Origin of the sequence: Streptomyces longwoodensis (genome assembly GCF_001514125.1) — a bacterium.
Classification (GTDB): domain Bacteria; phylum Actinomycetota; class Actinomycetes; order Streptomycetales; family Streptomycetaceae; genus Streptomyces; species Streptomyces longwoodensis.
This window is the reverse complement of sequence record NZ_KQ948558.1, coordinates 284,411-330,707: the sequence shown is the minus strand read 5'-3', so window position 1 is coordinate 330,707 and position 46,297 is coordinate 284,411. Positions and strand designations below refer to the sequence as shown.

The window sequence follows — 46,297 nt, the reverse complement described above, 5'->3', positions numbered from 1 at the left end:
GCTAGGTCGTGTCCGCAAAGTCCCGTCGTCCGCCCGGAGGGCGGGCCCTGCGGCGTCCGGTGCGTGCTCTCGGCGTGCCGGGCGGACGCCCGCGTACTGGCTGTACTCGGGTGTTCGCCCGGTGCGGCGAGAGTGCGTGCCGGGCGTCGCAGGGCTGGGGGTCCCCCCTCTGGGGGAGGGACTTTGCGGACACGGCCTAGGGCCGGTCGTCGTGCCCGTGCCGCCCGACGGGCCGGTGTCCGTCGGCGCGCTCCGACCGGTCGGCGCTGCCCCGTCGACCCGTACGGGTCCGCCGGTCGGGAAGGTGGGTTCGATCGTCGGCGACGTGGTCGTGGTCGCCGTGGCGCAGGTGCTCTCCACGGTGTGTTTCCCCCGTTGCTCCGTCGCGCGGCGTGGTCGCGCCGGCGACTCGTCGTGGCGGGACCGCCCGTTGCCGGACGCACCCGCCGTGTGGTTCCTCCCGGCGTCACGTCCGGGAGCGTTCGGTGGGCCCGTAGGGGGCCGCGGGTGCGCCGGACAGCAGCGCCCAGTACCGGTCTCCGTAGGACCAGTGCCACCACTCGGTCGGGTAGTTGACGAAACCCGCCGCCGTCATCGCCCGGCCCAGCACCGCCCGGTGGGCCCTGGCCACCGCGCCGACGGTGTCCGCGGCGGTGCGGCAGGCGCCCGCGCTCTCCTCGGGCGTGGCGTTGACCTCGGTGCCGAGCGGCAGTTCCGTGCCGTCCTCGGCGCACAGCGTCAGGTCCACCGCGCCGCCGCTGACGTGCGGGGCGACCTCCGGCGGTGAGATGTAGGCGCTGGCCAGCTCCCGGACCCGGGCGGGCGACGCGGCCGGATCCGCCGCGCGCAGGGTGGCCGAGTACTCCTCGAAGTAGCGGCGCTGGAGGCCGGGCGGGCGGAAGCCCTCCACGAGCAGCAGGCGCAGGCCCGGCGGCAGCGCGCCCTGGGCGACCAGCAACCGCCTGAGGACGTCCGCGCGGACGTGGGCGTACGACCCGTCCTCGTCCGCCTTGCGCGTGTCGACGCGCAGGGCGGCGGTGCGTCGGGTGTCGACCAGGGGCTCGCCGTTGTCGGCGACCCGGGTCGCGGCCACCCGGTGGTCCGAGAGCAGGATGATGTCCGTCACCCTCGACAGCGTGGACCGGGCTCCTGCAGGAACGCCGCAGATCCTCTGCAGGCGCGACCCGTCCGTCCTGCAGGACGGGCGCCTGCCGGGGGAAAGGGCCGTTCACCCTCCCCGGTGACGGGCTTTCACGCCATTCTTCCCGCCGCTCGACCGGGTGACGGCTCCCGGCGACGTCGTGCGCACCCCGCTCATACGGCGACCCGCCACGCCCCGTCCCGGGGGCGGGAGGCGTGCGCCCGCTGCGTCGATCGGCGGATCGCGCACCGGACGCCCGACGCATTCCGGCCACCCCGCCACGCCCACCGGACCGCCGTGCGGAAGGGCGGCCCGGAGCCGGGCCTGCCGGTCCGTGGCCGCCGGTATGGTGGCCCCGACGTGCGGCAACGCGACATGCGGGGGACACGGTGGACGTTCGCCTTCTGGGACCGGTCGAGGTGTCGAGCGCGGGCCGCCGCCTCCCGCTGAACGGCGCCCGGCCTACGGCGATCCTCGCGGCCCTCGTGGTGCACCTCGGGGAAGTGCTGTCCGTGGACCGCTTGGTGGACCTGGTGTGGGAGGAGGACCCCCCGGCCACCGCCCGCGCACTCGTCGCCTCGCACGTGTCCGGGCTGCGCCGCGCCCTCGCGGGCACCGAGGCCGAGCACCTGGTCCGCACCCGCTCCCCGGGCTACGTCGCGGACCTGCCCCCGTCGGCCGTCGACGTCCGCCGCTTCGAGGAGGCGTTCACGGCCGGGCGCGACGCGGTGCGCGCCGGACGCGCCGAGGACGCCGTGACCGTCCTCGACACGGCGCTCGGCCTGTGGCGCGGACGCGGCGCCCTGGAGGGCCTCGGCCAGTCCTTCGCCCGGGTCGAGGCGCTACGCCTCGCCGAACTGCGCCTGGAAGCGCAGGAGTTCCGCTTCGCCGCGGAACTCGACCTGGACCGCCGCGCGGACCTCGTCGCCGAACTCCTCGCCCACGTCGCCGCCCACCCCCTGCGCGAACGCCCGCGCGGACAGCTGATGACCGCGCTTTTCCGCACCGGCCGGGTCGCCGAGGCCCTGCGGTGCTACGAAGAAGGCCGCCGGCTGCTGCGGACGGAACTCGGCGTCGACCCGGGACCCGAACTGCGCGCCCTGCACCTGGCCCTGCTGCGGTCCGACACCGCCGTGCTCGGCACCCCCGGCGGCCCACCCTCCGCGCCGCGCTCCGCCGCCGGACCCAGGGACCGGCCCCGGGGGCCCGCCGCCGGGCCGGCCGGCGGCGCCGTCCCGCTGCTGCCCTCGCCGCGCAGGGCGACCGAGCACCCGCCGGACCTGAGCACCCACCCTCCCGCACCCTCCCACCTCCCGCCCGACGTGGCCGACTTCGTCGGACGCGCCGAGCAGATCGACTGGGCCACCGGCCTGCTGGGGGAGGTCCGCGACCCGCGACGCACGGCGCCGCCCGTCGGCGTGATCTCCGGCCGCTCCGGCACCGGCAAGACCGCGCTCGCCGTCCACGTCGCCCACCGCACCGCCGGCTTGTTCCCCGACGGCCGGCTCTTCGTGGACCTGCGCGCCGCCGACTCCGCCCCGGTGCGCACCGCCGACGCCCTCGCCCGGCTGCTGCGCGCCCTCGGCGTGGACCCCGACCCGTCGCCCCGCGACGAGGAGGACCTGCTCGGCCTCTACCGCACCCACATCGCCCGCCGCCGGGTCCTGCTGATCCTTGATAACGCTGTCAACGAGGCCCTGCTGCGCCCCCTGCTGCCCCCCGGCGGCGGCTCGGCGGCCCTGGTCACCAGCCGCCGCCGGCTCGTCGCGCTGGAGGGCGCCGCCCACCTCGACCTGGGCGTCCCGTCCCCCACCGAGGCGCTCGACCTGCTGGCGCGGGTGGCCGGGCCGGCCCGCCCCACCGGCGAGCCCGCCCAGGCCGCCGAGATCGTCACCCTGTGCGGACGGCTCCCGCTCGCCGTCCGCATCGCCGGCGCCCGCCTCGCCGCCCGCCCCCACTGGACCCCCTCGCGCCTGGCCGCACGGCTGCGCGACGAGCGCCGTCGGCTCGACGAACTCCAGGCCGGCGACCTGGAGGTGCGGGCCAGCCTGCGGCTCGGCTACGCGGACCTCGGCGCGCAGGAACAGTGCGCCCTGCGGCGCCTGGCCCTGATGGACCTGCCCGACTTCGCCGCCCGGGTGGCCGCCCCGCTCCTCGACGTCACCCCCGAGGAGGCGGAGGAGACCGTGGAACGACTGGTCGACTACCACTTCCTCGAGGTCGTGCGCACCGACGAGACCGGCCGAACCCGCTACCGCATCCACGACCTCGCCCGCGAATACGCCCGTGAGCGCGGCCTCGCGGACGAGGACCGCGACGAGCGGCACGCGGCGATACTGCGGCTGGTGGACCGCTGGCGCGCGATGGCCCGCACCGCCGCCGCCCGGGGCCCCGGCGGTGCGTCCCGCCTGCTGCCGGCCACCGGCGCCGACGGGCCCCGCGCGCTGGAGGACGAGCCGACCGCCTGGTTCGCCGCCGAACAGGGCTGCCTGCTCGCCGCGGTGACCCACTGCGCGGAGCACGGACTGTTCGAGGCCGCCCGGGAACTGGCCGCCGCCCTCATGGCCGCCTCGGCCGCGCTCTACAACGAGTTCGAGGCCTGGTCCCGCTCCCACGAGGTGGCCCTGGCCGCGGTCCGCCGCGGCGGCGACGTGGAGGGGGAGGCGTGGCTGCTCCACGGGCTCGGCCAACTCCGGTTGGAACAGGACCGGTTCGACGAGGCCCACGCCTTCTTCGCCGCGGCGCTGCGGCTGTTCGAGGAGCGGGACGTACGCCTGGGCCGGGCGCAGGCGCTGGCCGGGATGGGGTCCGCCCGCCGTGAGCAGGCCTCCTTCGACGAGGCCCTGACCCTGCTGGAGTCCGCCCTCGCCCTGTACCGGGAGCCGGAGGACGCCGCCGCGACGGCGTACGTGCTGTACGGGGTCGGGAGCGTGTACCGGGACCAGGGGCGCCACCAGGCGGCGTGGGACACCCTGGCCCGCGCCCACCGGCTGTACGTGGCCGCCGGTGACCGGCACGGCGAGGCGCTCACCCTGCGCGGGCTGGGCCTGTGCCACCGGGCGCGCGGCGACCTGCCGGCCGCGGAATCGGTGCTGCGGCAGGCGCGGGACCTGTTCGAGGAGACCGACGACGCCTTCGGGGTCGTGTACGCCGACCAGGCGCTCGCCAAGGTGGAGCTGCGGCAGGGCCGTACGGCGCCGGCGCGCGCCCGCCTCGACCGCTGCCTGGAGGTGACCCGGGAGCGCCGGGACCTGTTCGGTGAGGCCCTGGTGCTGCGCACCCGCGGGGAGTGGCACCTGGCCGTCCGGGACGAGGAGTCCGCGATCGACGACCTGCGCCGGGCGCTCGGCCTGTGGGAAGAGCTGGAGCTGCCGCAGTGGCGCGCCCGCACCCTGCGCGACCTGGGCACCGCGGAACTGCGCCGGGGCGCGACCCGCACCGGCCGCGCGCTGCGCGAGGAGGCCCTGCGCCTGTTCCGCGCGCTGGGGTGCCGGGAGGCGGACGAGGAGCCGTAGCCCCCGTCACGCCTCCCGGCGGCCGTGGCTCAGACCGTGCCGCTGGCCGCGATGGTGACCTTCGCCTTCGGAGAGCCGCTGCTGGAGCCGAGGGACTCGATGCGGTCGACGACGTCCGACCCCTCGACGACCTCGCCGAAGACCACGTGCTTGCCGTCCAGCCAGCTGGTCACGACCGTGGTGATGAAGAACTGCGAGCCGTTGGTGTTGCGGCCCGCGTTGGCCATGCTCAGCAGGTAGGGGCGGTCGTGCTTGAGGGTGAAGTTCTCGTCCTCGAACTTCTCGCCGTAGATGCTCTTGCCGCCGGTGCCGTTGCCGGCGGTGAAGTCGCCGCCCTGGAGCATGAACTGGGGGATGATCCGGTGGAACGAGGAGCCGGCGTAGCCGAAGCCGTGCTGGCCGGTGGCCAGCTCGCGGAAGTTCCGCGTGGTCTTGGGCACCACGTCGTCGAACAGCTTGAAGGTGATCCGGCCGGCCGGCTCGTCGTTGATGGTGATGTCGAAGTAGACGTTCTCGCTCATGCCGCCCAACCTATCGTCGTGCGGAGCCGGCGTGACGGGAGGGGCACGTCAGGGGGACGTGCCCACCACCCGGCAGGGTGAGCCGGTGCCGGGGCGCGGCGGCCGCCCCGGCGCGCGGACGGCCCGGTCAGTGGTGCCCGCGGCCCGTGCGCAGCCGGTCCAGCACGGCGCCCGCCATGGCCTCCTCGCCCTTGGCGTTCGGATGGGCGGGAGCGGCGGGGGAGGCCGGGCGCAGCGGCTCGATCCAGCGGTCCCCGGGGGCCTTGCACATGTCGTGGCCGACCGTCGGGCCGTAGGTGTCGACGTACTCGGCGCCGTTCCAGCGCGCCACCAGCTGGAGCATCAGGTTCAGGCGCCTGCCGGTGTCGCGCAGGTAGGGGAAGTCGCCCGTGGCGAACGGCACCGTGGGCGCGCAGCCGCTGCCGTCGTCGGGCAGCAGGTCCGGGTAGCCCACCACGAGCACCCGGGCGTGCGGCGCGCGGGCGTGGACGGCCCGCAGGACACGGGCGACCTTGGGGGCGGTCCGGGCGATGGCGACGGTCAGCTCGTCGACGCCGTCGGCGCCGTAGTGCTGTCGGCAGGGGTCGCCGGCCGGGTCCTGGGCGGCGACCTGGGCGCAGGTGGCGATGATGGAGCCGAACCCCACGTCGTTGCCGCCGATCTGCACGGTCACCAGGTCGGTGTCGCGCCGCACGGCGTCCAGTTGGGGGCCGTTGGTGCCCTGCGCCTTCCACATCTGCTCGGTGGTGGCGCCGGCGCAGCTGACGTCCTTGAACACCACGCCGGGCAGCGTCGCGGCGACCAGTGAGGGGTAGTTGCGGTCCGAGCGCGCGCAGTTCGCGTCGACCTGCCGGGGGATGAGCGGCCCGGAGGTGTAGGAGTCACCGAGGGCGGTGTAGTCCGTGGTCCGGCCGGAGCCGTGGGCCGCCGCCGGTGCGGTCGAGGCCGCCACGAGGGCGCAGCCCCCCAGCGCCGCCGCCCAGGTGGCGGCCCGTCGGCCCCGTCCGCGCCCGCCCGCGTGCGCTGTGCCGTACGTCATCGCAGTCCTCCCCCTCGATCGGGTCACGGCGCGGCACGCCCCCGGGGCGCGGGGGCGGCTCACACACGTCGACTGCGCATGTATACCGGCCGGTACGTCATGAGAGCCAGGGGTCGGCACGGCCGAAAACGGTGGGCCGGCTGCGCAAGCCGGGGCGGGCGGTCGGGTGATTGTGCCCCCGCGATGCTTCGATCAACGCGGCTCGGGTACGCGTCGCGGGTCCCCCCAGCGCATGCGATGTGAGGTAACGACGGCCATGACCGAAGAGAACCCGCTCAAGCGAGCCGTACGGAAGGTCTCGGACACCCTGCAGGGCATGGCAGGGCCCGAGGAGGGGATCCCCGGCAAGCCGGGACCGCAGTCGCCGCCGGTGGCGGAGCCCACCGAGCCGCGCGACCCGCTGCCCCCCAAGCCCGACCAGAGCGGCCCGGCCACCATGTCGCCCACCGGCCACCCGACCGGCGCCGACCAGGCCGACGTCGCCCAGTCCGGGAGCCGGCTCACCACCGCCCAGGGCACCCGCCTGTACGACACCGACCACTCGCTGAAGGCGGGACCGCGCGGCCCCGTGCTGCTCCAGGACCACCACCTGCGCGAGAAGGTCATGCACTTCGACCACGAGCGCATCCCGGAGCGGGTCGTGCACGCCCGGGGCGCCGCCGCGCACGGTGTCTTGCAGAGCTACGGCACGGCCGCCTCCGTGACCCGGGCGGCGTTCCTCGCCCCCGACGCCGAGACGCCGGTCTTCGTCCGGTTCTCCACGGTCCTCGGCTCGCGCGGCTCGTCCGACACGGTCCGCGACACCCGCGGGTTCGCCACGAAGTTCTACACCACCGAGGGCGTCTTCGACCTGGTCGGCAACAACATCCCGGTGTTCTTCATCCAGGACGCGATCAAGTTCCCCGATGTGATCCATGCGGGGAAGCCGCACCCCGACCGGGAGATCCCGCAGGCACAGAGCGCCCACGACACGTTCTGGGACTTCGTCAGCCTGCACACCGAGGCCACCCACCACACGCTGTGGAACATGTCCGACCGGGGCATCCCGCGCTCGTACCGCACCATGGAGGGCTTCGGCGTCCACACCTTCCGGCTGGTGGACGCCGAGGGCGGGACCACGCTGGTGAAGTTCCACTGGAAGCCGAAGCTGGGCGTGCACTCCCTGGTGTGGGAGGAGGCGCAGATCATCAACGGCGTGGACCCCGACTTCCACCGCCGTGACCTCGCGGACGCCATCGAGGCCGGTGCCTACCCGCAGTGGGAGCTCGGCATCCAGACGTTCCCGGACACGCCGGACCAGACGTTCGAGGGCATCGACCTGCTCGACCCCACGAACCTCGTGCCGGAGGAGCTGGCACCCGTGCAGCCGGTCGGCCTGCTCACCCTGAACCGCAACCCGTCGAACTACTTCGCCGAGACCGAGCAGGTCGCCTTCCACGTCGGCCACCTGGTGCCCGGCATCGACGTCACCGACGACCCGCTGCTGGCCGGTCGCCTCTTCTCCTACCTGGACACCCAGATCACCCGGCTCGGCGGCCCCAACTTCCCGCAGCTGCCGATCAACCGCCCGCACGCGCCGGTCAACGACATGCTGCGCGACGGCATGCACCAGACCGCCGTCCACCGCGGAGTCGCGCCCTACCGGCCCAACTCACTCGACGGCGGCTGCCCGTTCACCGCCGGTGCCGACATGGGCGCGTACGTGGAGACGCCGGTCCGCGTGCCCGAGGCGACCAAGGTCCGCGCGGCGCCGGAGTCGTTCGCTGACCACTTCAGCCAGCCGCGCCGGTTCTGGCTCAGCATGACCCCGGTCGAGCGCGAGCACATCATCGCCGCGTACACCTTCGAGCTGGGCAAGTGCTACGAGCAGGCCGTCAAGGAGCGCACGCTGCAGGTTCTCGCCAACATCGACCCGGTGCTGTGCTCGGAGGTCGCCGCGGGCCTCGGCCTGCCGGCGCCCGAGCCGACCGTGCCGCTCGTCGACGTGGAGCCGAGCCCGGCGCTGTCGCAGGTCGGGCAGACCTGGCCGGTCGACGGCCGGATCGTCGGCATCGTCGCCGGCCCCGACGGCGACCTGGAGGGCGTGCGCGCCGTGCGGGAGGCCGTCCTGGCCGCGGACATGGTGCCGCTGGTCATCGCCCCGGTCGGCGGCGAGCTCGGCTCCGGCGAGGAGGCCGTGACCGTGCAGCGCACCTACGCCACGGCGCGGTCCGTGGAGTTCGACGCGCTGCTGGTCGCGGGCGTCCCCGGCGCGGGTGCCGACGCGTACGGCGCGCGGGACGCCAAGGCGGGGCTCGGCGCCGGCGCGGTCGGCGTCACCGACCCGCGGGTGGGGCTGCTGTTGTCGGAGGCCTTCCGGCACGGCAAGGCGATCGGCGCCTGGCAGGGCGCCGAGGCGGTCCTGGAGGCGGCGGGCGTGCCGGCCGACGCACCCGGTGTGGTCGTGGCCGGCAGCGGCACGGACGCGCTCCAGCAGGTCGTCGGCCTGCTCGGCGCGCACCGCGTCTGGGAACGCTTCCCGGCGGCCGTGTGAGGCGGTCGTGTGAGGTGACCTGGATCATGTGACCACCGACACAGGTGTGGTCCGGGTGGGCGTGGGCACACGCACGGACGGAGATGGGGGCGGCGCTGCCTGGGGAGGTCTGCGCCGCCCCCGTTGTCGTCGGCTCGCACGCGGTCCCGCGTGCCCGCGGCCCGGACCGGCCCCCCCGCCGGTGTCCACGGCCCGCGCCGACGCGCACCTGACCCCACACGAAAGGCACCATGCTGTGGCCGACGCACATCCGGCGGAACTCCCCGAACAGGTACGCACCGACCTCCTGCGCAGGCTGAGGCGCCACAAGCGCGCCTTCCGCGAGGACGACGTGCAGGTCGTGGAGCGCCCCCTGCTGCGCCGCGCGGTCGGCGCCTCGGCGCTCGGCAACTGCATGGAGTGGTTCGACTTCGGCGTGTACAGCTACCTGGCCGCCACCCTCGGCAAGGTGTTCTTCCCGGGCGCGTCCCCCGCCGCCCAGGTGATCTCGTCCTTCGCCACGTTCGCCGCGGCGTTCGTGGTGCGTCCGCTCGGCGGTCTGGTCTTCGGGCCGCTCGGCGACAAGCTGGGCCGGCAGAAGGTCCTCGCCACCACCATGATCCTGATGGCGGTCGGCACCTTCGCCATCGGCCTGATCCCCAGCTACGCCACCATCGGCGTGGCCGCGCCGGTCCTGCTGCTCATCGCCCGCATGGTGCAGGGCTTCTCCACCGGCGGCGAGTACGGCGGCGCGACCACCTTCGTCGCCGAGTACTCACCGGACCGGCGGCGCGGCTTCCTCTCCAGCTGGCTCGACTTCGGCACGTTCGTCGGCTACGCGCTCGGCTCGGCCCTGGTGACCGCGCTGAACGCGGCGCTCACCGACGACCAGATGCTGGCCTGGGGCTGGCGCGTGCCCTTCCTGATCGCCGGCCCGCTGGGCGTGATCGGCCTCTACATGCGGCTCAAGCTGGAGGAGTCGCCCGCCTTCCAGCAGCAGCTCGACACGCACGAGAAGAGCATGGCCCAGGCGTCCGCGGGCAGCGAGCTGCGGTCGATCGTCAAGGACCACTGGCGTCCCCTGCTGGTCTGCATGGGGCTGGTGCTGCTCTACAACGTGACCAACTACATGGTCACCGGCTACCTGCCCACCTACCAGACGGAGACCCTGGGCCGCTCCAGCGGCTCCGCCGACGTGCTGGTGCTGGTGGCGATGGTGTGGATCGTGGTGCTGATCACCTTCGTGGGCCGGCTCAGCGACCGCGTCGGGCGGCGCCCGGTGTACGCGGTCTCGGCGATCGGCATGATCCTCCTCGCCGTCCCGTCGTTCCTGCTGCTCAAGGCGCACGGGACGTGGCTGCCGATCCTCGGCGTGCTGATCCTCGCCACGCTGCTCGCCGGCTTCGCCGCGCCGAGCGCCGCGACGCTGCCCGCGCTGTTCCCCACGGCGGTGCGCTACGCCGCCATGGGCATCGGCTTCAACATCGCGGTCGCCGCGTTCGGCGGCACCACCCCGCTGTTCACGGCGGCCCTGGTCGACGCCACCGGCAATGACCTGGTGCCCGCGTACTACCTCATCGCGGCCGGGATCATCGGTCTGGTGACCGTCCGCTTCCTCCCGGAGAGCGCCCAGGTGCCGCTGAAGGGCTCGCCGCCGATGGTGAGTTCCCAGCAGGAGCGCCAGGAGCTGATCACCACCTCCGGACGCCTCTACCGGACGGCCGAGACGGCGTCCGGACGACGCTGACACCGCGCGTCACGAGCAGGCGCGGCAGGCGCGGCACGACGTGGAACGGCGGCCCGGATGGACACCATCCGGGCCGCCGTTCCACGTCGGATCACCGTCTGCGGGCCCAGCCGGAGCCGATCCCCGCGACGTGCAGGGCGAGCGCGGTCAGCCCCAGCAGCATGATGTTCACGGACGAGAAGGTGTCGTTGGTGCTGATGTCCGCGGCGTTGATGAGGAAGCTGACGAAGAACAGGACTGCGGCCACGATGCCGAGCATCACGGGCTCCTTTCGGACGAGCGGTAGGGGACTACGGATCGTTCACGTGAGACCCGTATGCCCAGCGGACGCGTCCGCAGACAGAAGTCTTCGCGGGGGAGGGCGACTTGGGCCGGCGGCCCGTGCCGAGGGGCCGGTCCCGGCGCGGCCGCGCCCCGGAACCGGCCCTTCCCGACAGGTCAGCGGACCGCCGACCCGAAGGCCTTGCCACCCGAGGGGATGCCGCCCGTGCCCGGCCGGAGCACCGTGACGGTCCCGTCGGCGTCGGCGTTCGTGGTGTACGACGTGACGTTGCTCCACGGCACCTGGTAGACGGCGCCGCCGGAGTGCGGGCCGTTCGGCATGCCGATGTCGAGGTGCGTCGGCGACAGGGCGATCACCTGGCCCATGTGCTGGTTGGCGCCCGGGGTGCCCGGCACCTTGTTCCAGCCGGCGTACAGGACGTCGTTGTGGTCGCCGGGCGCGGTCAGCAGGGAGAAGGTCTGCACGGAGCCCGCGCCGGCCGTGGTGCCCTGGGACTCGCCCGGGACGCCGACCGCGAGCTGCAGGTCGGACCAGGACGGCGCGGCCTTGCCCGGGGCGAGGTTGAGGGCGGCGACCGCCTCACCGAAGCGGTCCCCGGTCTCGATCCCGCCGGCCACGTTCGGCTGGTCCTGGTGGATGACCTTGAGCTGGGACCAGTCGCGGTCGCCCGGGAAGTCGATCGTGTAGACGGCGCCCGCGTTGGCCACGTTCGTCGTGCCGTCGGTCGCCATGATCGACTCGCCCGGGGCACCCACGGCGATGACCGAGTCGTCGCCGGTGCCCTTGGGGACGATCGCCACGGACTGGCCGAAGGCGTCCCCCTTCTCGGCGCCGCCGGAGATCTTGTCGCTGTCCTGGTCCACGCCCGCGCGCACGATCGGCTTCTGGTTCAGGCCCAGGTTGTGGGTCAGGACGGCGAAGCCGCCCGCGTCGGCCTTGTCGCCGATGTCCTCGCCCGGCACGCCGACCACGATGTTGGTCCTGTCCGCCGCCACCGAGGTGCCCAGCCGGTCGCCGGCCTCCGGGGAGCCCGGCAGGCCGCCGCCCTGGGAGAGGAAGACGTTGGTGGTGCCGTGCACGTACACCACGGAGCCCGCGTCGGCGACGGAACCGACGTCCTCGCCCGGGTCGCCGATCACGACGTACGGCTCGTTGTCACGGGTGATCCCGGCGGCCAGGGAGTAGCCGAGCGTGTCGCCCTTCTCCTTCCCGGCCTCCTTCAGGCTGCCGTTGCCCTCGCCCTGCGCGTAGTTGTCGGCACCGCGTCCCTTGCCCAGACCGGCCGGGGAGCCGTAGAGGACGGAGACCATGCCGACGTCGGCCACCGAACCGGCGTCCTCGTACGGGCTGGACACGACGAGGTCGGTGTAACCGTCCTTGTTGTAGTCGACGGTGGCCAGCGCGAAGCCGAAGCGGTCGCCCGCCTCCGCGTCGCCGGGCACGGAGTCCAGGCTCTGGTCGAGCTGGGCGGTGCCCTTGCCGCCGCCGTACACGACGTGGACGGCACCGGCCTCGGCGTCGCCGCCGACGGTGGCCTTCGGGTCGCCCACGGCGGTGTCCTCGGCGCCGTCGCCGTTGAAGTCGGCGAACGGGGCCGACTCGACGGTGGACCTGACCCAGCCCGCGATGTCGTCGGTGCGGGTGACCACCGCGTGGGTGGAGGTCTGCGCCGCGTCGGTGCCGAAGCACCCGCCCTGGTCGGAGCGCGAGGCGATACCGAGCAGGCCCGCGGAGGTGAACACGGGCGCGCCCGAGTCGCCGGCGCAGACCGCGGCGCCGGTGGCGCCGTGGACGGCGAAGTCCGTCGCGTCGACCTGGTCGACCTGGAACGTCTCGCCGTGCAGCTTCAGCGGCGCCCACTCGTCCTTGGTACGGCCGTACCCGGTGACCGAGACGGCCGCGTCCTTGGCGGGGGCCCCGGTGGCGATGCCGGGCAGGCCGATGCCGGTGACGGGCGCGGAGAGCCGGGCCAGGACCAGGTCGCGGTCGTCCCGGGGGACGAGCTGCACCACGTCGCGCACGACGCCGGCGGTGGTGGTCAGGTCGGTGCGGCCGATGGTGGCCGTCGTCCTCAGCCGGGGCGCCCCGGCCGGGATCCGGACGGAGGCGGCCGGGTCGTCCGCGAAGCAGGACGCGGCGGTCGCCAGCCACTGCGGGGCGATCAGGGTCGCGGAGCACGCCTTGGAGCCGGCGCCGATGTCCAGGCGGGCGGTGAAGGCGTGGCCGGTGCCGCTCTCGGCCGGGCCGGTCACGGCCTGCGCGGAGGGGGCGGGGGCGCCGAGGGCTGCGGCGGCCAGGAGAACTGCGAGCGCGGTGCCGCGCTTGCCATGAGTCGTCATGGTGGAGTGGTCGTCTTCCCCGTGTGTCGGTTACTTGCTGGTGCGGATCTCGACCAGGACGAAGTCGCGGCCGTCCGGGTCGGCGGCCTCGCCGGCCGCCTTCCACTCGCCCTTGCCGACGTCGATGCTCTGCGTCGCGCCGTCGGTGGTGAGCTTGAGGTCCGCCTCGTGGTCCGCCTCGCCCTTGACGCCGTAGACGGAGGGGATCTCCAGGCTGAGGTAACCGGAGGTGCCCGTAGCGCGGAAGCAGATCTTCTCGCTCTTGCGGGAGTACACCTCCATCAGCCCGGTGCCGGAGGAGCAGTCGGCGAGCGTGATGTGCCCGTCGCCCCGCTTGAGCACGATGCCCTTCTGCGCCTTGATGGCGTCCGCGCCGGGGTAGGTGAAGTCCTCGACCGCGTAGCCGGGCGCGCCGTCGACCACCGTGGAGGTGCGGGTGACGGAGGCGTGGTGAGCGGTGCCGGAGGAGGCGGCCGCGACGGCGAGGGCGCCGGCGCAGACCGCGGCGGCCGCACCCGTGACGATGGTGCGGCGTACGGGATTCATGGATGGTCCCCCTGGATGAGTTGCTTTGAGGCCCCGCTGCTCGTGCGTCCCTCGGGGAGCGAGCGGAGCGGGGTGGGTCCGTGCAGCGCCTGCAGAAGTCCCGTACGGGATCAGGCGTGTGACCGAGGGTCAGACGGTCACAGCGGACGGTGCATTCAAACAGGCGTGCGCGGCCCGTGCGGGCCCCCTGTTCGCATCAATGGGGACAAAAGGGTCTGTGTCGTTTCTCACGAGGCCATGATCAACTGATGGCTGGTCAAGATCGGTTCGAGTGACTTAAGTTCAGCTGCGCGTGATCAGCGCCACCGGTCCGTACGGCAGGCGCCGCCGTGTGCCCCGAGCCCGACCAGCTCGCCCGGGCACCGGCCCCGACCCACGCACGTCGAACTGACGCACCCGGGTGCTCCCGTCCCTGACCAGGACGCGCGCCACCGGGTGCCGATCCATGGGGGATCCTTGAATACCACGTACTGGAGCCGGCGCCGCGTCCTCACCGCCGCCGGTGCCGCGACCGCGGCCACCGCCGTCTCCTTGGCAGCACCCTCCCGCGCCCTGGCCGCCACCGCGGCCGCCACCGCCGGGTCCACGGACCTCCCGGTGCTTCCCCACTTGCCGGACACCGACCGCGCGCGGGCCGTCACCGCCTGGAAGATCGGCGGACGGTCGGTCAAGAGCGCGGCGACCCAGGCGCTCACCGGCTCCGCCGCCGACATCGGCCGCTTCCTCGGCGCGGACCTCGCCACCGCCACCGCCGAGGACAACCGCTTCGCGCTCCTCAAGGCGCTGCCCGCCACCGGCAAGGGCGTGGCCCGCGACGCCGCGGCGGCGCTCGACGCCGGCGACGACGCCGTCCACGCCTTCCTGACCGGCGGATACCGGACCGCCGAGCTGGAGGACCTCCGCGTCACCACCCTGGCCGTCCTCAACAGCGGCGGGACGGGCGTGAAGCGCGCGGCCCAGTCCGCCCTCGACACCGGCACCAGCGACGCACTGACCGACTTCCTGCTGAACACGCAGGTCACGGCCCGGCGCGAGGACGAGCGGGCCGAGGTCTTCGCCCTCCTCGCCACCGCCTCACCCGAGGTGAAGAAGTACGCCCAGCGCGCCCTGGACGCCGGCACTCCCTCCGCGATCCACTGGTTCCTGAACACCGGGCAGCACATCGCGCGGGCCCGGGACCGGGAGACCGCCACCATCGACCAGCTCGTGGCGATCGTGGAACGCGAGGGCAAGCGCGCCCAGCTCACCTCCGACCGGGCCGTCACCGCCTCCGCCAAGGCGAAGGAAGCCGCCGCCCAAGCCAAGGCGGCCGCCCAGAAGGCCGCAGCGGAGGCCGATGCGGCCCGCGACGACGTCCTCAAGTCCGGCAAGGCGGCCCGCAAGGCGGCGGCCGCCGCCCAGGGCGCCGCCTCCGCGTCCCGCACGGCCATCCAGGCCTCGGCGGCCGCGCACTCCGCCGCCCGCCGCGCCTCGTACGCCGCCACGGCGGCCGCGCAGGCCGCGGCGACCGCCGGGCGCGCCGCGTCCGCCGCCTACTCCGCCGCCCTGGACGCGGCGAAGGACGCCACCAAGGCCAGGGCCGCCCGCCTGGCCGCGGACGGGGCCAACAGGGCGGCGTCCCAGGCCCGTACCGCCGCCAAGGCGGCCGAGGCGGCGGTGACCGCCTCCCACCAGGCAGCCGCGGCCGGTCTCGCGGCCGCCGGTGCCGCCCGCGACTCCGCCGCCGCGGCACAGGCAGCCGCCACCGCCGCCGCGGCCTCGGGCGCCGCACAGGGGCAGGCCGCCGCCGCCAAGGCGGCCGCCGCGGAGGCCGGCGCCCAGGCGGCCCGTGCCACCAGCGCCGCCAACCGGGCCCAGTCCCTCGCCGACACCGCCGCCGCGGCCGCCCGCGCCGCCCGCGACGCGGCCAACTCCGCCGCCGACCACGCCGAGGCGGCCGCGAAGGCGGCCAAGGCCGCGGCGGACGGCGCCGTGAAGGCGGCCGACTTCGCCGCCACCGCCACCAAGTGGGCGAAGGAGTCGGTCACGGCGGCCGAGGCCGCGGTGAAGGCCGTCCAGGACGCCCAGGCCGTCGAGAAGGCCGCCCGTGACGCCGAGGCGCAGAGGCTCGCCGACGACACCGAGCAGTCCCTCGCCGAGGCACGGGAGATGGCCCGCGCGGAGGCGGAGGACCGGCAGAAGGCACGCGACGCCGCCACCCGGTCCGACGCCCTGGACGCCGAGACCAGGGACCTCGTCGCCCGGGCCGAGAAGGCCTACGCGGCCGGCGACACGGCGCAGGCCGTCGACAGCGGCCGCAGGGCCGCGATGAACCTGGTCTCCACGACGATCGGTACCTGGAGCCGGGACGCCGCCGAACACGCCCTCGCCGGCGCCGACGAGGACGTCCTGGCCTGGATCGCCGCGGACCGGCAGCTCGCGCAGAACCAGGACGACCGCGAGACGGTCCTCACCGTGGCGAAGGTGTCCACCGAGCTGGTGGCGACCGCCGCCTCCAAGGCCCTGGCCGCCGACGACGCCGGCGCCGTGAGCACCTTCCTGACCACCGGGATCAAGGAAGCCGCCGCCGAGGACAACCGCGTCGCCGTCCTGAAGATCCTCGACGGCAACCCCGGCAAGGCGGTCTCCGCGGCGGCGCGCACCGCGCTGGACGACGGTTCGCCCCAGGCGCTGCACGGCTTCTTCACCACCTACGCCGACAACATCAGGCAGGACGACGAGGCCGCCGTCTTCACCGTCCTCGACTCGGCCGGCCCCTACACCAAGGCCGCCGCCCAGGTGGCCCTCGAGGGCCCGACGTGGATGCGCCGGGACTTCGTCACCACCGTGTGCCACCGCACGGCGCAGCTCGACCACGACGCCGCCACGCACGTGGCCGCGATCCGCGCGTCCATCGCCCGGGCCGCGAAGATCGCCCAGGACGCGCAGAAGGACGCCTACCAGGCGTCGAAGGCGGCGGCCGACGCGCGCAAGGCACAGAACGAGGCGGCCAAGTGGGCGGACAAGGCCAAGGCATCCGCCGCCAAGGCCACCGAGTACGCCGTCGAGGCCGACGCCAACGCGGACGCGGCGGAGCAGTCCGCGAAGGACGCCCAGGCCGCCGCGGACAAGGCGAAGGCCGCCGCGGCCTCCGCCCGCGCCGCCGCGCGGCAGGCGAACTACTCGGCGAACCAGGCCGTCGCCTCCGCCGCCGCGGCGGCGGTGTCCGCCGGCCAGGCGCAGGCGTCCTCGAACGCGGCCCGCGCCTCCAAGATCGCGGCCGGCAAGGACGCGGCGGCCGCCGCCCAGGCCGCCAGCCAGGCGCGCGCCACGGCGGTCGAGAAGCGCCGGCAGGAGCTCGTCGAAGCCACGCGACAGGCGGCGCAGACGGCGAAGCAGAACCGGCAGAACGGCGTCGACCCCGCCGGCAACAGCGCCAACGACAAGGTCGACAGCCCCTCCGGCTGGGGCAGCAAGGACGACTGGCGGGACTTCGCGCAGCTGCTGAACGCGGTCAGCGCCGTCTCCGGCACCGCGGCCGCGCTCAGCCTGCTCGTCCCACCGCCCTTCGGCGAGGCGGCCGCCGGCGTGTTCGGCACCATCTCCTGGGTCACCGGCATCGGCTCCGCCGTCATCACCGGTTTCACCGACGGCTGGACCTCGGACGCGTTCTTCGGCTCCGTGGCGGGTCTGGCGGTCGGTGCCCTCACCGGCGGCTTCGCCCTGGGCAGGGTCAAGGTCCCGGGCATGTCCCAGGCCATCGAGTGGGGTGCGCAGGGCCTGAAGAGCGGCACCGTGCTGGCCACGCGGATCGGTCATGAGATGGTGGGCCCGGCCGTCACCTACGCGACCACCGCGTGGGACGCGGCCGGTGACACCGTGTCGGGCATCGGGGACGCCATCTCCGACGGCTGGGATTCCCTCTTCTAGGACCGCCCCATGTTCCTGTCACTGTCCACCAGCGTGTGGATCCTCATCGCGGCGGGGGCGACGGTCGTCAACCTCGCCGCGATGCAGTGGATCATCCAGGTCCCCCGCTACCGCAAGCGGCAGTTCTGGATGCCGGTCATCGGCATCGTCGCCGTGGGCGCGCGGGGCCTGGCCCAGCACGACACCCTGGCCGAGACCCTGTACCTCTACGCGGCGCTCATGGTCCTGTTCCCGCTCGTGCTGGCCCCGGTGCGCCGCACGATCACCCGGGACCACCAGCGCTGGGTGCAGGACCCGACGACGAAGGCCGACAAGGGCGCGATGACGTGGATCGCCGTCTCGGCGACGGTCCTGCTCGTCGTCATCGGCGCGGTCTACGCGGCGGGGGCGTAGGGTCAGCGACCGGGCCGGCCCGCCCCGCCGACCCGGGGCGGGGCGGAAGCCGGAACGCGGGAGTCGGAACGCCCTAGCCGAAGACCTCCACCGCGCGGCGGACGCGCCAGTCCTCCAGGATCTCCTGCTGGCGCGCCGCGCGCTCCAGGAGGGCGTCCAGGCGGTGGGCGTCCAGGCGGGCGTCGGTCTCGGCCAGCCGGCGCAGGACCCGCCAGCCGGCCGCCTTCCCCTCGACCGCCACGCGCAGCGCCTCCAGTTCGACGACCGTGCTGAGCGGGGAGCGGCGCACCAGACGGCCGTTGGTCTTCAGCAGCCCCGCCTTCTCCGCCGCCCAGCCCGCCACGACCTTGTAGCGCCGGACGGGAAGGTCGAGGTCCCGCATGATCGCGAGGAGCGCCGCCCGGTCCTCGGCGACCTCCGCGGCGACGGGTTCCAGGGCGGCGCCCAGGTCCGTGCCGCGCGCCGTGCCGGCCAGCCGGCGGATGCGCTCCACGCCGCCGGTGGCGCCCATGAGGTGGTCGTTGAGGTAGATGCCCAGCAGTGCGGGACCGTCGTGCGTGCGGTCCGGGTGGGCGGTGCGGGAGGACTGCCCGGCCGTCATCGTGTGCCCCTTCGTCGTGGCGGACCACGGGACCGGTCCCGGCCCCGGGCTCACGCCCCGGGTACCCGCGGCGGGGGGCACCGCACGGGCCCCACGGGGGCGGCTGCGGTCCGCCCTGACCGCGCGAACTGCGTGCGCCGTACGGCCGCGGTGCGCCGTTCCGCACGGCGTGCCACCGGCCCCGTCACCGCGCGCTGTCCCCGCCCTCCTCGACCAGCCGGATCCGGGCGACCACGCGCTTGCCGGCCCCCTCGCGCCGGGCCTCGAAGCCGTCCGCGACGGCCCGTACGATCTCCAGCCCGTGCTGGCCCACCCGGCCGGGGTCGGCGTCGCGGGCCACCGGCAGCACCGGGTCGCTGTCCCACACCGCCACGTCCACCGCGTCACCGGTGACCCGCAGGTCCAGCAGGACGGGTCCGGGCGCGTACTTGTGCGCGTTGGTGACGAGTTCGCTGACCACCAGCACCGCGGTCTGCTGGGCGCGCGGGGACACCGGGACGCCGTGCTCGTCCCGCACCCGGTCCAGGAAGGCGGCGGTGAGGTGCCGTGCGTGGGCGATGCGGCCGCCGCCCGGTTCCAGGTCGGCCGTCATCCGCGGCGCACCGGGTTCCGGGGCCCTGTCCCCTCCGAGCAGAACCGGCTCCATCCCCACCGCCTCGTCACCCCGTTCCCTGCCGCCGACGTGCCGCGCACGTGCCCTGTCGCGCCCGCGCAAAAGGCGGGGCCACCCAGGTGCATCCCCGCCGCGTTGGGGGCAGTCTTACGACCGGCAAGTGCTGGCCGGAGATTCACCGAGTGTCGTTGACGAGGAAAGTGTGGCAGACAACCACGAATGGGCGGACGCGAACGGGCTGACCGTCTCCCGCCGCAGCCGCGACGGCGTGCTCATCGTCGCCGCCCGCGGCGAGATCGACCTCAACAGCTGCGCACCGCTGGCGCAGGCCCTGGCGGTGCCCGGGGAGGCGACAGCACCCCGGACCGTGATCGACCTCAGCGGCGTCACGTTCATGGACTCCACCGGCATCAACCTCCTCATCGGTGCGGACCGGGCGGCCCGCGGCGCCCGGGGCTGGCTGCGCCTGGCCGCGCCCACCGAGGCGGTCCTGCGGACCATGCGGCTCGTCGGCCTGGACCTGGTCATCCCCAGCTACCCCACCCTGAGCGAGGCGCTGGAGGCGTGAGGGAACCCGGCCCGCCCGCCGATCGCGTGGAATGTGCGGATCGAGGTGACTCGCCCGCGGCGATCGGGTACCCGTGACTCCCTCTGTGACCAGGCGGCGGCCACTGCCCCAGTGGCCCCGCACCCCGCGTTGCCCGTGGGGACGAGCCGAAGGAGTCCGCAGTCATGACGGACGTATCGAGCCAGGGTCCCGCCCCCGGTGACGACCGCGAGGTGCTCACCAACCGGCAGGGACACCCCGTCTACGACAACCAGAACCAGCGCACCGTCGGCGCCCGGGGCCCCGCCACCCTGGAGAACTACCAGTTCCTGGAGAAGATCAGCCACTTCGACCGCGAGCGCATCCCCGAGCGGGTGGTCCACGCCCGCGGCGTCACCGCGTACGGCTACTTCGAGGCGTACGGCGCCTGGGGCGACGAGCCCATCGCCCGCTACACGCGCGCCAAGCTCTTCCAGGAGCGGGGCAAGCGCACCGACCTCGCCGTCCGCTTCTCCACCGTGATCGGCGGCCGGGACTCCTCCGAGGCCGCCCGCGACCCCCGGGGCTTCGCGGTGAAGTTCTACACCGAGGACGGCAACTGGGACCTGGTCGGCAACAACCTGGGCGTCTTCTTCATCCGGGACGCGATCAAGTTCCCGGACGTCATCCACGCCCTCAAGCCCGACCCGGTGACCTTCGAGCAGCAGCCCCGGCGCATCTTCGACTTCATGTCGCAGACGCCCGAGTCGATGCACATGCTGGTCAACCTGTTCAGCCCGCGCGGCATCCCCGCCGACTACCGCCACATGCAGGGCTTCGGCGTCAACACGTACAAGTGGGTCAACGAGCAGGGCGACACCAAGCTCGTGAAGTACCACTGGATGCCCAAGCAGGGCGTGCGCAGCATGACCGAGGAGGACGCCGCGAACGTGCAGGCCGACTCCCTCGGCCACGCCACCAAGGACCTGTACGAGGCCGTGGCCCGCGGCGACTTCCCCGAGTGGGAACTGCTCGTGCAGATGATGGACGACGGCGAGCACCCGGAGCTGGACTTCGACCCGCTGGACGACACCAAGACCTGGCCCGAGCAGGACTTCCCGCCCAAGGCCGTGGGCCGGATGGTGCTCGACCGGATGCCGGAGAACTTCTTCGCCGAGAACGAGCAGATCTCCTTCGGCACCGGCGTCCTCGTCGACGGCCTGGACTTCTCCGACGACAAGATGCTGGTCGGCCGCACCTTCTCCTACAGCGACACCCAGCGCTACCGGGTCGGCCCGAACTACCTCCAGCTGCCCGTCAACCAGGCCAAGAACTCCGAGGTGCGCACCAACCAGCGCGACGGCCAGATGACCTACCACGTCGACGGCGGCGGCGAGAACCCGATCGTCAACTACGAGCCGTCGATCACCGGCGGGCTGCGTGAGGCCCAGTACCCCACGCACGACGAGCAGGGCCCGGAGATCCGGGGCCGGCTGACCCGCAAGCGGATCCCGCTGACCAACGACTACCTCCAGGCCGGCCAGCGCTACCTGCTGATGGAGGACTGGGAGCGCGACGACCTGGTCAAGAACCTCACGACCATGCTGTCCCAGTGCGACCGGCCGGTGCAGGAGCGCATGGTCTGGCACTTCCTGCTGGTCGAGAACGACCTGGGCCGCCGGGTCGGCGACGGCCTGGGCATCGCCCCGGCCGACGTCGCCCACCTGGAGCCGCTGGCCGGCCAGGACCTCTCCGAGGAGGACCGCAAGCGGCTCGCCAACCTGGGCGAGAACCCGCCGCGCGACGTGGAGGGCCTGACCATGACCCACTGCGTCCCCGACGAACGGCACGTGGTCACGCGGTAGGTCCGCGCCGTGGTACGAGCTGGCCAGGCAGCTCGCGGCACACGGCTACGACCTGGTGGTCAACGCCGAGGACGCCCGTCTCGAGCTCGCCGCCGAGCGACTGCGCGAGACGGGCGTCGCCGTGCGTGCCGTGCGGGCGGACCTGCGGGACCCCGCCGAGGTGCTCGCCAAGCCGCTGCTGCGCGAGATGGTCGCCCGCGAGGCCGGGCGTACACGAAGGCGGCGATGCACCGCGAGCAGGCGGAACCGGGAACGGGCAGCGGCGGCGACGACGCCTGAACGCACCCCGAACCTCTGGGCTTGCTCAAGAAGGGCTTGGGGCGGTCACCGGGGTGGGCACCCTCGGAGCAGCCGGTGCAGACGCCCGGCGCGAAGGGGGAGACGTCATGGTTCTTGCGCTCGTGGTGGTGGGAGCGGTCCTGGTGGTCCTGGCCGTCGTCGGGACCGTGCGGTCGGCGCGCAGGGCCCGGCGGCGGGCCCGGACGTATCCGGGCCTGCGCGGCGGGCCGGGGGGAGCCCGCCGCGGTCCCGGCATGTGGCCCTCGGACGCACCGCGGGTGGGGGGTACGTCCGGGCCGGGGGAGGGCCCGGACACGGGGACGGTCCTCGGCACGTCCTGGTACGTGGCGGAGACGTCCGGGGGCTCCTACAGCTCCTCCCATGGATCCCACCACGGGCACCACGGGCACGACTCCTCGCACCACGCCTCGTGCGGCTCCGGCTCCTCGTCCTGTGGCAGCAGCCCGTCGTCGTGCGGCAGTTCGTCGTCCTGCGGCAGCAGCTCCTCGTCGTGCGGGAGTTCGTCGTCCTGCGGCAGCAGCACCTGAGAGCGTGGGTCAGCCCGCCGCCTGCGCGGCCAGGGTCCGGATGCGGGTGAGCTCGGCGTACAGGGCGTCGCCGGGGCACTGGGTGTTGTAGCCGTCGCGGTGGCCGTGGATGGTCGGCATGCTGAGGCGGGTGCCCAGGGTCCACGCCTTCCCGAAGTAGTTGGTGCCGTCGGCGCCCGCGGTGAGCGTGGTGGTGCCGGTCGGGCTGACGCCGTACAGGCCGAGCTTCCAGGCGGCGAGGCGGGCCACCGCCGACGTCACCGCCTCGCCCGGCGCGGCAGTGGTGTACGTGCCGAGCACCGCGATCCCGGACGTCTCGGTGTTGAAGCCGTACGCGTGGGCGCCGAGCACCGGCCGGTCGACACCGCCCTTGCGGCCCTCGTAGAGCGTGCCGCACTTGTCGACCAGGAAGTTGTAGCCGATGTCCCGCCAGCCCAACTGCTGTACGTGGTAGGCGTAGATGCCCCGTACGACGGCGGGGGCGTCGGCGCAGGCGTAGGCGTTGCTGCCGGCGGTGTGGTGGACCACGACCGCTTTGACCTTGCCGCCGGGGAGGTACTGCGGGGCCGCCGGGCTGATCGACTCGTCCGCGCCCCATCCGGCCCGTGAGGTGATGGCAGGCCGCACGGCGCCCAGCGTCCCCGTACCGCCGTCGGCGGGCTGCGCCGGGCTGCCGGCGGCCGGAGTGACCGGGGTGACTGGGGTGCTCGGGGTGCCCCCGCCCGGGTCGATCAGGTCCAGCCGCAGCCCGGCGGGCAGCACGGCCGTCGTGTCGGAGTCGACCCCGATGCGGACCTCCGCGCCGTCGGACGGCCCGGCCCACACCGCCGAGGTACCGCCCCGGCGGGCCGAGGCGTCACCGGGGCCGTCGTCCGCGTCGAGCGCCGACCAGCCGGACCACTGGCCCGAGACGGCGCTGCGGGTACGGAACTCGGCCGTGCCGGTGAGCCGGGCCCGGGGGTCGTCCCAAGTCACGCCGAGCAGGCTGAAGGGACGCGTCGCCGACAGCCGTACGGCGGCATCGCGCTGGCCCGGGGCGACGGGCAGCGCCCGGGTCTGGCTGTGCGCGGCGACGGGGCGGGGACCGTCGGACGGCACGGCCGGCCCGGGGGCTCCCTGCAGGGCGAACACCCCGGTGACGGCCGCGGCGGCCATCTGTACCCAGTTCACGTATGGACTCTCCCGTCGAGGAACGCCGTGGCGCCGGGCGGCAGGTACGGCTGCTGCTTGACGATCGTCGGATCATCGGCCCGGGTCGGCAGGGGGAGGCCCCGCCGCGTGCCTCGAAGGGGGGAGCGGGATCGGCCGGACGGAGCACGGGAGCCGGTGCGCGGGCCCGCCCGCCGCCTGCTGCTGCCCCGCGGCCGGGCCCGAACGGGCCGGCCGTGCCGTGCGGCGATCGGCCGGGCCCGGCGCCGATCGGCCAACTCCGCGTCCGGAGTCGGCCGATGTGCACCGTTCGTGCGGGACCGGCGCCGCCGCGAAGGCACCATGGGCGGAGGTTCCCGCCCGAGAGGTGATTCCGCGCATGAGCATCGTCGATCTCGCCGCGCTCGGTGAGTCCTTCACCCGCGACCCGTTCCCCGTCTACGCCCGCTTACGGGCCCAGGGCCCCGTGCACCGGATCCGGATGCCCGAGGGCGGCACCGAGGCCTGGCTCGTCGTCGGCCACGAGGCCGGCCGCGCGGCGCTCACCGACCCCCGGCTCTCCAAGGACTGGGACAAGGCGTCCCCGCACCTCGGTCTGGGGACGGTCTCGGCGGGCCGGCACATGCTCCGGGTCGACCCGCCGGACCACACGCGCCTGCGCAAGGTCGTCGCCCGCGAGTTCACCCCGCGCCGCGTCGACGACCTCGCCCCGCGCATCCAGAAGACCACCGACCTGCTCCTGGACCGGATGCTCGCCGCGCCCGACGGGCGGGCCGACCTCGTGGAGGCGCTGGCGTTCCCGCTGCCCATCACGGTGATCTGCGACCTCCTCGGGGTGCCCGACCTGGACCGGGCGCCGTTCCGCGCCTGGTCGAACGACGCGCTCAGCGCCACCGACCGCGCGGTGCGCAAGGCCGCCGCCGACGCGATGGCCCAGTACATGCGGGAGCTGGTGGAGGAGAAGGGCCGGCACCCGGGCGACGACCTGATGAGCGCCCTGATCGAGGGCTCGCGCAACGACCCGGACGGCCTGTCGCAGGACGAACTGGTCGGCATGGCGTGGCTGTTGCTGGTCGCGGGCCACGAGACCACGGTCAACCTCATCGCCGGCGGCGTCCTGGCCCTGCTCACCCACCCCGACCAACTCGCCGCGCTGCGCGCCGACCTGGACCTGACCGAGCAGGCCGTCGAGGAGATGCTGCGCTACGAGGGCCCCCTGGAGACCCCGACCTACCGCTTCACCACGGAGCCCGTCACCCTCGGCGGCACCGAGATCCCCGGCGGGGGCGAACTCGTGCTGGTCGCCCTGGCCGACGCCAACCGGGACACGACGCGCTTCGCCGCGCCGGACCGCTTCGACATCACCCGCGACGCCCGCGGCCACCTGGCCTTCGGCCACGGCATCCACTACTGCCTGGGAGCACCCCTCGCCCGTCTGGAGGCCCGCATCGTCGTCCGGACCCTGCTGGAGCGCTGTCCGGACCTCGCGCTCGACGTCGATCCGGCCGCGCTCACCTGGCGGCAGGGCATGATGATCCGCGGCCCGCAGAGCCTGCCCGTACGGTTCGCCCGGTAGCCGCACGCCGCGCCGGGCGCGCCCGGCCGGTCACGGTGTCACGCGACCGACGTGTACGCGGTCGTCACGGCGGTGTCGGCGCGCGCGTGGATCACCAGGCGGACGTCGTGCGCCTCGGCGTTGGCCTCCAGCAGACGCCGGACGGGCGCGCTGGCCGCGGCCACGGAGAGCAGGATGCCGAGCCGACGGCACAGGCGCTGCACGCGCAGGATCACCCCGATGGTCGCGTGCAGCGCGGTCCGCGCGTCGAGGACGATGACGACGGCGGAGGGCCTGCACGCCTCGACCAGGCCGCTGATGCGTGGGTAGAGCGTGCCCCGACCGCCGGTGTCCGCGTCGTCGTGCAGCGTGAGGACGAGGACGTCCCGGTCGAGTGTGTGGGACAGCATCACGGCCTCCGATCAAGTGTGCGGTCACCCGCCTGGGCGACGGGTACCCGGCCCGGAATGCGTCATACGTTCCCGGTGTGGTCGGCACCGGGTGCGTGCCGGTGTGGACCGTCAACTCCCCAGCTGGCGGGAGCCGCAGGAGGTCCTGGCCCCGGAGCACCGCTCTGCGCGCGAGCACCCTGCTCGTCGCCGGGACGACCCATGCGGTGCTGGCCAAGACGCTGCATGCGACGGGCCCGCCCGGCGCCGCCTTCACCGCCGCCTTCACCGCCGCCCGCGACGGGCCGGTGCCCTCGTTCCGGGACGGCGGCTCCCCGCCGGTCAGGCGTGCAGGGCCGCCCCTGAGGTCGGGTAGCTGTCGATGACCTGGTCGATCCCGGTCAGCGCCAGGATGCGGGCGACCGGCTCGGACGGGGCGACCAGCGCCAGCCGCACACCCGTCTGCAGGGCCGTGCGGTAGGCGTTGATCAGGCTCGTCAGCCCCGACGAGTCGATGAACCCGGTGCCGGACAGCTCCACCAGCACGGTGGCGGGCCGCTCGGCGAGCACCGCGCGGGCGACCCGGTCGAAGCGGTCCCTCGTACCCCGGTCCAGTTCTCCGGACACGGTGATGAGACGGCTGTCGGGGGTGGGCCGGCCCGTGCGCACGTCCAGCTCCGTGTGACCTTCCGGGTCGGGACGGTTGCCGGTCATGACGGCGCCTCCCCACGGGGGCTCAGGGGGCTCAGGGTGCTCGTGGGACGAGCTCCTGCCGGTGGCCGGCGCGCCACTCGATGAGCCGCGCGCCGACGTCCCGTGTCCGCCGTCGCCCCTGCGCGGTGCGCCGGACGTCCTCCGCGTACCCAGCGGCGGACGCGGGACGCGCGACCGGCCGCCTCAGTCGCCCACGGGCGCCGGGGCCCGGACGCCGGTGACGGCGAAGCCGCTGCGGGGCCGTGCCGGGATGCGGCGCAGGGAGATGGTGAGGTCCTGGGCGGGCACCGTGTACTCCAGGCGGGCCAGCCGGATCGCCAGGGCCTCCAGCAGCCCGATGGTGAGTCCCTCGCCGGGGCAGCGGTGCCCGGTGCGCGGGTCGCCGCCGCCCTGCGGGATCAGCTCGTCGGCCCCGACCGGCCGCTCCAGGAACCGCTGGGGGCGGAAGGTGTACGGGTCGCCCCACAGCTTCTCGTCGTGGTTCTGCCCGTAGACGTCCAGCAGCACCAGCCCGCCCCGCGGCAGCTCCGCGCCGTTCCAGGTCAGGTCGGTCACGGCCAGGCCGCCGAGGAACGGGGCGAACGGGTAGAACCGCCGCACCTCGTGCACGAACGCGGCGGCGTAGGCGGCGTCGCCGGCCCGCAGCCGCTCCCGGTGCAGCGGCCACCGGTGCAGCGCGTGCGCCGCGAAGGCGACGAACCAGCTCACGGCGACGGTGGGACGGATGACGTTGAGCAGTTCCACGGCCGCCGTACCCGGCTCGAGGAGCTCGCCCGAGGCCTCCCGGTGCCGCGCCACCCGGTCGAGCACCGAGTCGGCCGGGGCGGTCATGGCGCCGGAGCGGACGTCCTCCACCAGCTCCGCGAGTCGCGCCTCCTGCCGGCCGCGGGCGCGCCGGGCCCGCCAGTGGCGGGGGCCCGCGGTGGCGAAGCCGTCGACCAGCGCGACCAGGTCGCGGGCCAGCGGCTCCGCCTCGTCGTCGCGCAGGGGCACCCCGGCCCAGCGGCACACGCCGCGGGTGAGCACCACGGCCGCCTCGTCGAAGAGGACGACGCCGGGACGCCCGGTCCAGGAGGTCACCGCCTCGTCCCACGCCGCGGCGACCTCCTCGACCAGCCCGGCGATCCGCTCCACGTGCAGCAGCGGCAGGAACAGCGACTTGCGGGCCCGGTGGGCGTCGCCGTCGAGCGTGTGGACCGCGCCCTTGCCGAAGAGCGTGCCCCGCACCGGTTCCGGGAGGGCGCCGTGCCGGTGCACGTGCCGTTCGTCGTAGAAGAAGCGCACCGCCTCGGGGCCGCGCACGGCCAGGGCGGGACGGCCCATGAGGCGGGTGCGGACCACGTGGTCCGGGCTCTCCCGCATGCGGTTGGGCAACCAGGCGTAGCCCTCGGCGAGCAGGGGCAGCGTGTGATCCGCCCAGGGGCGGCGGGGAGTCTGCATGGCCGCCGAGTGCCCCCCTCGCCCCCGCGGACACACCGGGCGCCCCGGCACCGCCGGGCGCACGCTCCGCGCCGCCCGTTTTGTACAGGTCGGGCGGGGAACACAGGGGCGCATGAGCGCATCGGTACGTCGCCGCCGGATGAAGCAGAACCGCATGCTGTGGCTGTTGGACCGCCTGGAGCGGCAGCCGCGCGCCGACCCCCTGATCGACACGCTGCGGTCGGGCGTCCACAAGCTGCCGCTCGGCGCCGGCCGGGACCTGCTCCACGGCCGGTGGCTCGGCCACCCCGTGCACCCCCTCATGGTGCAGGTGCCGATCGGCAGCTGGCTGTCGGCGGCGGTGCTGGACATGAGGCCGGGCCGGTCGCGCGAGGCGACGCTGCTGGTCGGCGTCGGCCTGGCCGCGGCGGCCCCCGCCGCCGCCGCGGGCGCCGTGGACTGGGCGGAGCTGCGCCCCGAACAGGCCCGCGTCGGACTGGTGCACGCGCTGGCGAACGTCGCGGGCGTCGGCCTGTACGCCGCCTCGCTCACCTGCAGGCTGCGGGGACGGGACGCCGCCGGCCGCACCCTCGGCTTCCTCGGCATGACCGCGGTGTCGCTCGGCGGCCTGCTGGGCGGCCACCTCGCCTACCGGCAGGCGTCCGGCGCCAACCACGCCGAGGAGGTCCCGCACGTCGTGCGCGAGGGCTGGCACCGGGTGGGAGACGTCGCCGACCTCCCCGTCGGCCGTCCCGTACGCCGCGTCGTCGACGACGTGCCCGTCCTGCTGGTGCGGGAGGCGGGCGGAACCATCCACGCGCTGGCCGAGCGGTGCAGCCACCTGGCCGGTCCGCTGGCCGAGGGGACCGTCGCCGACGGCTGCGTCACCTGCCCCTGGCACGGCAGCGTCTTCCGCCTCTCCGACGGCTGGAACGTCCGCGGCCCGGCGACGGCCCCGCAGCCCGCCTTCGACGCCCGGGAGGTCGACGGCCACGTCGAGATCCGCCTGCGCCGTGACGACCCGCGGTCGGCCAACGGCTGGAAGCCCCACTTCAAGGGCCGCAGCACCGGCGCGCACCGGGCGCACGGCAGCTCCTGACTCCGCCTCAGGGACTCACCGCGGCCGGCCCCGGTGCCCCTCGGCGTCCACCGCGTCCCGGCGGCCGCCGTGCTCCCCGTACTCGGCGTCCGCGATCTCCGGGTGGTGCAGGTCGAAGGCCGGCGACTCGGAGCGGATGCGCGGCAGCGCGGTGAAGTTGTGCCGGGGCGGCGGGCAGGAGGTCGCCCACTCCAGCGAACGGCCGTACCCCCAGGGGTCGTCGACCTCGATCCGCTCGCCGTGCCGGGCCGTCTTCCAGACGTTGTACAGGAACGGCAGCGTGGACAGCCCCAGCAGGAACGCGCCGATGGAGGAGACCGTGTTGAGCGCGGTGAAGCCGTCCGCGGCCAGGTAGTCGGCGTACCGGCGCGGCATCCCCTCGGCGCCCAGCCAGTGCTGCACGAGGAACGTCGTGTGGAAGCCCACGAACAGCGTCCAGAAGTGGATCTTCTCCACGCGCGGGTCCAGCATGGTGCCCGTCATCTTGGGCCACCAGAAGCTGAAGCCGCCGAACATGGCGAAGACGATCGTGCCGAACAGCACGTAGTGGAAGTGGGCGACGACGAAGTAGCTGTCGGTGACGTGGAAGTCCATCGGCGGGGACGCCAGCAGCACACCGGTGAGCCCGCCGAACAGGAAGGTCACCAGGAAGCCGGCCGCCCACAGCATGGGCGGTTCGAAGGACACGGAGCCCTTCCACAGGGTGCCGATCCAGTTGAAGAACTTCACCCCCGTCGGCACCGCGATCAGGAAGCTGAGCAGGGAGAAGAAGGGCAGCAGCACGGCCTGCGTGGCGAACATGTGGTGGGCCCACACCATGACGGACAGACCGGTGATCGTGATGGTCGCGCCGACCAGCCCCATGTAGCCGAAGATCGGCTTGCGGGAGAACACCGGGATGATCTCGGTGATCACCCCGAAGAACGGCAGGGCCAGGATGTACACCTCGGGGTGCCCGAAGAACCAGAACAGGTGCTGCCACAGGAGCGCACCGCCGTTCTCCGGGTCGAAGACGTGCGCGCCGAACTTGCGGTCCGCCTCCAGCGCGAACAGGGCCGCGGCCAGCACCGGGAAGGCGAGCAGCACCAGCACCGAGGTGAGCAGCACGTTCCAGGTGAAGATCGGCATGCGGAACATTGTCATGCCGGGCGCGCGCATGCAGATGATCGTGGTGATGAAGTTGACCGCACCGAGGATGGTGCCGAAGCCCGCCAGCGCCAGCCCCATGATCCACAGGTCGCCGCCGACGTACGCCGTGCGCTCCCCGCCGCTGAGCGGGGTGTACGCGGTCCAGCCGAAGTCGGCCGCGCCCTGCGGGGTGAGGAAGCTCGTCAGCACGAGCAGGCCGCCGAACAGGAACAGCCAGTACGAGAACATGTTCAGTCGCGGGAAGGCGACGTCGGGGGAGCCGATCTGCAGCGGCATGACCGCGTTGGCGAACCCCGCGAACGTGGGCGTCGCGAACAGCAGCAGCATGATCGTGCCGTGCATGGTGAACGCCTGGTTGTACTGCTCCTGCGACAGCAACTGCAGTCCAGGCCGGGCGAGTTCGGCCCTGATCGCCATGGCGAGCACCCCGCCCACCAGGAAGAAGCAGAACGAGGTGATCAGGTACAGGTGCCCGATCTTCTTGTGGTCGGTGGTGGTCAGCCAGCTGATGACGATGCGGCCCGGGCCGCCCGAGGGGCGCGCGGCCGCGGGTACCGGGGCGGCCGGTTCAGTGTGTGTGGCCATCGGTGTCCTCACGCGGCGGGGCAGTGGTGGCCGGTGCGTATCCAACTCCGGGCAGATTAGTCCTCCGCGTCGCGATCCGGCGGTGCACACGGCGCGGGACCGCCCGCCCCGACCCGTACGGGCGCGTCCCGGGTGCGTGGGGGTGCGGCCCGGGCGAGGGTGGGCGTCATGCTCCAGGTGGTCGTGCATCCCCCCGCAGCCGACGGGGGCCGTCGGGTCCGGGTCGGCGAGCACTTCGTCGGCATGGCGTACACGACGCTCGACGTCGTCGAGTTCCTGCGCTCGGCCGGTCTGGAGGACGTGGAGCCGCGGGACGTCGTCGACGCCGAGTGGATCGAGTGGCGGGGCGGCGGCCCGGAGTCGTGGGCGCGCTGAGCCCCGCTGAGTTCCGCTGAGTCTCAGGTCGCGGGTGCGTCAGAAGGCGTACCGGATGCGCAGCCACGGGGAGTGGGCCGCGACCAGCTCGCGCAGGCGCCGTACGGCGTCGGCCTTGACCTGGTTGCGGTAGCGGACGTTCAGGGCGCCGTTCTCCGAGCGCTTGCCCTGCTGGAGGTCCGGCTGCCACAGCAGCTCCTCGGCGCGCGGGTGCCAGCCCAGGTTGACCTCGTGCAGCTCCCGGTTGTGCGTCAGCATGATGACCTCGGCGGCCGCCTGCCGCTTGACCCGCTCCGGGAGCACGTCGTCGAGCCGGCGCAGCAGCTCGGCCCAGTCCCCCTCCCAGCCGGGGCGCAGGACGACGGGGGAGAGGTTGAAGTGCACCTCGTAGCCGGCGTCCAGGAAGTCCGCGGCGGCGGCGATCCGCTCGTCCACGGGGGAGGTGCGCAGGTCGAGCAGGCGGGAGTCCCGCGGCGGCATCAGCGAGAAGCGGATGCGGGTGCGACCGCGCGGGTCCAGCGCGAGCAGGTCGGGGTTGACGAACTTGGTCGCGAAGGACGCCTTGGCGGTGGGCCACTGGCCAAAGGCCCGGACGAGGTCCGCGGTGTTGTCGCAGACCAGCGCGTCCACCGAGCAGTCGCCGTTCTCCCCGATGTCGTAGACCCAGGCCGACGGGTCGCACTGGTTGGCCTCGGGCTTGGGGCCCAGGCGGGCGAGGTGCCGGCCGAGGTGTCCGATGATCCGGTCGATGTTGGTGAACACGGTGATCGGGTTGGCGTAGCCCTTGCGGCGCGGCACGTAGCAGTAGGCGCAGGCCAGGGCGCAGCCGTTGGAGGGGCCGGGGGCGATCCAGTCCGCGGAGCGGCCGTTGGGCCGTGTGGTCAGGGACTTCCGCTCGCCCAGCACCAGCGTCTCGCCCTTGACGCGCACCCAGCGTTCGAGGTTGCCCTCGTTGCCGTACAGCCCCGGGATGCGCCAGTGCGAGTCGACCTCGATCACCTCCGCCCGCGGGAAGCGGGCGAGGATCTCGCGGCCGCGGGGTGACGCGGCGGCCGCCGGCTCGGCGTAGACGGTCCGCACGGGCAGCAGACGGCGGGCGGTGTCGCTGTCCCGGAAGGGCGCGCCGCCCGTGGCCACGGGCTGCGAGGACGGACCGGCGCCGCCGCCGGCCGGGACGGGCTGCCCGAGGGCGTCCAGGTCGAACAGGGTGTCGGATCCGCTGTCCGGCCCCGCGGAGGGGTGCGGCATGTCTGCTCCGTCGAGGGGTGTGCGGGGGCCGTGACCGTGCGGTCCGGCGGGGTGCGCACCCGGTCACCGGCGCGGGGGCGCCGACCGGTGCGGGTCCCTCCACCGTACCCGCCGGCGCCCGGAAACCCGTCCTGTGCGCAGTTCGTCCGGGGACCTGCCGCCGCGCCCGAGTCCCTACAGCGCCCGCGCGATCAGCAGCGCCACGTCGTCGTGGTCGTCCGGGTGCCGCAGGCCGTACAGCAGCAGGTCGCAGGTCTCCTCCAGCGGCCGCCGCGGCTCGTCGAGGAAGCTCAGCATGACGTTCAGCCGGTCGTCGATCGAGTGCTGCCGGGTCTCGACGAGGCCGTCGGTGTACAGCACCAGCAGGTCCCCGGGTTCGAGGGTCACCGTCGTCGCCTCGAAGGTGACCCCGCCGACCCCGAGCGGCGCGCCGGAGGGCAGCCGCAGGAGTCTCGGCGGGCGGCCGGGGCCCACCAGCGCGGGCGGCATGTGGCCGGCGTTGGCGATGCAGCACTGCCGGGTGTGCGGGTCGTACACGGCGTACAGGCACGTGACGATGTAGTGCTCCAGGTCGCAGGTGATGTGGTCCAGGTGCTCCAGCACGGCACCGGGTGCGAGGTCCAGGTCGGCGTAGGCGCAGGTGGCCGTGCGCAGCCTGCCCATGGTCGCGGCGGCGTCGATGCCGTTGCCCATCACGTCCCCCACCACCAGCGCCGTCTTGTCACCGGTGAGCGGGATGACGTCGTACCAGTCGCCGCCGACCTCGCTGGTGGCCTGCGCGGGCTGGTAGCGCGAGGCCAGCTCCAGGCCCGTCCGGTGCTGGGCGTGCTCGGGCAGCAGGCTGCGCTGCAGCGTCAGCGCGGTGTTGCGCACGCTCTGGAACCAGCGGGCGTTGTCGATGGCGACGGCCGCCCGGCTGGCCAGCTCACCGGCCAGCACCACGTCGTCCTGGTCGAACGGCAGTGGATTGCGGGTGCGCTTGAGGTCCAGGGCGCCCAGCACCTCGCCGTGCGCGATCAACGGCACCGCCAGGTAGGAGTGCACGCCCGCCCGGGCGAGCAGACCGGACGCCTCCTCGTCGCGCCCGATGCGGGCCAGGTCCCGGTCGCCGACGTGCCGGACCAGCACCGGCCGGCCCGTGTGCACGCACAGCGTCACCAGCCGGTCCCCGTCGTAGGCGGCGAGGTCACCGGGCGCGTCGGCGGCCTCCAGCGCGACCGTCGGGTGGGCCGCCGTCAGGGCGAGCGCCCGGAACAGCTCGGGCCCGTTGTCCGGCCGGCGGGCCGTGCGGCACGCCAGGGCCGAGTCGAGGATGTCCACGGCCACCACGTCGGCGAGCTCGGCGGCGGCGATCTCGGCCAGCTCGTGCGCGGTCCGGTCGACCTCCAGCGTGGTGCCCACCCGCGTGGAGGCGTCCGCGATCAGGGCCAGCCGGCGCCGCGCCCGGTCGGCCTCGGCGGCCGCGCGGTGCCGCTCGGTGACGTCCACCACCGACGCCGCCGCGCCCAGCACCCGGCCCCCGGGGTCCTCCAGCCGGTAGAACGACAGCGACCAGGCCCGCTCCTGGTCGGGATCGGCGGCCGGCCGGCCCACGTGGTACTGGTCGAGCAGCGGCGTCCCGGTGGTGATCACCTGGCGCAGCGCGGACTCGATCGTGTCGATGTCGGGGAAACGCAGCGTCTCCCGCAGGTGACGGCCCACGTGGTCCTCGGCGGGGATCCCGTCGATGCGTTCCAGCGCGGGGTTGACCAGCAGGTAGCGCAGGTCCGGGTCCAGCAGGGCCAGCCCGATGGGGGACTGGTTGATCAGTCGCTCGCACAGGGCCAGATCGGTCTCCACGCGCTGCAGCAGCGCGTGGTCGGCGGCGATGCCCAGCGCGTACATGTCGCCGAGGTCGTCCTGCAACCGCATGTTGCGGAACTCCGTCAGCCGGGTGCTGCCGTCCTTGTGCCGGACCGGGAACGTCCCCGCCCAGCTGCGGCCGGTCTCCAGTACCTCCGCGAACAGGCTCACCACCGACTGCAGGTGCTCGGGGTGGACGAACAGCCGGGCCGCGTAGGTGCCCAGCGCCTCCTGCGCGGTGTAGCCGAACAGGTCCTCCGCCTGCGGGGTCCAGAACACGATGCGTCCCTCGCTGTCCAGCACGACCGCCGCGACGCTGAGGACGTCCAGCAGACCCGTCGGCCGGGACGCCTGGAGCGCACCGGGAGCGTCGTCGCCGTACTCGAAGGACTCGGCTGTCATGGACGACCTCCCGTACCGGCCGGGGCCCGTGCCGCCCGCGTCCGTCGCGCCGCGCGGGCCGGGGCCGACCGCCGGTCCTTCCATGCTGCCCCCGCCGCCGCGCCCTGCCCAGTCAGGGGCCCGGCCGGCGGCCGGGGGGACGCCGACGGGGGCGAACCGTGCGGATCGGGCGGCCAGGCAGCACCATGGGTCCTGTACCAGTCCTGCGAGGGACGGCGCCCATGGATGCTCCGCGACAACGCTGCGACCCGCCGGCGTCCGCCGGACCGCACGAGCCCTTCGACGCGTCCAGCGACGCGGCCGCCGTGGTCGACACGGCCGGTGTGGTGCTGGGCTGGAGCCGGGCGGCCGAGGCGCTCCTCGGCCGCCCGGCCGCCGAGGTCGTCGGCCGGCCCGCCGCGCGGCTGCTCGACACGCCCGTGAACCCGCTGCGCGCCGCGAGCGTCGCCGAACGGTGCCGGTCCGGCATGGGCTGGAGCGGCGTGGCCGCCCTGCGCCACCGCGACGGCCACCGGCTCGACGTCGACCTGCGCGTCTCGGCCTCGTTCGGCATCGGCGGCGGCGAGTGCTTCCTGCTCTCGGCCCGGGAGGGCCGCGAGCGCTGGACGATGGACCGGTCCGTCCTGGACGGCTTCCTGGTCCGCTCCCCGGTCGGCATGGCCGTCGTCGACCGCGACCTGCGCTTCGTCTGGCTCAACGACACCCTGGAACGCATCGGCGGCGTGCCTCGCGACCAGCGGCTGGGCCGGCGGCTCAGCGAACTGCTGCCCGGCCTCGAGGCCGAGCCGCTGGAGGGCATGATGCGCAAGGTTCTGGAGACGGGCGCACCGGTCACGGACTACGAGTACGGCGGCTGGAGCTGGGCCGACCCGTACCGTCGGCGCGCCTGGTCGACGTCGTTCTTCCCGCTCGTCGACACCGACGGGACCGTCACCGGCGTCTGCTACATGGTCCTGGACGTCACCGAGCGGTGGACCGCCCGCCAGCTGCTGTCCCTCGTCAACGAGGCCGGGACCCGTGTCGGCACCACCCTGGACGTGATGCGCACCGCCCAGGAGCTGGCCGACTTCGCGGTGCCCCGCTTCGCCGACTTCGTCGTCGTGGACCTCCTGGAGCACGTCCTGAGCACCGAGGGGCACGGCACGTGGCTGACCGACGCCGGACCGGCACCGGCCCGGGCCGTGATGCGGCGCGCCGGACTGCGCTCGGTCCGCGAGGGCTGCCCGGAGGCCGTGGGGCGGCTCGGCGACAGGGTGGACTTCCTCCCGCCGCCGCACGACGCGCGGCTGCTCATCGACGGCGAACCGGTCCTCCTGCCGGTCCTCGACCCCGCGGACGAACTGTGGGTCACCCAGCAGCCCGAACGGGCGGAGCGGCTGCGGGCGTTCGGGCTGCACTCGCTGATCTGCGTGCCGATGCGCGCCCGCAACACCGTCCTGGGCCTGACCACCTTCATGCGGTCGGTCAACCCCGTGTCCTTCCAGCCCGACGACGTCCTGCCGGCCCGGGAGCTGGTGGCTCGGGCCGCGCTGTGCGTCGACAACGCCCGCCGCTACACCCGCGAACACTCCGCCGCCGTCACCCTCCAGCGCAGTCTGCTGCCGCAGGCCCTCAAGGGCGGCACGGCCCTCGAAGTGGCGTCCTCCTACCTTCCGGCCGACCCCCGCGGCGGCGTCGGCGGCGACTGGTTCGACGTGATCCCGCTGTCCGGGGCCCGCGTGGGCCTGGTCGTCGGGGACGTCGTCGGACACGGCATCACGGCGGCGGCCACCATGGGCCGGCTGCGCACCGCGGTGCAGACCCTCGCCGACATGGAACTGCCGCCCGACGAACTGCTCGCCCACCTCGACGACCTGGTGCTCCGGCTGAGCGAGGAGATGACCGACGACGAGGCGGCCCGGCAGAGCTCCGCGGCCTTCCTCGGCGCCACCTGCCTCTACGCCGTCTACGACCCCGTCGGCCGGACCTGCACCATGGCCCGCGCCGGGCACCCCCCGCCGGTCGTGGTCGCCCCCGACGGACGGGTCTCCTTCCCCGAGCCCCCCGCGGGCCCTCCGCTGGGCCTGGGCGGCATGGCCTTCGAGGCCGCCACCATCGAACTCGCCGAGAACAGCCTGCTCGGCCTGTACACCGACGGCCTGGTCGAGGGCGGCGACCGCGACATGGAGCACGGCATGGCCCGCCTCGCCGAGGCCCTGTCCCGCCCGGAGCCCGACCTGCGCAAGCTGTGCACGTCCGCGGTACGGCGGCTGCTGCCCGATCCGCAGCCCGACGACGTCGCCCTGCTGCTGGCCCGCACGCACGGCCTGGGTGCCGACCACGTCGCCTCCTGGGACGTGCCCGCCGACCCGGCCGCCGTCGCCGAGCTGCGTGCCCTGGCGACCCGTCAGGTGGCGGACTGGGGGCTCGACGAGCTGGTCATGACCACCGAGCTCATCGTCAGCGAACTGGTCACCAACGCCATCCGCTACGCCGAACCCCCCGTGCGCCTGCGCCTGTTGCGCGACTCCCGCCTGACCTGCGAGGTGTCCGACGCCAGCAGCACCGCACCCCGCCTGCGCCACGCCCGCTCCACCGACGAGGGCGGCCGGGGCCTGTTCCTGGTGGCCCAGCTGGCCCACCGCTGGGGGGCGCGCTACACGGCCACCGGGAAGGTCATCTGGGCCGAACAGGAGATCCCGTGAACGGCGCCCCGGTGGCCGTCCGCCGTCAGCCCGCCGCGCGCCGCACCAGCGCGGAGATGAGGGCCTCGTCGTCGGCCGTCAGGTCGGGGGTCACCGCGAACGCGGTCGGCCACATGGCGCCGTCGTCGAGGCGTGCCGGGTCGTTGAAGCCGAGCGTGGAGTAGCGGGCCTTGAACTTCGCGGAACACTGGAAGAAACAGACGACCTTGCCGTCCCGGGCGTACGCCGGCATCCCGAACCAGAGCTTCGGCGCGAGCTGCGGGGCGGCACCGGTGACCAGGGCGTGCACCCGCTCGGCCAGCGCGCGGTCGCCGTCCTCCATCTCGGCGATCTTCGCCAGCACCTCCTTCTCCGGCTTCTCCGGGTCCGCCTTCCCGCCCGCGCGCCGGGTCCCCCGCGTCTCCCGTGCCCGCTCCTTCATGGCGGCGCGCTCCTCGGCCGTGAACCCCGTCTCACCCATCACACGTCTCCCGCTCGCCGGACCGTTCCCCCGATGGGGCTGCCCCGAGCCTAGGGGGCGACGCCGGGCCCCGGCTTCTCCGAAACTGACGGACCGGCCGGGCGGACGGCGACGCCGGGCGCACTTCCGGGGCGCCCGTTCGTTGGGGAGGGCGAGGGCGGCGGTGTGCGCGGCCGACCGGTCGTGGCCGGTGAGCAGAGAGGCAGCCCGTGATGAACCACCAGACGGTGCGCGACGTGATGAGCAGCGCGGTCGTCCGGGTCCAGGCCGGTACCCCGTTCAAGGAGATCGCCCACCTGCTGCTGGAGTACGACATCACCGCGGTGCCGGTGGTGGACGCCGGGGACCGTCCCGTGGGCGTCGTCTCGGAGGCCGACCTGCTGCACAAGATGTGGGGCCGGCCGGAGGCGGGTGCGACGGGCACCGCGCCGCGGCCCGCGAAGACGTCGGCCACCGACGCCGCCGGCCTGATGTCCTCCCCGCCCGTGTGCGCGCACGAGGACTGGAGCGTCGTCGACGCCGCGCGGGTCATGGCCCGGCACGGCGTGAAGCGGCTGCTGGTCGTCGACGGGGACCAGCGGCTGATCGGCGTGGTCAGCAGGAGCGACCTGCTGCGCGTCTTCCTGCGCACCGACCAGGCGCTGCGCACCGAGATCGTCGAGGAGGTGCTGGTCAAGACGCTCGGCGAGGCGCCGTCGGCCGTGCAGGTGGACGTCACGAACGGCCAGGTGGTCCTCAGCGGCCGCCTGTCGCCGGGGGTGTCGGTGACCGAGCTGGAGGAGCTGTGCGGGGCCGTCGACGGTGTGGTGGCCGTGGAGTTCCGTCCGGTGCCGGAGCCGGAGACGGACGGGGAGGTGCGGCCCTGAGCGCCCCCTGACGCCGCCGGGGTCCGTGCGGGTGACGGGGGCTTTTCGACCGGGGCGATCGGGGAACCCGTCGTGCCGCACACCGCACGATCAGACCAGGAGGCCGACGTGGGCGACGAGCAGCGCGCTCAGCAGGACCCGACGACACAGCACCCCCAGCCGGACTTCGCCTCCCAGGACCAGCCGCATCCGGGCTGGACCGGGCCCATGGACCCGCCGCCGGACCACGGGGAGGACTCCTACCGTGGCTCGGGCCGGCTGGAGGGCCGCAAGACGGTCATCACGGGCGGCGACTCCGGCATCGGCCGCGCCGTCGCCCTGGCCTTCGCCCGCGAGGGCGCCGACGTCCTCTTCACCCACCTGGACGAGGAGGCGGAGGACGCCGAGGAGACGACCCGGCTGGTGCGGGAGGCGGGACGCAAGGCGGTCGCCGTCTCCTGCGACATCCGTGAGGAGGCCAACTGCCGGGCCCTCATCGACCGTGCGGTCGAGGAGTTCGGGCACATCGACGTGCTGGTGAACAACGCGGCCTACCAGATGTCCCAGCCGGACGGCATCGAGGCCATCACCACCGAGCAGTTCGACCGCGTCCTGCGGACCAACCTGTACGGCATGTTCTGGCTGACCAAGTTCGCCCTGCCGCACATCCCCGAGGGCGGCAGCGTCATCAACACCACCTCGGTGCAGGCGTACAAGCCCAGCCCGCACCTGCTGGACTACGCGATGACCAAGGGCGCGATCGTCACCTTCACCCAGGGCATGGCCCAGATGGTGGCCGAGCGCGGCATCCGCGTCAACGCGGTGGCGCCCGGCCCGGTGTGGACGCCCCTGATCCCGGCGACCATGCCCGACACGTCGGAGTTCGGCAAGCAGAGCCCCCTCGGCCGCCCGGCCCAGCCGGCCGAACTGGCCCCCGCCTACGTGTACCTCGCCTCGCAGGAGGCGAGCTTCGTCACGGCCGAGGTCCTCAACGCCACGGGCGGCACCCCCCTGCCGTAGCGCGGCCGACCCGCTGCGACGGCACTCCCCGCCGCGGCACGGCACGCCCTGCGAACGGCCCCCGCCCCCGTCAGCGCCGTCCCACCCCCACCGGCCGACCGGACAGCAGCCGGTGAGCGGTGGTCGGGCGTCGGGCGGCGGGCGGCCGTCTCAGCGGTTGCGCAGCGCGCTGGTGGCGAAGAAGCCGGTCGCTCCGGCGGAGATGAGGGCGCAGAGGGCGAGCAGAGCGGTACGTCGCATCGTGGTGGTCCTTCCGACGGCGGTGGATGGTCGTGCCCAACGACACCTCAACGCCCGTCTCGCCCACCCCGCTTCTGTCCCGGCCCCGACCCCACTCGAACGGACGCGACGAGCCCGCGCGCGTCCACCGGACGGCCCCCGGTGTGATCCCCCTCCTTGCGCGCCGGACGCCGGAGCGGTTCCCCTGTCGTCGAACGCTCTGCCGAAAACCGTTATGCGGTGCTCCCTCAGGGATCTCCCCTACGACGGACAAGCACCATTCGGCGTCGACGACAGGGAAACGGCACATGAGGTCAGCGCAGACGAGCACCACGGACACGGCGGCACTGGTGACCGCCGCGCGAGCGGGCGACCAGGCGGCGCAGGACGCGCTCGTCGGCGCGTACCTCCCGCTCGTCTACAACATCGTGGGCCGGGCGCTCAACGGCTCGGTGGACGTCGACGACGTCGTGCAGGAGAGCATGCTCCGTGCCCTCGGCTCCCTGGACACCCTGCGCGCCCCCGAGAGCTTCCGCCCCTGGCTGGTGGCCATCGTCATGAACCAGGTGCGCGCCCACTGGCAGGGCCGCACCCCCGCCGGGGGACCCGTGGAGGACGCCTGGGACGTCGCCGACCCGGGCGCCGACTTCGTCGACCTGACCATCGTGCGGCTGCAGCTGTCCGGCCAACGGCAGGAGACGGCCCGCGCCACGCGCTGGCTGGAGCCCGCCGACCGGGCGCTGCTGTCGCTGTGGTGGCTGGAGACCGCCGGCGAGCTCACCCGCGCCGAGGTCGCCGCGGCCCTCGAACTCACCCCGGAGCACACGGCGGTCCGCGTCCAGCGGATGAAGGCCCAGCTGGAGGCCGCACGGGTGGTCGTGCGCGCCCTGGACGCCCAGCCCCCGTGCCCCGACCTGCGCACCACGCTCGCCGGATGGGACGGCCGCCCCTCCGCGCTGTGGCGCAAGCGCATCGCCCGGCACGCCCGCGACTGCGCCCGCTGCTCGGGCCTGTGGAGCGGACTGGTGCCCGCGGAGGGGCTGCTGGCGGGCCTCGCGCTGGTCGCCGCCTCGCCCCTGCTCTTGGAGCGCCTCCGCGCGGCCACGGACACCCTGGCGCCCGCCGGGTCCGTCGTCCCGCAGGCCGACGGTCCCGACCACCTGGTGTCCTCGCGGCCGGGCGCGCACACCGCCGCGGACCGGGGTCTGTCGCGCGGCGCGGCCCGGCGCAGGCGCCGCACCCGCCGGCGGGCGGTCGGCGGGGCGGTCGTGGCTGCCTGTCTGGCCGGCGGTGGTCTGACCTACGTCATCACCCAGCCGGGGGAGGGGACGGAGGAGCCGACCGCCGCGCGCGGCGCGGAGATATCCCCGGCGGCCCTGCCGCCGACCCCCGCCCCGTCCTCCGACGCCTCACCGTCCCCCTCGCCGTCCGCCCGTCCCTCCCGCTCGGCCTCGCCGTCCCCCAGCGCGAGCCCCACCCCGAGCGCCCGCACCGCCGGCCCCACCCCCAGCCCACGCCCGGTCACGCCGAAGAGCGCCGCCGCCAGTCCGCGCGCCGCGGCGCCGCCCGCCCCCTCGGACGTCGCCGGCCAGGTGCTCGCCCTGGTCAACCAGGAGCGCAGGACGGCGGGCTGTGCCCCGCTCACGTCGAACGACCGGCTGCGCGACGCCGCGCAGGCCCACTCCGACGACATGGCGGCCCGCGACTTCTTCGACCACGTCAACCCGGACGGCGCCGACCCCGGCCGCCGCATCACCGCCGCCGGGTACCGCTGGTCGACGTACGGCGAGAACATAGCCAAGGGCCAGCAGACGGCCCGGTCGGTGATGACGTCGTGGATGAACAGCCCCGGCCACCGCGCCAACATCCTCAACTGCGCCTTCAAGAACCTCGGCGTGGGCGTCCACCGGGGCGACGGCGGCCCGTACTGGACCCAGGACTTCGGCACCAGCATGTGACGGCGGGGGAGGCGCACCCCCGTCTCCCGTGCGTCAGCGTCCGGCGTCGTCGGGAGGGACGCGCGTCCCGCGCTCGGACCCGTCCGGTGCCACCAGCGACTGCGTGAGGGGGATGCGGGACAGCGCGAGGACGCCGGCCGCGATCAGGACCACGCCGAACAGCTGGGGCAGCAGCCACCAGCCGGAGCGGACCTCCTCCTCGTACAGGGTGATGCCGAGGGCGAGGCTCACCGTCGCGTCGCCGAGGGTGAGCGCCGGCTGGGAGGCGACCAGCGGCCCGGCCTGCATGGCGTTCTCCAGCAGGAACAGCGCGCACACCCCGGCCGCGGCGAACGCGTACGTCTCCCAGGCGGTGAAGAACGCGACGATCCCGTCCTCGTCGAGGGTGTGCGTGGACGCCTTCATCAGGGCCGCGGTCACCGCGTAGCAGATCGCGGTCGCCGCTCCCAGACAGGCGGCCCGCGCCCGCCCCTCGGGCCGCCGCAGGGCCGCCAGGGACAGGGCCACCACCGCGCCCATGGACACGGCGAGCGCCACGACCCAGCGGTGCGGGGCCACCTGGGTGAGGTTGCCGTGGGGAGAGGCCGCGGCGAGCGCGACCGCGAGACCGGCCACCACCGCCGTCACGGCCAGCCAGCCGCGCGGCGGCAGGCGCCGGTGCAGCAGGACGGTCGCGATCATCAGGGCGAGCGGCAGCTCCAGCACGAACAACGGCTGTACGACGGTCAGCGGCCCGGTCGCCAGCGCCACGGCCTGGCAGACGGCGGCGCCGACCACCGCGAGCATCCCGCCCAGCCAGACGGGCCGCCGCAGCAGGTCGAACAACAGCCCCACGCGCAGCCCCTGGGACCGCGGCACGGTCAGCGCGGCCTTGCGCTGGAGCACCGTCGCCAGGGCGTTGCTGAAGGCCGCTCCGAGGGCGAAGACGACGGAGAGCAGGGCCTGCACGGCGGCCACCTCCCGGTTCGGCGTACGGATGACGCCGGCTCGGTACGGGGACGCCGGCAGTGCCTCCTCCTGCCATGGTCTTGCCCCCGGGCACGCGACGCGATCGCGGCGGCCGGACCGCCGCGCCGGGGTAGGTGGCCGGATCCCGCGCGGAATCCGTCCGGAATGTGGTGCGGTGAAGCGGCTCCACGGGGGTACGGGCAGAGGAACGCGTGGCGGATGTGCTCGGAGGGGTGACGATGCGTTCGGTGACTCAGTTGCGACAGCTCAGGGCCGTGTACGGCGGCGGCGTGCTCGCCTGGACGCTCAGCCTGCTGCTGAGCAGCGTCTGGGGCGACGGATCGGCCCGGCAGACGGTGGTCCTGCTCGTCCTGCTGGCCGCCTTCCTCGTCCTGCTGCTCTGGTCCACCTGGTGCCTGTGGGAGGCCACGGCACGCCGCCCGGCGACGGGCACCGCGGGTGCCGCCGCCGCGGGCGCACCCGCCGAACGGTCGTAACGCGCCGGGTTTCCCGGGATCTTGTCGCCGGTGCGGGGTAGGCGCGTGGAGACCGAGGGAGGAATGCCATGACGACGTACGTCATCTCGGTGCCCGGGACGTTCACCGGCGGAGCCGGGCCGGACACGCGGACGGAGCTGGCCCGGGCGCTGCGCCCGGAGGACCCGCACCGCACCCACCTGGGGACCGAGGAGGACCTCGACGTCCTCACCGTCAACGACGACGACACCTTCACCCTGCGCCTGACGGTCGACGCGAGCAGCGGTCCCGAGGCGGAACGGGAGGCCAAGCGCATCGCCGCCTCCGCGCTGAACGCCGTCGGTCTGGACGAGTCGCGCGCCCCCCTGGGACCGGCGGCGGTCACGGGCATCGACTCGGAGGGCTGACCCGGGGCCCGGCGCCCCCGGCCCTTCCCCCACACGCGTGACGGACGACTCACTCTCACGCGTGACGGGCTCACTCACACGCGTGAAAGACGACCGCCGTCCCCGGGCGCCCGGCATGGACCGGGCGCCCGGGGGGAGAACCGCCCTGTCCGATGACGTTCCCGTCGAGCCAGGGGGCCACGGTGTGGCAGGTCGTCTTCACCGCCGACTTCGCGTCGGAGCACCAGTGGGTCGCCGGGCGGTCCTGGGCCTATCCGAACGGGGGCCCCACCAACCCGGGTGACAACAAGCTCGACCACCTGACCGACGCCCCGGACCACAGCCGGACCGGGACGTTCCGCGCCACGCGCCGCGCCGACGGCCTGTGGGACACCGGCCTGCTCACCACGGAGGGCAGCCCCGAGGGCTTCGAGGTCCGCACCGGGGACCGGCTGGAGGCCCGGGTGCGCCTGCCCGTCGGCCTCGGCGCCTGGCCGGCGATCTGGACCTGGCGGGACGGCGGCAACGAGGTCGACCTGTTCGAGTACCACCCGGACAACCCCGACCTGCTCGAACTCACCAACCACGTACGGCAGGCGGGCGAGTACGTCCGGGACGAGGCGGTCCGCCCCGGCGGCGTGGTCGACCTCGGCGTCACGTGCGGCCGGCGCGACGTGGTCTGGACGCTGAACGGCGCCACGGTGTTCTCCGACGGACGCGGCGTGGGACGCGACTGGCACGCCCACCTCATCGTCAACCTCTCGGTGTGCGCGGGCCGTTACCACCCGCCCCCCGACTCCTCCGCCACCGAGCTGTCGTACACGGTGGAGAGCCTGGTCGTGTGGCGACCGCAGACGCGGCCGGCCGCCTGACGGGGGCTGGGGGAGCGGGGGGGCGGAGGGCAAGGGACGTCGCGGGCCCCGGTACCTACGGGCCCGCGGTGCGTCAGCCGGCCACGGCCTCCACCGCGGCCAGGTCCTCGCCGGTCAGCTCCGCGATGCGGTACGGCGGCACGCCGGCGGCGACGGCACGGGCCAGCAGCGCCTCACGGCCGTCCGCGCAGTCGCGGTAGGCCAGCAGCTCCTGCTCCAGCCGGGCCACGTCCTGCGGGGCGGTCTCGTGGCGCAGACGGCTCAACTCCTCGTCGCCGAGGGGCACGGGCAGCCGCTCGGCGTCCTCCGGCAGCGCGGCGGTCTGCTCCGGGGGCAGCAGGCGCAGCTCCGGGGACGTCGGAGTGACCCCCTGCGCGTCGAGCCACGCCCGTACCGCGGGCGTGTCCATGAAGGCCAGCTCGCCGACCGCCGCCGGCGGCACACCGAGCGTCGCGCCCGGACCGGTCAGCAGGGCGAGGTAGGCGTCATCGGTCATTCCACGGTTCCTCACGGGAGAAGTTCTGGTCGGTCCAACGCCGTCCCTCTACCCGCAAACGGCCTGGTCCTGCATGACCCGGACGGGCGACCCCACGGATCGACCCGGCGTTCGGCAGGGGTCCGGAAACTCGTAGGCCTGCTCCGTGGGATCGCGGGTACGCGACCGGTGTGAACGGGGTAACTGAGGCGACCACTGTGGAACCCGCGCCCATGGGCGAGGACGACGCGGCGCCGTACACGACGACGAAACAGACCACGTTGGTCCTGGAGGGCGACGGGAGCTGCATCGCGCAGTCCCGCCACCTTGCCGCGGACTTCCTCTCCCGGATGCGGGACGAGCACGGCGTGCCGGTCTCCCAGCGGGCGATGGACGTGTCGCAGTTGGTGGTCAGCGAGCTGGTCACCAACGCGCGGAAGTACGCGCCGGGGCCGGTCCTGCTGGACCTGCGGCTCGCCGGGGACAGTGTCGAGATCATGGTGTGGGACTCCGAACCGGTGCTGCCGGTCGCCCGCGCGGCGGATGTCGGCCGGGTCGGGCAGCACGGCCTGGAGATCGTGATGGCCGTCGCCGAGGGGTTCGACGTGCAGCGCGAGCCGGTCGGCAAGCGGATCACCGTGCGCATCGCGCTGGCGGACCGCTAGGAGCCGACCGGGCCACCGGTCCGGTACGACAACTGCCGCGACGGATGAGCAAGCGCTCAGTAACATGACCTCCACGTGCATCCTGCCGCGAGGAGGGCCAGTCATGCCGGTGTCGGACGTCGAGGCGTTCTACGAGCGTGCGGACGACGCCAGGTTCCTGCCCACCGGGTACGCCCGGGGCCCCTGGGACGCCGACGCGCAGCACGCCGGGCCGCCCGCCGCGCTGCTCGGCCTGGCCGTCGCGCCGCGGCCGGGGATGCGGGTCGCCCGGCTGACGTACGAGATCAGGCGGCCCGTTCCCCTGCGGCCGCTGACCGTCTCCCGGCGGGTACTGCGCTCCGGGCGCAGCGTCGAACTGGTGGAGGTCGCGCTGACCCCCGACGGCGCCGACGAGGTCATGCGGGCGACAGCCCTGTCGATGCGGGCCGTGCCCGGCTCGGTGCCGGACGTGTCACCGGCCCCCGAGGTACCCGGACCCGAGGACGCCTCCCCGGCGCAGTTCTTCCCGGTGCCGTGGGAGCAGGGCTACCACACCGCCATGGACGTGTGCTTCGCCACGGGCTCGTTCCTGGAGACCGGCCCGGCCACCGCCTGGATGCGGATGCGCGTGCCCCTGGTCGCGGGGGAGGAGATCACGCCGCTGAGCCGGGTGCTGACCGCGGCCGACTCCGGCAACGGCGTGAGCGCCGCGCTCGACTTCCACCGCTACGTCTTCGTCAACGCCGACCTCACCGTGAGCCTGCACCGCCACCCCGAGGGCGAGTGGGTGTGCCTGGACGCCCGGACCATGGTGGACGGCGGGGGCGTCGGCCTGGCCGAGTCCGCCCTGCACGACACCAAGGGGCCGCTCGGCCGCGGTACGCAGAGCCTGTACGTGGCCGAGCGCGCCTGAAGCACCCGAGGCGGAGGACCGCTCCGCGCCCACCGAGCGGTTCCCGTGCGGTCGTACGGCGACGCGGGCGTCCTGGGCCCGAGCCCGGGCCGAC

Annotated in this window: 38 protein-coding genes and 1 pseudogene; 20 read left to right on the top strand and 19 right to left on the bottom strand. The window is 74.2% G+C overall.

The annotated features are described in order from the left end of the window. Positions 1-466: 466 nt before the first annotated feature. Positions 467-1,126 (bottom strand): M15 family metallopeptidase, encoded by a 660-nt coding sequence (locus AQJ30_RS25945; RefSeq protein WP_067238625.1) that lies wholly within the window; start codon positions 1,124-1,126, stop codon positions 467-469. A 404-nt stretch (positions 1,127-1,530) separates the two neighbouring features. Here AQJ30_RS25945 and AQJ30_RS25940 point away from each other — a divergent pair, with 404 nt between their 5' ends. Continuing rightward, on the top strand, positions 1,531-4,656 hold the full coding sequence (locus tag AQJ30_RS25940) for an AfsR/SARP family transcriptional regulator (RefSeq protein ID WP_067238622.1): 3,126 nt from the start codon (positions 1,531-1,533) through the stop codon (positions 4,654-4,656). Between the two features lie 29 nt (positions 4,657-4,685). On the opposite strand, the gene AQJ30_RS25935 is transcribed toward AQJ30_RS25940, so the two are convergent. Next, positions 4,686-5,177, bottom strand: coding sequence for a peptidylprolyl isomerase (locus AQJ30_RS25935; protein ID WP_067238619.1), 492 nt, complete (start codon positions 5,175-5,177; stop codon positions 4,686-4,688). Between the two features lie 127 nt (positions 5,178-5,304). After that, a complete protein-coding gene (locus AQJ30_RS25930) occupies positions 5,305-6,216 on the bottom strand; it encodes an SGNH/GDSL hydrolase family protein (RefSeq protein ID WP_079084303.1) in 912 nt (303 codons plus the stop codon). 256 nt (positions 6,217-6,472) lie between these two features. Here AQJ30_RS25930 and AQJ30_RS25925 point away from each other — a divergent pair, with 256 nt between their 5' ends. Together AQJ30_RS25925 and AQJ30_RS25920 are read left to right on the top strand one after the other, a co-directional pair. After that, complete coding sequence (locus tag AQJ30_RS25925) at positions 6,473-8,749, top strand: catalase (protein ID WP_067238616.1); 2,277 nt, start codon at positions 6,473-6,475, stop codon at positions 8,747-8,749. A gap of 235 nt (positions 8,750-8,984) precedes the next feature. Then, positions 8,985-10,475 carry an MFS transporter gene (locus AQJ30_RS25920; protein ID WP_245727124.1) on the top strand — a complete coding sequence of 497 codons (1,491 nt, stop codon included), beginning with the start codon at positions 8,985-8,987 and terminating at the stop codon, positions 10,473-10,475. Positions 10,476-10,566: 91 nt separating this feature from the next. Here the strand turns inward: AQJ30_RS25920 and AQJ30_RS38800 are convergent, their stop codons facing one another. From AQJ30_RS38800 to AQJ30_RS25910, 3 genes are all read right to left on the bottom strand, one after another. Further along, positions 10,567-10,734, bottom strand: coding sequence for a hypothetical protein (locus AQJ30_RS38800; protein WP_168218214.1), 168 nt, complete (start codon positions 10,732-10,734; stop codon positions 10,567-10,569). A 179-nt stretch (positions 10,735-10,913) separates the two neighbouring features. Next, entirely contained in the window at positions 10,914-13,097 is a 2,184-nt protein-coding gene (locus AQJ30_RS25915; protein ID WP_067238615.1) for a trypsin-like serine protease, read from the bottom strand. 30 nt (positions 13,098-13,127) lie between these two features. Further along, positions 13,128-13,643, bottom strand: a complete 516-nt coding sequence (locus tag AQJ30_RS25910) for a hypothetical protein (protein ID WP_067238612.1) — start codon at positions 13,641-13,643, stop codon at positions 13,128-13,130. Between the two features lie 456 nt (positions 13,644-14,099). Between AQJ30_RS25910 and AQJ30_RS25905 the strand changes: the two genes are divergently transcribed. Together AQJ30_RS25905 and AQJ30_RS25900 are read left to right on the top strand one after the other, a co-directional pair. Next, positions 14,100-17,552: a hypothetical protein gene (locus tag AQJ30_RS25905; RefSeq protein WP_067238609.1), complete on the top strand. Its 3,453-nt coding sequence runs from the start codon at positions 14,100-14,102 to the stop codon at positions 17,550-17,552. Between the two features lie 9 nt (positions 17,553-17,561). After that, positions 17,562-17,945, top strand: a complete 384-nt coding sequence (locus tag AQJ30_RS25900; protein ID WP_067238606.1) for a hypothetical protein — start codon at positions 17,562-17,564, stop codon at positions 17,943-17,945. A 73-nt stretch (positions 17,946-18,018) separates the two neighbouring features. Here the strand turns inward: AQJ30_RS25900 and AQJ30_RS25895 are convergent, their stop codons facing one another. Beyond that, positions 18,019-18,546: a hypothetical protein gene (locus AQJ30_RS25895; RefSeq protein ID WP_067238604.1), complete on the bottom strand. Its 528-nt coding sequence runs from the start codon at positions 18,544-18,546 to the stop codon at positions 18,019-18,021. A 184-nt stretch (positions 18,547-18,730) separates the two neighbouring features. Then, the gene (locus AQJ30_RS25890; protein WP_245727123.1) at positions 18,731-19,138 is read right to left on the bottom strand and encodes an ATP-binding protein; all 408 of its coding nucleotides are present in this window, start codon (positions 19,136-19,138) and stop codon (positions 18,731-18,733) included. 223 nt (positions 19,139-19,361) lie between these two features. Here AQJ30_RS25890 and AQJ30_RS39555 point away from each other — a divergent pair, with 223 nt between their 5' ends. The 3 genes and pseudogenes from AQJ30_RS39555 to AQJ30_RS39550 form a co-directional block, all read left to right on the top strand. Further along, positions 19,362-19,727, top strand: a complete 366-nt coding sequence (locus AQJ30_RS39555) for an STAS domain-containing protein (protein ID WP_067238599.1) — start codon at positions 19,362-19,364, stop codon at positions 19,725-19,727. A gap of 164 nt (positions 19,728-19,891) precedes the next feature. Beyond that, positions 19,892-21,550, top strand: coding sequence for a catalase (locus AQJ30_RS25880; RefSeq protein WP_067238596.1), 1,659 nt, complete (start codon positions 19,892-19,894; stop codon positions 21,548-21,550). Between the two features lie 19 nt (positions 21,551-21,569). After that, positions 21,570-21,761 (top strand): annotated as a pseudogene (locus AQJ30_RS39550) (SDR family NAD(P)-dependent oxidoreductase); the annotation flags it as partial. Positions 21,762-22,196: 435 nt separating this feature from the next. Here the strand turns inward: AQJ30_RS39550 and AQJ30_RS38520 are convergent. Beyond that, entirely contained in the window at positions 22,197-22,373 is a 177-nt protein-coding gene (locus AQJ30_RS38520) for a hypothetical protein (RefSeq protein WP_159052391.1), read from the bottom strand. A 13-nt stretch (positions 22,374-22,386) separates the two neighbouring features. Then, positions 22,387-23,547, bottom strand: coding sequence for an N-acetylmuramoyl-L-alanine amidase (locus tag AQJ30_RS25875; RefSeq protein ID WP_245727122.1), 1,161 nt, complete (start codon positions 23,545-23,547; stop codon positions 22,387-22,389). A gap of 358 nt (positions 23,548-23,905) precedes the next feature. On the opposite strand from AQJ30_RS25875, the gene AQJ30_RS25870 reads away from it, so the two are divergent. Beyond that, positions 23,906-25,102 (top strand): cytochrome P450 family protein, encoded by a 1,197-nt coding sequence (locus tag AQJ30_RS25870; protein WP_067238592.1) that lies wholly within the window; start codon positions 23,906-23,908, stop codon positions 25,100-25,102. Positions 25,103-25,140: 38 nt separating this feature from the next. Here AQJ30_RS25870 and AQJ30_RS25865 read toward each other — a convergent pair whose 3' ends face one another. The 3 genes from AQJ30_RS25865 to AQJ30_RS25855 form a co-directional block, all read right to left on the bottom strand. Then, positions 25,141-25,491, bottom strand: a complete 351-nt coding sequence (locus tag AQJ30_RS25865) for a hypothetical protein (RefSeq protein ID WP_067238590.1) — start codon at positions 25,489-25,491, stop codon at positions 25,141-25,143. Between the two features lie 321 nt (positions 25,492-25,812). Further along, on the bottom strand, positions 25,813-26,184 hold the full coding sequence (locus AQJ30_RS25860) for an STAS domain-containing protein (RefSeq protein WP_067238589.1): 372 nt from the start codon (positions 26,182-26,184) through the stop codon (positions 25,813-25,815). Positions 26,185-26,367: 183 nt separating this feature from the next. Then, complete coding sequence (locus AQJ30_RS25855) at positions 26,368-27,624, bottom strand: cytochrome P450 (protein WP_067238586.1); 1,257 nt, start codon at positions 27,622-27,624, stop codon at positions 26,368-26,370. Positions 27,625-27,763: 139 nt separating this feature from the next. Here AQJ30_RS25855 and AQJ30_RS25850 point away from each other — a divergent pair, with 139 nt between their 5' ends. Beyond that, on the top strand, positions 27,764-28,702 hold the full coding sequence (locus tag AQJ30_RS25850; protein WP_067238584.1) for a Rieske (2Fe-2S) protein: 939 nt from the start codon (positions 27,764-27,766) through the stop codon (positions 28,700-28,702). Between the two features lie 15 nt (positions 28,703-28,717). On the opposite strand, the gene ctaD is transcribed toward AQJ30_RS25850, so the two are convergent. Beyond that, the gene (ctaD, locus tag AQJ30_RS25845) at positions 28,718-30,436 is read right to left on the bottom strand and encodes an aa3-type cytochrome oxidase subunit I (protein WP_079084301.1); all 1,719 of its coding nucleotides are present in this window, start codon (positions 30,434-30,436) and stop codon (positions 28,718-28,720) included. A gap of 168 nt (positions 30,437-30,604) precedes the next feature. Between ctaD and AQJ30_RS25840 the strand changes: the two genes are divergently transcribed. Next, positions 30,605-30,811, top strand: coding sequence for a hypothetical protein (locus AQJ30_RS25840; protein ID WP_067238581.1), 207 nt, complete (start codon positions 30,605-30,607; stop codon positions 30,809-30,811). Positions 30,812-30,850: 39 nt separating this feature from the next. Here AQJ30_RS25840 and AQJ30_RS25835 read toward each other — a convergent pair whose 3' ends face one another. Further along, positions 30,851-32,059 (bottom strand): spore photoproduct lyase family protein, encoded by a 1,209-nt coding sequence (locus tag AQJ30_RS25835; protein ID WP_067238577.1) that lies wholly within the window; start codon positions 32,057-32,059, stop codon positions 30,851-30,853. A 174-nt stretch (positions 32,060-32,233) separates the two neighbouring features. Next, positions 32,234-34,303 carry a SpoIIE family protein phosphatase gene (locus tag AQJ30_RS25830; protein ID WP_067238575.1) on the bottom strand — a complete coding sequence of 690 codons (2,070 nt, stop codon included), beginning with the start codon at positions 34,301-34,303 and terminating at the stop codon, positions 32,234-32,236. Between the two features lie 221 nt (positions 34,304-34,524). Between AQJ30_RS25830 and AQJ30_RS25825 the strand changes: the two genes are divergently transcribed. Beyond that, on the top strand, positions 34,525-36,987 hold the full coding sequence (locus AQJ30_RS25825; protein WP_067238573.1) for a SpoIIE family protein phosphatase: 2,463 nt from the start codon (positions 34,525-34,527) through the stop codon (positions 36,985-36,987). A gap of 25 nt (positions 36,988-37,012) precedes the next feature. Here the strand turns inward: AQJ30_RS25825 and AQJ30_RS25820 are convergent, their stop codons facing one another. Next, the gene (locus AQJ30_RS25820; RefSeq protein ID WP_067238570.1) at positions 37,013-37,447 is read right to left on the bottom strand and encodes an iron chaperone; all 435 of its coding nucleotides are present in this window, start codon (positions 37,445-37,447) and stop codon (positions 37,013-37,015) included. A 212-nt stretch (positions 37,448-37,659) separates the two neighbouring features. On the opposite strand from AQJ30_RS25820, the gene AQJ30_RS25815 reads away from it, so the two are divergent. The 3 genes from AQJ30_RS25815 to AQJ30_RS25805 all read left to right on the top strand — a co-directional run bounded on the left by AQJ30_RS25815 (position 37,660) and on the right by AQJ30_RS25805 (position 41,489). After that, a complete protein-coding gene (locus AQJ30_RS25815) occupies positions 37,660-38,313 on the top strand; it encodes a CBS domain-containing protein (RefSeq protein WP_067238568.1) in 654 nt (217 codons plus the stop codon). Positions 38,314-38,421: 108 nt separating this feature from the next. Next, positions 38,422-39,312, top strand: coding sequence for an SDR family oxidoreductase (locus tag AQJ30_RS25810; RefSeq protein ID WP_067238566.1), 891 nt, complete (start codon positions 38,422-38,424; stop codon positions 39,310-39,312). Positions 39,313-39,839: 527 nt separating this feature from the next. Further along, positions 39,840-41,489, top strand: coding sequence for a sigma-70 family RNA polymerase sigma factor (locus AQJ30_RS25805; protein WP_067238563.1), 1,650 nt, complete (start codon positions 39,840-39,842; stop codon positions 41,487-41,489). A gap of 33 nt (positions 41,490-41,522) precedes the next feature. Here AQJ30_RS25805 and AQJ30_RS25800 read toward each other — a convergent pair whose 3' ends face one another. Next, complete coding sequence (locus tag AQJ30_RS25800) at positions 41,523-42,437, bottom strand: DMT family transporter (protein ID WP_067238723.1); 915 nt, start codon at positions 42,435-42,437, stop codon at positions 41,523-41,525. Positions 42,438-42,685: 248 nt separating this feature from the next. Between AQJ30_RS25800 and AQJ30_RS25795 the strand changes: the two genes are divergently transcribed. From AQJ30_RS25795 to AQJ30_RS25785, 3 genes are all read left to right on the top strand, one after another. Further along, a complete protein-coding gene (locus AQJ30_RS25795) occupies positions 42,686-42,934 on the top strand; it encodes a hypothetical protein (RefSeq protein ID WP_159052390.1) in 249 nt (82 codons plus the stop codon). Positions 42,935-43,002: 68 nt separating this feature from the next. Beyond that, the gene (locus AQJ30_RS25790; protein WP_067238559.1) at positions 43,003-43,320 is read left to right on the top strand and encodes a hypothetical protein; all 318 of its coding nucleotides are present in this window, start codon (positions 43,003-43,005) and stop codon (positions 43,318-43,320) included. Positions 43,321-43,472: 152 nt separating this feature from the next. Next, positions 43,473-44,171 (top strand): LamG domain-containing protein, encoded by a 699-nt coding sequence (locus AQJ30_RS25785; RefSeq protein WP_067238557.1) that lies wholly within the window; start codon positions 43,473-43,475, stop codon positions 44,169-44,171. A gap of 73 nt (positions 44,172-44,244) precedes the next feature. Here AQJ30_RS25785 and AQJ30_RS25780 read toward each other — a convergent pair whose 3' ends face one another. Next, positions 44,245-44,667: a DUF6003 family protein gene (locus AQJ30_RS25780; protein WP_067238554.1), complete on the bottom strand. Its 423-nt coding sequence runs from the start codon at positions 44,665-44,667 to the stop codon at positions 44,245-44,247. 212 nt (positions 44,668-44,879) lie between these two features. Between AQJ30_RS25780 and AQJ30_RS25775 the strand changes: the two genes are divergently transcribed. Further along, complete coding sequence (locus AQJ30_RS25775; RefSeq protein ID WP_067238552.1) at positions 44,880-45,311, top strand: ATP-binding protein; 432 nt, start codon at positions 44,880-44,882, stop codon at positions 45,309-45,311. Between the two features lie 103 nt (positions 45,312-45,414). After that, positions 45,415-46,203, top strand: coding sequence for a thioesterase family protein (locus AQJ30_RS25770; protein ID WP_211279115.1), 789 nt, complete (start codon positions 45,415-45,417; stop codon positions 46,201-46,203). The last annotated feature ends 94 nt before the right edge of the window (positions 46,204-46,297 follow it).

Bases quoted from the DNA above. Each gene is read 5' to 3' on its own strand.
- AQJ30_RS25915 (WP_067238615.1), bottom strand. From the start codon at position 13,097: ATGACGACTCATGGCAAGCGCGGCACCGCGCTCGCAGTTCTCCTGGCC.
- AQJ30_RS25895 (WP_067238604.1), bottom strand. From the start codon at position 18,546: ATGACGGCCGGGCAGTCCTCCCGCACCGCCCACCCGGACCGCACGCAC.
- AQJ30_RS25910 (WP_067238612.1), bottom strand. From the start codon at position 13,643: ATGAATCCCGTACGCCGCACCATCGTCACGGGTGCGGCCGCCGCGGTC.
- AQJ30_RS25770 (WP_211279115.1), top strand. From the start codon at position 45,415: ATGCCGGTGTCGGACGTCGAGGCGTTCTACGAGCGTGCGGACGACGCC.
- AQJ30_RS25890 (WP_245727123.1), bottom strand. From the start codon at position 19,138: ATGACGGCCGACCTGGAACCGGGCGGCGGCCGCATCGCCCACGCACGG.
- AQJ30_RS25805 (WP_067238563.1), top strand. From the start codon at position 39,840: ATGAGGTCAGCGCAGACGAGCACCACGGACACGGCGGCACTGGTGACC.
- AQJ30_RS25790 (WP_067238559.1), top strand. From the start codon at position 43,003: ATGACGACGTACGTCATCTCGGTGCCCGGGACGTTCACCGGCGGAGCC.
- AQJ30_RS25935 (WP_067238619.1), bottom strand. From the start codon at position 5,177: ATGAGCGAGAACGTCTACTTCGACATCACCATCAACGACGAGCCGGCC.
- AQJ30_RS25900 (WP_067238606.1), top strand. From the start codon at position 17,562: ATGTTCCTGTCACTGTCCACCAGCGTGTGGATCCTCATCGCGGCGGGG.
- AQJ30_RS38800 (WP_168218214.1), bottom strand. From the start codon at position 10,734: ATGCTCGGCATCGTGGCCGCAGTCCTGTTCTTCGTCAGCTTCCTCATC.
- AQJ30_RS25860 (WP_067238589.1), bottom strand. From the start codon at position 26,184: ATGACCGGCAACCGTCCCGACCCGGAAGGTCACACGGAGCTGGACGTG.
- AQJ30_RS25825 (WP_067238573.1), top strand. From the start codon at position 34,525: ATGGATGCTCCGCGACAACGCTGCGACCCGCCGGCGTCCGCCGGACCG.
- AQJ30_RS25880 (WP_067238596.1), top strand. From the start codon at position 19,892: ATGACGGACGTATCGAGCCAGGGTCCCGCCCCCGGTGACGACCGCGAG.
- ctaD (WP_079084301.1), bottom strand. From the start codon at position 30,436: ATGGCCACACACACTGAACCGGCCGCCCCGGTACCCGCGGCCGCGCGC.
- AQJ30_RS25785 (WP_067238557.1), top strand. From the start codon at position 43,473: ATGACGTTCCCGTCGAGCCAGGGGGCCACGGTGTGGCAGGTCGTCTTC.
- AQJ30_RS25840 (WP_067238581.1), top strand. From the start codon at position 30,605: ATGCTCCAGGTGGTCGTGCATCCCCCCGCAGCCGACGGGGGCCGTCGG.
- AQJ30_RS25930 (WP_079084303.1), bottom strand. From the start codon at position 6,216: ATGACGTACGGCACAGCGCACGCGGGCGGGCGCGGACGGGGCCGACGG.
- AQJ30_RS25775 (WP_067238552.1), top strand. From the start codon at position 44,880: ATGGGCGAGGACGACGCGGCGCCGTACACGACGACGAAACAGACCACG.
- AQJ30_RS25815 (WP_067238568.1), top strand. From the start codon at position 37,660: ATGAACCACCAGACGGTGCGCGACGTGATGAGCAGCGCGGTCGTCCGG.
- AQJ30_RS25820 (WP_067238570.1), bottom strand. From the start codon at position 37,447: ATGGGTGAGACGGGGTTCACGGCCGAGGAGCGCGCCGCCATGAAGGAG.
- AQJ30_RS25835 (WP_067238577.1), bottom strand. From the start codon at position 32,059: ATGCCGCACCCCTCCGCGGGGCCGGACAGCGGATCCGACACCCTGTTC.
- AQJ30_RS25830 (WP_067238575.1), bottom strand. From the start codon at position 34,303: ATGACAGCCGAGTCCTTCGAGTACGGCGACGACGCTCCCGGTGCGCTC.
- AQJ30_RS25870 (WP_067238592.1), top strand. From the start codon at position 23,906: ATGAGCATCGTCGATCTCGCCGCGCTCGGTGAGTCCTTCACCCGCGAC.
- AQJ30_RS25850 (WP_067238584.1), top strand. From the start codon at position 27,764: ATGAAGCAGAACCGCATGCTGTGGCTGTTGGACCGCCTGGAGCGGCAG.
- AQJ30_RS25780 (WP_067238554.1), bottom strand. From the start codon at position 44,667: ATGACCGATGACGCCTACCTCGCCCTGCTGACCGGTCCGGGCGCGACG.
- AQJ30_RS25865 (WP_067238590.1), bottom strand. From the start codon at position 25,491: ATGCTGTCCCACACACTCGACCGGGACGTCCTCGTCCTCACGCTGCAC.
- AQJ30_RS25925 (WP_067238616.1), top strand. From the start codon at position 6,473: ATGACCGAAGAGAACCCGCTCAAGCGAGCCGTACGGAAGGTCTCGGAC.
- AQJ30_RS25855 (WP_067238586.1), bottom strand. From the start codon at position 27,624: ATGCAGACTCCCCGCCGCCCCTGGGCGGATCACACGCTGCCCCTGCTC.